The sequence below is a fragment of the Cellvibrio zantedeschiae genome, assembly GCF_014652535.1.
Taxonomy (GTDB): Bacteria; Pseudomonadota; Gammaproteobacteria; order Pseudomonadales; family Cellvibrionaceae; genus Cellvibrio; species Cellvibrio zantedeschiae.
The window spans coordinates 286,481-344,151 of sequence record NZ_BMYZ01000001.1; the positions used below are offsets into that span (position 1 = coordinate 286,481).

Here is a 57,671-nt window from a genome sequence, read left to right on the forward strand (position 1 = left end):
TCTTGTCTGTACCTAAGTTGGCAGGCAAATTAGTGCGCTTTCGTACGGGTCAAAAATTGGTTGCGCGGTTAATGGTAGATAACGGTATAGGTATATTTGCCAGCACCGTTGAAATCCAAACAGCAGATCCCTACCCTATACTGCATATTAGTTATCCCGACAACGTAAGTTTTAAAGGTATTCGCGGGGCAACGCGAGTGGCTATTGATGAGCCAGTACAAATTGTTAACTTATCGCTTATTAGCGATCAGCAAATTTCGGGTAATGTTGTTGATGTTAGTGTGACCGGCGCTCGTATAGAAGCTGCATCTGCCTTTGGGGAGATAGGGCATAAAATCCAGGTGACGATGAAAGTTGCGGTTGCAAATATAATTCGCGATTTAACCCTGGAAGGCATTATTCGCTCACGAGGAGAAGCAGATCCTCAAAATGTGAGTAACTCAATTGCTTATGGTGTGGAGTTCATTGAGCCAGAAGAAGACAAACGCTTACTTTTGTATGCCTATGTATATGCACAAATCGGTAGTGAAGAAATTATTGGTAGTTAATAGGCGATAATTGATTGGTAAGATGCATTGCCGCAGCTAATTATTGTGAGTGCAAATAAAAAAGGGTGCCCTGAGGCACCCTTTTTTATTTGAAGCACTGATCGCTCAATGCTTCGCGAGCATTAAGCAGCTGGAGTAGCTGCTACTGCTGCTTTTGGCTTACGACCGCGCTTTGCAGCACCGGCAGCAGCTTTCTTAGCAGCTGGAGCTTTTTTAGCTACTGCTTTTTTAGTGGCAGGAGCTTTCTTGGCAGCTGGAGCTTTCTTAGCTACTGCTTTTTTAGCAGCTGGAGCTTTTTTAGCTGCTGCTTTTTTAGCGGCAGGAGCTTTCTTGGCTGCTGGAGCTTTTTTAGCTACTGCTTTTTTAGCAGCTGGAGCTTTTTTAGCGGCAGCTTTCTTGGCAGCAGCAGCGGTTTTCTTAGCAGAAGCTTTGGCTTTTGCAGCAGCTTTCTTAGCAGCTACTTTAGCGCGTAAAGCAGCTTTTTTGTCAGCAGCTTTTTTCTTGGCAGCAGCTTTCTTAGCAGCAGCTTTAGCTTTCAATGATTGCTTCTTAGCAGCAGCTTTAGCTTTTACAGCAGCTTTCTTAGCGGCCAATTTAGCTTTTACAGCAGCTTTCTTAGCAGCAACTTTGTTTTTAGCAGCTACTTTCTTAGCAGCAGCTTTTGCACGCTTAGCTACAGCAGCTTCAGCTTTAGCAACAGCTTTCTCGTGAGCTGCAGCTACTTTGTTAGCAGCTTTAATAGCAGCTACTTCTTTCTTAGCGGTAGCAACCGCAGCTTTAGCAGCGTCTGCAGCTTTCTTGGCAGAAGCAACATCGCCTTTAGCAGCAGCAGTCAACTTAGCGTTTTTCTTTTTAGCAGTAGCAGCTAATTTGCTTTGTGCAGCTTTAAGAGCAGCACCAGCTTTAGTTGCTTCTTTTACAAGACCAGCAATAGCTTTTTGAGCATCAGCAGCTTGAGCAGCGCGAGCCTTTGCCAATTGAGTTTTGAGGGCAGCGAGTTGTTGTTCTAGACCCGCAACTGGATTAACGGCAGATTGTTTACGTGCAGCCATAGTGTGTGCTTCCTGTAAAAATTCGATTAGACGAAAAATGGATAAAAAGTTACAACATGTATAAATTAAAACTTTATTGAAAAAATTCAAGTTTTTTAATGCATTTTTTGCAAAAAAACGTGTTTTTTTTACAAAAAAGTCCAAATTAAAGCTCTTAAGAGTTTATAAACACGATTTTTTTTGCTTTTCGAACTTTCTAAATGATTGTTAATTTATTTTTTAATGTAAATTTTTAACCGCTAATTTCCCTCAAATGAGTCTTTTGAAAACTCAATAACACCTGTTTAAGGTTTTTAAAAACCTTAATGCGAACTCTTTTAAAGATCTGTTTCGGTCATTTAAATTTTTTGTAAAAGCACTTTGATGACTCTTTTAGATGGCCTTACATACCCTCTTCAGACTCTCGTTAACCTCATAATGAACCCGATTAATTTTTTGAGTTTAAAGTTTTATCGCGTTTGATTTTTTTATTTTGCAATCCAGGCAATAACTAATATTGATAGTTATTATGTATGCATATACAGTATTGATGTTGTTGTTTTTAGTTTTGGAAAATTTTTTGTGAAAAAAATCATTCATTGTGATGCAGATTGTTTTTATGCAGCAGTCGAAATGCGCGATGACCCTTCGTTGCGTTCGCGCCCTATTGCCGTAGGGGGGAGCTCTGAACAGCGCGGCGTAATTTCAACATGCAATTACGAAGCGCGTCATTTTGGTGTTCGTTCTGCTATGTCATCCATTGCAGCAAAAAAGCTATGTCCAGATTTAATAATCCTGCCGCATCGCATGGAGGCTTATAGGGAAGCTTCGGTAAGCATGCGACATATTTTTTATCAATACACTGATCTCGTAGAACCACTATCGCTTGATGAAGCTTATTTGGATGTTAGCGATAGTGAATATTGTGGCGGGAGTGCAACGCGTATAGCCGAGCAAATTCGCCAGCGTGTTTATGACGAATTAAAGCTGACTGTTTCAGCGGGTGTAGCGCCCAATAAATTTTTGGCTAAGGTGGCTAGCGATTGGAATAAGCCAAATGGCTTATTTGTAATTACGCCTAATGCGGTAGACAGTTTTGTTTTGCGTTTGCCTGTCAGTAAAATTTTTGGTGTTGGAAAAGCAACTAATACTCGGTTAGCAGAGATCAATATTAAGACCTGCGCCGATTTGCGCCGCTTTAGTATTTTCGAGTTAAAACAGCGTTTCGGGCAGCTTGGGGTACGTCTATATGAATTGTGCCGGGGGATAGATAACCGTGAGGTGAGTCCCTCGCGTCGGCGTAAATCATTAAGCGTTGAAAATACCTTTCCGCAAGACTTGCGCGATTTGGCCAGTTGTTTAAATCGCTTGCCTGAACTTTTGCAACAGCTGGCGAGTCGCTTAAGGCGAATAGATGATGATTACGTGGTGGTTAAGATATTCGTCAAAATAAAATTCGCTGACTTTACCCAAACCACTATCGAGCGCAGTGGGTCCACTTTAACGCCGTCGGAGTTTCAGAGTTTATGTTGTGATGCATACGCTCGCAAAGAATCGCCGGTCCGCTTATTGGGTGTTGGTGTTCGCTTTGTTGATTTGCGTGAGGATCAACCTTTCTATCAGTTGGATTTGTTTGAGTGACTGAAAGAGAGTGAGCATGGAGGAGTGGAGGTGTGACACATCCATGTGATGTGAGGATGTTAAAGCGAGTCGTAGGTGTTGCGAACGTGTAGGGGCGGTTGATAGTGACGGTTGCGGCTTGCGCTGAAATGATCATGTAAGGTGTTTTGCATAAGTTTGGTGAATTCTGGCTGCTTGATGCAAATTAAATGTCGATGATCGCCTGCTTCCATATAGATAATATCGTTTTCCATCAATTCATCATCCCAAATCACATCAATACCATAAGCTTTGCCAACTACCGGTATTGCACCTGCCTCGCAATCTTTAAAAAATTGCACAAGTTCGTCTTCTTCAACGAGATGCATGTGTCGGTCAAATATTTGGTTGAGGGTATGGCGCAGGATTTTATGGCTGGAGGGAAGTACGCAAAGCGTGTAATGAAAATCTTCATCGCGGAGTAAAACGCCTTTAGCAAGTGAGCGATTGTCTATCTTGGCAACTTGAGCAGTGTTAAATGAGCCCTCTGCATACGCATGCTCGAGTAATGAATATTGGATTTGATTGTTCGTTAAATATTTCTCTATGTTTCTAGCGACACCCATACGTCAACACTCCAAAAAGTGAATATATTTATTTAAGTGGCGTTGGTAAGGTCAAACAACCTTTGCTCTTAAAGTATAAGAACGGAAATGCAAATGCGTTGGAAAGTTTTCGAAGCAATTTCTTTAAAAATAGATGTTTTGGTTATCAGCAGCGAATAAATTGCGGTATGGGTGGGTGATTGGCAGAAATTACCGCCTGATAAAACAAAAGGCCTCGTGGCGTAAACCATGAGGCCTTTTATTTTGGATGAGTTGAAACTTATGCGAGAGCAGCGATTTCTTGTCTTACGGACGCCAGTTTCACGCAGGTGACGAACACTTTCATGGCTTCAACAACTTCCGGTACTGTGGGAACTGACGGCGCAATACGGATATTGCGATCTTCCGGATCTTTACCATAGGGGTAGGTTGCGCCCGCTGGAGTCAATTTGACGCCAGCTTCTGCTGCCAGGCGTACGGTCTCTTTTGCACAGCCTTTGCGGGTATCAAAGGATACGAAGTAACCGCCTACTGGTTTTTCCCATGCGCCTAAATCTGTACCTTCAAAGGCGCCTGCCAAGGCTTCCAACACAGCTTCAAAACGTGGGTTAAGCAATTCAGCATGTTTCTTCATGTGAGCCATAAGAGCGGAACGGTCAGGCAAGAAACGTGTGTGGCGAATTTGGTTAACTTTGTCTGGACCGATTGTTTGGGCGCCCAAGGCCTTTTTGAAACCAGCCAAATTGGCAGCGCTAGCGGCTACGAAGGCTACACCCGCACCAGCTTGGGTGATCTTGGAGGTAGAGGCGAACTGAAGCACTGAGTCTTCGGTGCCGTTGCGGCGAGTTGCTTCCAGAATGCTTGCCAGCTGGGGAGCATTATCAACCAAGTCGTGTACCGAGTAGGCGTTATCCCAAAATACGCGGAAGTTAGCACTGGCGATTTTGCCCAGTTTGGCAATGCGCTCAACAGTTTCATCGCTATAAACAACCCCTGTTGGGTTGGAGTATTTGGGTACGCACCACATACCTTTGATTGAGCTATCCGCTTTAATCGCAGCTTCAACAGCATCCATATCCGGGCCGGTTGAAGTCATAGGTACGGTTACCATTTTGATGCCGAGTTGTTCGCAAATGGTGAAGTGGCGGTCATAGCCAGGTACGGGGCATAAGAACTTTACTTCACCTTCGTTTTTCCAGGCGCTTGCCGCATCTTTCAGGCCAAACAAGTAAGCGGTGGATGCAACCTGGAACATGAGCGTCAAACTGCTGCTGCCGCCAACGAGTACATTAGCTGCATCTACGCCCATGATGTTTGCGCCCAATTGTTTGGCTTCGGGTAAACCGTCGAGGCCGCCATAGTTGCGGGTATCGGTGCCATCAGCCGCAATGTAGTTGCCTTTGAGAATGCCGTCGAGCGCGTCAGACAGATCCAATTGATCTGAAGATGGCTTGCCTCGGGTTAAATCGAGGTTCAATTTTTTGCTGAGAATAGTTTGGTATTCAGCGGCTAGTTGGCTTTCCAATTGACGCAATTGCGTTGCTTGATCCGGTTGCACAGTAAGTCACCTCAAAAGTGGTTGGCGATTTGCGGAGATAAGATGGATGGTTGTAGCAGTTTACAAAACGGCGCGCATTATAACCGCTAGACGCCGCCAAGTTATAGCTTTCAATAGTGTTGACGTAAAAAACTAATGGCTCGCAACAATGAGTGGTGGAACCGGGCAATCCAGCGCATCGGCAATGGCGCGAAATAATTCTGCCTCTACAACGGTGATCTCTTGATCTGCCAACACGCATTGGCTCATGGCTTTTAATAGTTTGGGTTTTTGCAGTGGTTTAACGCAATTCAAACGGTTAATCGCCAAATCCAAATCCATCATGTTGTAGTCGCTTTCATTCATGAGTTGCAGATCATCAAAACCTATTATGGATTTACTCTTGTTGAACGCTGCTTGGGCATTTGATGCGGAATTTGCTCCCGCATTGGCGATGACCGATAAAAGTGTGCAGGCTTCATTTTTCAGTTGCGTCAAATCCACCAAACGATGTGCTGATTTTTTAGGTTCCAAATTGTGCGTGATAATTTTGAAGAATGACCATTCGATTAAATCGATATGCTCATCCGCATGGATAACATGGCTCATAGCTGAGCGAAAGAGTTCATATTGTTGCGTTGAGAGATTTTTTAACGCAGGTAAGCTGAGTTCCAATAATGGCAATCTCAATCGCGGCTCTAATAAAGAAGCTTGAAGCGCAAGCGGTTTGATTGAATGAATTTGTGTTTGTGAAAATAGTTTGCCGAGCGCTTGCCATTGAATGCTTTGTTTGTCGGGATTTTTATCAATCAGTAAACCCAGCATCAATGCTTGCGCATCCCATGGATTGTGGGCAGCTTCGCGCAGTTGATCGTTAATTGCATTCAATGTTTGGTGTGCGTATGCAAGGTGCGACTCATTGGGTTGACCAATGGTTTGCAAAATTTGATCGACTGTAACCACAAACTCCATGGCATTTTTGGGCGAACTAAATTCCAGGGGCGAGTGATCTTCATTGGCCTCAGAAAGTCTTCCTTCTTCTATATAGCTATTTTCGTCCGGTTGATAAACATCAATGTGGGCGAATTCACCATTCCAGCGTGGATCAATTCTTTTAATGCGTTCGGGTAATGGTGGGTGCGTTGCCAAGGCAGAAAACAAACTATTTGCGCCCTCGCCAAAAAACATATGACTGAATTCAGCGGCATTAGCGACATCCATTTGCGAGCCGCCGACATAGCCACCCAACTTCTTTAATGCGCCACCAATACCATCGGGATTGCGCGTAAATTTTACGGCGGAAGCATCAGCTAAAAATTCGCGTTGGCGGCTAACGGCAGCTTTTATCAGTTTTCCGAAAAATGTTCCCGCGTAGCCAATAATCATCAAGCCCAAACCAATTCCCATCATAGCTGCGGCAGATTGATCTTTACGGGAGCGAAATGCTCTTCCGTGGCGTGAGCTACGCAACAGGAATTCGCCGATTAAACCTATTAGTAGAATACCGTTAAGTAAGGCAACCAGGCGCATGTTCAATTTCATATCACCGTGGAAGATATGGCTGAATTCATGTGCGATAACGCCCTGCAATTCATCGCGATTTAGTACTCGAATACAACCGCGCGTTACGCCAATAACAGCATCTTGTGGAGTATGGCCAGCAGCAAATGCGTTAATCGCTTCATCTTCAATAATATAAACCGGCGGCACAGGCGTGCCGGATGCGATGGACATTTCTTCCACCACATTCAAAATTTTCTTTTCATCTGCATTAGCATTATGAACAGTAAGGGGGCGCCCACCGAGTGATTCAGCCACTACTCGGCCTCCGCTGGAGAGTTGGAATAACTTATATAAGCTACCTAAAAAAATAACCGCGCAAACAGAAAAGCTTATGCCACCCAACATTTGCCAGCTCATAGCATGGGTAATGCCTTGCCATAAACCTGCATTCGCTAAATAGTTATGGGTGTTCTGCTCCATATAATAGAAGACTGCGGCGCAGAAGAAGGTGGTTACAGCAATTAATGACAATACCGCAAGGCACAATAAAACAATGAGCCGCTTGGTATTACGATAGGCGAGATCTTGTTGTTCAAAGAAATTCATAGGGGCTCTGTCAATTAAGAGGGGCTCTATTAGTTAAAAGAGGCTCTGTTGATAAGAATCAGGGAAATTGCTGTAGCTGAAATAAAAAAGGCCATCTAATGATAGCCTCTTTTTTGATTTTTATTAAAAGCTGACTTTGGGAGCCGCTTGAATTTCTTTGGAATCTTCGAAGACTAATAAAGAAGCGTCCTGGCTGTGGCCGAATGATGCGGCAAAAAATACCGGAGGAAAGCTTTGTTTATAAGTGTTGTAAGAGGTCACTGCATCGTTAAAAGCCTGGCGAGCAAATGACACTTTGTTTTCTGTGCTGGTAAGCTCTTCTGAAACCTGCATCATATTTTGTGATGCTTTTAAATCCGGGTAAGCCTCCATTACTACACTCAAGCGGCTCATCGCATTTGTCAGCAAACTTTCTGCGCCTGCTAAATCTTTCATCGCTGCTGCGTTGCTTGGATCAGCTGCTGCTGCTTTTAGTCCACCAACTGCCTGATTACGTGCGCTAATTACAGCTTCCAAGGTTTCGCGCTCGTGCGACAGATAACCTTTAGCGGTTTCCACCAGGTTGGGAATTAAGTCATAGCGGCGTTTTAACTGTACTTCGATTTGCGAAAATGCATTTTGGTAACGGTTTTTAAGCGATACCAGTTGGTTGTAAATGCCAATAACATAAAACACGATAACGGCAATAATGACCAGAAGAACAATAAATGCGACCATGATGGCTTCCTATATGCTTGTGTGTGTTTAGCGAACTTATTTTTCGGCGCTTTGAAACTTCATGTTTTAGTTAGTCAACATATTCAAAAACTTTAACAACTTTTTGTACATCTGCAGTATGGCTAACCATATTCACGATACGATCTGCCTCTGCATGAGTGACTATACCCATCAAAAATACCGCCTGGTTTTCGGTAACAAAATGTACGCGACGACTCTCAGTTTCGCTATCGGCCAGCAGTTGGGCTTTTATTTTTGTGCTAATCCAGGCGTCTTTACTGCGTGCGGTAAAGTTAGTGGGTTCGCTAACGATTAGCTCGTTATGGATTTCGCGAACCGGGTTTAATTTGTAAACCGTGTCAGCTACCAGGTTACGTAGCTCATCGCTGGGTACTTGACCGGTTAATAAAACGATACCGTTAAAGCTGTCGATGTTGACGTGGGCATGTTCCAGCTGGGGATCAGCCTTCTTTATATTAACCTTGGCTGCAGTTTCAATTTCGTTGTCGTTGAGTTTTGCGCCCATGGTGCGTTCATTGGCTTTCATCTCAATCGGTTTGCTGGTGGTGGCGTTAATCACTTCCGCGCAGCCGCTCATCAACAAGCTTGTGCAAAGGGCGAGGCTCAATAAACTAATACGAGTTGAGGTTTTCATAGTTAAAATCCACCAAACAGTTGTTGATCAATCAAATCACACACGCAGAAGAGCGTGAGCAAGTGTACTTCATGAATACGATGTTTGGCCGTAACTGGCACGCGAAGTTCAATATCCTGTGAATCTAACAAAGCTGCTACATCGCCACCGTCGCGACCGGTGAGTGCAATGACTTGCATATGCTTGTCGTGAGCGGCACTAATAGCTTGTAACAAATTGCTGGCGGTGCCTGTAGTGGTCACCAACAACAATACATCGCCTTGGTTGCCCAAGGTACGAATTTGTTTTGCATAGATGTCATTCGTATTCGAGTTGTCAGCATTGCTGATGATATCTGTACCCAAGCTGATTGCCGGTAAACTCGGGCGCTCTTGCTCCAGGCTGTTCATCAGGTTGGCGGTAAAAATATGTGCATGTGCAGCAGAAATACCGTTGCCGCAGGTTAATACTTTTTTCTCGTTCAGTAGCGCTTCAACAATACAATGACTTGCATGTGCAATGAGTGGTGCAAGCTGTTCGCCAGCTTGCATTTTGGCTTCAATACTTTCGTGAAAAAGCGTGATAACTCGTTGATCCATAATATTCGATTCAAAAATAGCAAAAATTGTTAGCTGGAGAAGGCGTCTTTAATCCACTCAGGTTCACCATTGTCGCTGAAGGCTATGACATCAAAGCGACAAATGGCAGATTCGGTGAGTTGGTGTTCTTGCAAATAATACAGCGCTGTTTTGATGATTTTTTGCTGTTTGCGAATAGTAACGCTTTCAGCTGCATTGGCAAATGCCTGGTGGGTGCGTAGGCGCACTTCAACGAATACCAAAGTATCTTTGTGCTGCATTATGAGGTCAATTTCGCCGAGTTTGCAGCGGTAATTTTGGGATATTTTTACCAACCCCTGTTGCTGCAAAAAGGCGAGCGCGCGGTCTTCAGCTTGAGCGCCGGAGTTTTTTTCAGTTGATGTTTTTCGGCTAAAAAACATCTTATTCGCTGGCTTCCTGATTACTGGTATCTACTACTGTTGCTAAGGGTTCGGCCAAACCTTCATTAAAGCGCGCCCACATTTGTTCGCGCTCTATGCGGCCATCAGGCAATAGTTGTAGTGAACCTGTGGCTCCATAAATTCGCATTTGTGGAGCTTGTTTCAGTTGCGCCAAGCGTGAGTAGAGATGAAATGCATCAGCACCTAATGCGTGTAAGCGGCCATAGACTGCAGCGACGCGAGTATTTTGTGCGATGGTTTGTTTGGTGGGATTGTTGCTATCAAAAACCCACGGCAGTGTATTAAAGATAACGCCGTTTAAATCTTCGTTTTTAATTGCATCAGCATCGCCAGAATAAATGCTGCTGGTCGCATACACGGGAATGCTGTTGGCATATTGAAACACTAATGTAGGTTTGATTTGTCGGCCTTGATCGGGTGTAACTGCCATAAAAATCATATTCACGTCGGCACGGCGACGAGGTTGGAATTCCAGTTTTGTACCTAATTGTTGTTGTAAAAGCGTAGCGCGCGCTTGGCTTTCGTCGAGCAACATCAGGTGGCGAAAACTTTCGGAAAATTTATCTTGCGATGCAAAATTACTTTTACCTACCAGTGTTCCGCCTAACTTTTGCCATTCGGCTGCGAATGCTTGCGCGCTACGTTCACTGATTTCCTGTGCTGTTGAAACTATAAGTGCGCGCTTGTAACCATCTTGAATTCCCTGACGCGCAACCTGACGCGCTTCATCTTCAACAGCTAAACCGAATTGATAAAAATTTGCCAAAGGCTGCGCTGGTTGTTGATCGGGATAATTCAGGCTCAAGAGCGGTACTTGCAGCGACGTTAAGCGGCTAATGGCATTGACGTTATCTTTATCAATTGGGCCAATAATAAAATCAGCACCGTCGTTAACAGCTTGCTGATAAGCTGCTATTGAATCTTTGCTGGAATCGTATTTGCGAACGCTGGGTAAATTAGTAGTACCTATATGTTGATAATAAGCCGCAAAAAAACCATCGCTAACCGTTTCACCTGCTTCGGTCAATCTGCCCTGCAAGGGTAGCAGGAGTGCAATTTTTTTTGGTTGCGAGGTGTTAATACCTTGCAGCGCGCGCAAGTCTTTGGGGAGATTGCTAGCCGCAGGATGTGTACGCCATTGCTTTTGCCACTGCGTGAGGCTTGCAAGTTGCGCGCTAATATCTTGCGTGTTGTTTTTGCTGAGTGCGGCCAAACTGTACCAACCTTGGGTAATACCACCGCTGCCTTTCATCGCGTTGGCTTGCAGTTCGTTGAGCGGAATATTCATAAGCGTTTGCCAAAGTACATCCTGATTGATATTGGCAGCTTGTTGATCCGTTAACAGGGCAGAGGCGTTAATGCGTTCCGCAATACTTTCATGCAACTGACCGTTGCGTTCAAACGCCTGGGCGCGCAACTCGCGTAATGCGGCTTCTTGTGCTGGTTCCAACGCTTTTAATTGTTGTTCCAGCCGGGTGTTGGTTAAAATGCGTCGCGCACGATCAGCATTACCATCTTTTAAGGCTAGATCTGCAGATAATTGGCTCGATTTTACAAATACTGAATCAGACGATTGGTTCGTGCCGAGTTCGCCAATTAAATTGCGAGCTTTATCCAATTTATTTTGCGCAAGATAAATCTCTGCTGCTTGCAGAATTAAGGTTTCGCGTTCCGGTGATTTTTTTTGCTGGGCAAGTGTAATAAGTGTTTGTGGATCTTGAGTGGCTGTAGATGTTTTTGTTGCTGCCGCTGCATCGCTTTTAACAGTGGAAGCAGGCTCGTTGGGTTTTACGCGGGCGTCACCACCACAGCTGCTAATTGCTAGAGCTAGCAGCGAAATGAATACACAATGTGTTGGTCGGTTTAACATGGGTTACAACTCCTGACGCACGACTAAAATCTGGCCATATGGCCTTTGGAACGAACTTTATGAGTACTTTGGCAGCTAATTCTGGCGGCACACTTTATGTAGTCGCCACGCCTATCGGTAATTTGGACGACATGGTACCGCGAGCCATACAGACACTACAAACTGTAGCAGTGATTGCTGCGGAAGATACGCGCCACAGCGCTCGTTTATTGGCTCATTTTGACATAAAAACACCTGCAGTCGCGTATCACGATCACAGTGATGAACATCGCACCGAACAATTGATTGCGCGATTATTAGCCGGTGAAGATGTCGCCTTGATTTCAGATGCTGGCACGCCTCTGGTTTCTGACCCGGGTTACCGCCTGGTGCGCAAAGCGCGCGAGCAAGGAATTCGTGTTGCACCTATTCCCGGTGCATGCGCCATGATTGCGGCTTTGAGCGCTGCGGGTTTGCCGTCTGATCGTTTTGCTTTTGAAGGTTTTTTGCCCGCAAAACAAGTAGCACGTACCACTCAGCTTGAATCTTTAGCGGGCGACACTCGTACGTTAATTTTCTACGAAGCGCCGCATCGCATTCTGGAAACCTTGCAAGATATGTTGAGTGTATTTGGTGCTGAGCGCGAAGTTGTTATTGCGCGCGAAGTCACCAAAACATTTGAAACGATTAAAGGCGATAGGTTGGATGTTATGGTGAATTGGGTTGCTGCAGACAGCAATCAACAGCGTGGAGAAATTGTGTTGTTAGTGCATGGGGCAACCAAGCCAGAGAGTGCAGAAATATCCGCCGAGCAAGAGCGCATTATGCGCGTTTTGTTAGAAGACTTACCGGTAAAACAAGCTGCTGCTATAGGTGCAAAAATTACAGGTTTGAAAAAGAATTTTTTGTACGATTGGGCGCTAAAAGAATAATACATTAATAATCACAACACCTATTGATCATTCCTTTGCGCCCCCCCTTTTTGAATGTCGCTATCGTCAGGTCGTTGGCGATACCGCTAAAAAATGCAGAAAACCCCTTATTTGCAGGCGATTTTTTACGTTAGGCACCGCACATTTTTTTGATAACAAGTGGAGTTAAGCTTAAGGCTCGGCGCTGAAAATCTAATGCGCGCAATTCAGGAGTTTACCTATGACCGCAATTCATGCACCTGCTGCAATGCACAAAGTACATGATGGATTAAGTTATACAATCCTTTTGAAGCCTGATGATACAACGGTATATTTGGATATTAATGAGTTAGGTTTGCATCATCATCAGGTGCGAACTGTCTGCGAAAAGAATGATTGGGATCATCTGGAAGAAGAGGGTGATCATGCCGCGTTCACTATCATTGACTTACACAATGCCGCTCCTAAAGTTTTTCTTTAGATACATTCGGCCCCAATTTTGTTAATTAAATAAGTGAAGAGGGTTGCATAGCAACCCTCATAAGCCGCTTTTAATGCGATTCTATTTTATAGAAGCCTGGATTTTAATACGCAAACTGCAATCTAAGTTGCACTGCATTTAAATCTTTATCGGCAAACGACCCACCTTCTATATCCAGCACATGTACGTAATTCATGCTTGCGCGGAAATATTGGTTTAAATAACTATTAAGTGCGAAGGTAAGGTTGCGCTCTTTGCCACCATTGATTTCCGGTAACATCACCTTATTGCGCAATACCAAATCACCGTCGGTTAAATCAATTTCGGATAAACGCACTGCTAATTCCCACGCGCCTATACCACCTTGGTCAATACCTTTTGAAGGCTTGATGCCATCAAATAAACCTTTATCGCCTTTATAGGTACGTTGTTCTCCCGTAATGCTCCAACTAGTTTGCGCAAACCAGCCACTGAAATGAACATCGTCCAAATTATTTTTGCGGTGTACGGTGGTATCAATATATTCCGCGTTAAAGCCCAAGGTTTTAAAGCTCCCCCCCAATTCTAACCCCCACAAATCAGTGCGTTCGGCGTTGGCAATATTGCCAGTGTCCACCAAGCGAGTTTCAATAATGTTGGATTCAGGTTTGCTGCGGAAGCGCACGCTATCGCTGTAAGTAATAGGTGTCGTTGTTGATGCCGTATTATTTTGACTCGGCGCGCGCGTTGCGAGAGATGCGCCTAAATGAAATGTGCCACCGGGACCAATTAAAGGTGCCCAGGAGGTACGGAAAGCTGCGCCGCCACCTTCATCACTTACTGCACTGGCAGCGGTAGAAATTTGTTCGCCGTACAGCATAAACGCGCTGCTCCAATTATCTTTGCCCGCAGAAATCATGGCACCAGGTGCGCGTGCATTTAAAAATGCATTGGGCAGTGAACGCTCCATAAAGGTTAAACCTTTATCGGCGGCTAAAGACTCCTGACTGAACGGAATTTTAAAGTGGCCGAAGGTTAATTGAATTGGCGTGGAGGTTTTAAAGCCGCGATAGGTGACAAAGCCATCAATTAATTGTGAACCATTGGCAAAATCAATTTCAGTTTTGTAATCCCAGCTGTTGTACAAAGTGCCGTTAATCGATAAGCGTACGCGGCGAAATTCAGAGCCAGCGTTAGCGAGGTCTCGCCCTGCAACATCTTTAATATCGCTGCTGTAATTGACTCCATCTAATTGCAACATGGTGCCGATTTGCGCACTGAAATTCTTATCGCCGCTCACAATTTTTAAGCCATCGCTCATATCAACTGTGGCTTGTGAGTTTTGTGCTTTTTTAATTTTTTCGTATTCTTCGGCAGTAATAACACCTTTTTGGGCGAGTAGTTCAGTGGTGGCGTCCACTGCGAATGCGGGGGCAGCGAGCGATGAATATACTAAAAACCAGGGTGAGAGTTTTGCTAATTGACGCATTGTTCAAGTCTCCGATTGTCATTTGAATGAAATATCGGGGGCGGATGTTGACATTGTTAATCGATATATACAACCATATACATCGATGATCTATTAGAAATGACGTTATTGATTAATTGATGTAAAAAATGAGGAATAAAATGATGCAAGCTTTGTTGGTGTTGCCCAAAAGCGGTGCCTTTTTGAAGGCAAAAATAAAATTATTGTGTGTAATTACTCTGGGTTTGTTGAGTAATTGGGCAGCGGCTGGAGAGGTAAATGTTTATGCCGCAGCGAGTTTGACGGATGCTGTAACTGAGTTAAGTTCGGCATATCAAAAGACCCACCCTGACGTTGCGATTAAAAAATCTTTTGCTGGCTCGTCCACGCTTGCCAAGCAAATTGAAAATGGCGCACCAGCAGATATTTTTATTTCGGCAGATAATGATTGGGCTGATTATTTAGGTAAACGTGGTCTGTTGGTGAGTGAATCGCGCAAGAAATTACTCAGCAATGATTTGGTATTGATTGCACCTTTGGCAAGCGATGTTAAGATCACTTTAGGCGCTGGCTTTAATTTTAATGCTGCTTTTACCGGACGTTTGTGTACAGGCGACACCGCATCTGTTCCCGTGGGTAAATATGCCAAGCAATCGCTTACGCACTACGGATGGTGGGATAAATCTTCAGCGCGCATTGTGGGGACTGAAGATGTTCGTACCGCATTGGCTTTTGTTGAGCGCGCAGAATGTAGCTTGGGGATCGTCTACAAAACTGATGCACAATTGAGCAAAAAAGTGAAAGTGGTGGCAACTTTTCCCGCTGCGAGCCATGCACCTATTGAATATCCCGGTGCTTTAACCAAAAATGCGGGTGCTGACTCAAAGGCTTTTTGGGAATTCTTGCAAAGCGATGACGCTAAAGCTGTATTCGCTCGTTACGGCTTTGTCATTTTTAATTAAGATTTAAATGAATGACATCATGTCCTGCTTTTCTCAAATACAGAGTAATCGAAAAGATATTTGAGTAAATACTCTTCGACAAGCTCTTGGTGAGCCGGTTGGGATATTAAGTAGGTATCGCTCATCCTGAGCTTGTCGAAGGATTTAGGGTGAGCTAGTTTTTATTCAGGATTGTGTTCTCTATGTTGACTGAACCCGAGTGGCAAGCGCTCGCACTCTCTGCACAGGTTGGCCTGTGGGCCACGCTCGTGTGTTTGCTGCCGGGAATTGCTTGTGGATGGTTACTTGCGCGTAAAAGTTTTTTTGCAAAACCTGCGTTTGAAGCTCTTTTATTTATGCCAATGGTATTGCCGCCAACTGTGCCGGGCTATTTATTATTAGTCACCTTTGGTTCGCAGGGTGTTGCTGGGCAATGGCTAAAAAATCATTTCAATATTGAGTTTGCGTTTAACTGGAAAGGTGCGGTTTTGGCTTCGGCAATTATTGCATTTCCCTTGATGGTACAAGCGGCAAAATTGTCTGTGCAAATGATTGATCGTCGCCTTGAGCAAGCTGCTAGTACCCTCGGTGCCAGCCCGTTAAAAGTATGGTTGACCGTAACCCTACCGCTTATGCTGCCCGGTATTTTAATTGGTTTGATTATGGTGTTTAGCCGCTCGCTTGGCGAATTCGGCGCGACTATTACCTTTGTAGGAAATATTGCCGGTGAAACAAGAACGTTGCCCTTGGCGATCTACTCGGCAACTCACCAAATTGATGGCGATGCAATTGCAATGCGGTTGATTTTTATCAGCTTGGCGTTTGCATTTTTTGCATTGTTATTGAGTAATGTGTTGTCACGTCGCACTGAAAAATGGCTGGGAGTTCATCGTGCTTGATGTAGATATTAATGTTAAGCGCGATGATTTTTGCTTGCAGGTTTGTACAAAACTAGAAGCTCCTATCACCGGGATTTTAGGTGCATCTGGCAGTGGAAAAAGCACATTTTTAGCGGTAATTGCAGGTTTGTTGAAGCCGCAGCAGGGGTATATCCAACTCAATGATCAGCGTCTTTTCGACGCAAAAACTAATCTCTGGAGTCCACCGCACAAACGCAGGATTGGTTTGGTTTTTCAGGATGGTCAACTGCTGCCGCATCTCTCGGTACACAATAATTTGCTTTACGGTTACCGAAATATTACTCAATCTGAACGACATTTTGAGTTAAATGAAGTTGCAAAATTATTGGAAATTGAACATTTGCTGGATCGCAAAGCAACTGCGCTTTCGGGTGGTGAAAAACAACGTGTAGCTCTAGGGCGAGCAATTTTATATTCGCCATCCGTGTTGCTGATGGATGAACCGCTATCTTCGTTGGATGAGCGTTTAAAAAATCAGATTTTGCCGTTTTTTTTACGAATTAAATCGGAATGTAAAATTCCTATGGTTTACGTTACACACTCACCGCGTGAGCTTGATTTCTTGACAGATACGCAGCTAGTGATGAGTGATGGTCAATTGTTGGCTAATGGAAATTAAGTAGCGGATTCAGAAGCTAATGGCATTTTGCGTAAACAAGACTGCATTTTTTCAAAATGTTTATTGGTTATGATGGCGACTTCTGCTTGCAGGGCTCGGTAATCTTCCAGTATTTGTGCGCCTAATTTTGTTAATTGTGTTCCTCCACCGTTTGTTCCACCTTTTGCAGTATCGACTAATGGCTGTTGAAAGCAGCGATTCATTGCATCGACCAATAACCACGCACGCCTGTAACTCATACCCATTTTTTTTCCTGCGGCAGATATAGAACCTGTATCGCGAATTGCCTCAAGTAAATCTGCTTTTCCCGGGCCAAACGCAATTTCATTACCCAACATCACGCGCAATTGGGCACGTAATAGAGCGGTAGATTGTTGAGTGTTCTTTGCTGGCATTGGCGGATGTCCCGAGTCGAAAGTTGAACGCTAACATCCTGAGATAAGATTTTCAAATAACCCGTTATACGCACGGTAAAATCCACGGTCAGTGTTATCCGGCTATAGAAATATGATTATGTTGTCATTTGACAATAATAAAAAAGCCGCATCTAAAAACTTAAGATGCGGCTTTTAAAAACTTAATTTCTATGTCTTAAAATTTAATTGTTCCTTGAATCGCAACGCTTCTAGCGGGTTCATAGAACGCATAAAAGCCTGAGCCAGCACCTTTGGTTAACACGCTTGCAACGGGCAAGCCGTTGGCATAAGTGATAACAGATTCATCGGTGAGGTTTTTGCCAACCAATGCGACTTCCCATTTTTCATCCGCACCACTTAATGCAATGCGCGCATTAATTTTGGTGTATGACGATTGCTCAAAACGACTATCCAATGATGGTGTAGTTAAATACCCGGAATTGAAAACAACATCCAGGGTATTCGCAAGTTTCCAGCCATTGGGTAAATCGATATCGTAATCCCAACCTACATTGCCTTGGTATTTGGGTACGAACTCTCGACGCATGCCCGTTTGATCGCAAGCTGTTGGCCCGCTATTAGCGGCTTGGCCAAATGCGCATTGCCCGTTGGGGAAGTCGAGGTATTCAAAGTCCAAATAGCTTGCACCGCCGCGCATTAATAAGTTGCTGGTAATTGCCCAGCGTCCGTCCACTTCCAAACCTTGCACGCGCGCTTCACCGGCGTTGGTAACATTGAAGCTTAGGCTGCCGTCGAATTGGCTGGTTTGCATGTTGGTGAAGTCTGAGCGGAACAATGCAATGTTAAGTTCAGCTGAGCCGCTCGCAAGTAAAAACTTGCCACCTAACTCATAGTTTTTCACATCTTCTTTTTCAAACTCCCAGCTACCGTTAGTGTCATTGCCCGGGTAGAGGCCGCCTAAAGCAGTAGGCGCGGAGTTGGCGCGAACATCGTAACCGCCAGATTTAAAGCCTGTGGTGTAACTGGCGTACAGGCGATCAGTTTTATTGATGTCTTGTTGGAAAATAATTTGCGGATCAAAACCTGATTCGCTGCGATCGCCCTTAACATTATGTGGATCAACTTTAAAACCAACCCAAAGTTTATTGTATGGATCATTGACGGTCCCTAGTGGCAACAAATCACCAGTCGGTGACACATGATATTGCGCGCGATCTGCATCTTTGGTTTCTGATGAATAACGTCCACCGAGAATTAAACGGTTGGTATCCGTAATGTTCCAGGTAACTTGACCAAACACAGCATACAAACTGGTGTCCTGATTAAAGTCACGTTGCGTTGAGGCACCGCGCAACAACGGTGAAACGGCAGTGGCAATTACGCTGTTGGTAGGTACAAAAACTTTATCGTGGAATTTGATATTGCTGCCTTGATAAAATAAACCGCCAATCCAGGTAATCTTTTGATCTGCTGCCGACGTTAAGCGCAACTCCTGGCTCACCTGGCGATACTTTTCATCAGAATAAATATTGAAGCCAGACGCGCCGGTAAAATCACAATCGCACAATTCAGAATAGGTGTAGCCGTTATAACCGGTCACAGATGTCAGTGTCATACCGCCAATATCGTGCTCAGCAGTCAGTGTGATGTTGTTTGTGTCGTTGTAACTATAGTCACCGTTAGATTGACGTTTGCCGTCTTCAGTCGTGTCTAATTGGAAGGCGCCAGCAGTTAAATAGGAAAGTATAGTTTTGTAAGGATTTGGATCTTTTGTCGTATTGAGCGCGCTGTTAGTGACAGGTTTAATCACTTCAATATTGCGACCATTGCTATCAAATGAACCGTCTTCCAATTTCAGGGTGATATCCCAAGTATCAGTTGGTTTCCACTCCAAAGTTGCACGTATGACTTGGTCTTTATCAGCAGATTCGTTTCGATCCAGTGTAGTGTTTTCAATGAAGCCGTCAGTCTTGCGGCTCAAAATTGCCATGCGTCCGCCGACGGTATCGCTGATGGGGCCAGAGAGCACGAGGCGAGCTTCTTTTTCTTCAAACTCGGGTTCATAGCTCAAGTTTAAGCTGCCTTCAAATTCTTTTCCGGGCTTGGCGTTGATAATGCTAATTGCGCCCGCAGTACTGTTTTTGCCAAACAGAATACTTTGCGGGCCGCGCAAAATTTCAATTCGCTCGATATCGAGGAAAGGTGCACGCGCTAACTGCGCGCGGCCATAGTGAATACCATCCACAAACATCGCCGCTGACTGCTCAAAGCCCTGGTTTACGCCTGAGCTGATGCCGCGAATCGCTATGTTTGTACCAATACCCGTTTGGGTCATGTTGAAGCTGGGGGTGTAATCGGCAATTCCCGCAATGCTGGTGATGCCGGTTTCTTCCAGTTTCGCGCCGTTAAGGGCGGTAAGGGAAATGGGTACGTCTTCCATTTTTTGTACGCGTTTTTGCGCGGTAACCACAACCTCATCCAGAGTGGGGGTTTCATCTGCTATGGCCGGAAAACTGATGTAACTGGCAATAACAACAGACAGTAAGCTGAGTTTTGGCAATTTCACGAGGTGAGCTCCTCAATGCTTATTTTATTAAATGGATCAGAGAGTTAATGGGTGAAGCCTATGATTAGTAATAGCCCAAAATCCATAAAATACCAGCCGTCTAATGATTTTGGCATGAGGATGCGCATTAACTTAATCACGCTTTGTGATCCAGTAGTCAGTCGCTACAAACACGGAATTTACTTGTGCTTTTGAAACCTTGGGGGTAGTGTGCGCGCCGGAGTTGGCTAGACAGTCGCTCTGGCGTTAACTGCCTGACTCGCTTGCGTGTTAGCTGGTGCGCTGGGGAGGAAAGTCCGGGCTCCATAGGGCAGAGCGCCAGGTAACGCCTGGGAGGTGTGAGCCTACGGAAAGTGCAACAGAAAGCAAACCGCCTAAGTTCAAGGTGCTACTTGTAGCAAACCAGAACCGGTAAGGGTGAAAGGGTGCGGTAAGAGCGCACCGCGCGGCTGGTAACAGTCCGTGGCACGGTAAACCCCGCTCGGAGCAAGACCAAATAGGAATCCTTCAGGTGCGGCCCGCACTGGATTCGGGTAGGTTGCTTGAGGCTTGTGGCGACACAAGTCCCAGATGAATGACTGTCCACGACAGAACCCGGCTTATCGGCTAGCTCCACCAATTGTTACCCCAGATAAATTCTGGAAATGAATCCCGAAACTGGCGACGGTTTCGGGATTTTTATTGTTGATAAAAATAATCGGGGCGATTAAAAATTTAATATTGCGGGAGTTAAGCCTGTAAAGCCAATTAACAATACAGCTGGATCTGGTTTTGTCGAGAGCTAGCAAGTCGCAACCAACTTTAATCCGGTTAGCTAATCTAGTGAATCATGTTATTCACCGCTAGGTGTATTCGTCTTGTGTTTCAACATTTAAAAATTAATCAGCTTGCCTGATTAGCGAACCACTTTTTACCTCTCTTGCCATTTTCAAAACACAATGTTTGATGCATTGTCTAGGTTGGTTTTTAATTAAAATATTTAGAGTTTTAAAAATTGTCAGGAATATTTGAGATGTTTAGCAAATTCACCGATTGTATTTAACCTCGTGTTATTGAGATATTAAGTGCCAAGTCTAGTTGAACTAGTTTTTGAATTGTCGTTTAAATATTTATTTAAAAATAAATATTCATAGTTAGTGAGACCTTTTGTCTGTACAAAAACTTATTTTATTTATATTTGGTTTATAAAAAGCCGATTTCGTAACACATTGATTCTTTTTATCTCGGTAAACTGTGATCTTATAAACGGCGACCATTGAAGAATTTGGATTAAGGATAGAGATATGAAAAAACTATTGTTCCTGATACTACTGCTTTCGTCTCAAGTGTTGTATGCAACACCTATTACGTTAGCGTTCGAATTTCTAGAGAGTTCAACGCCGGAGCGTCAAGGTCGCCTTGTTCTAACGGGAGATATGAGTTTCAGTGGAACACATCCAGTTTTTAGTAATGTTTTACAGGGCTATATTCATTCCTCGGGTATGACATATATGTTTGGCGCCACTCATTTTCGTTACGATTCGCTAGTAGGAAATGAATGGGGTAAAGGGTACGGTATAATGCACGTAAACGGAAAATATGTAGATGCTAAGGGTTTCGAGCAATCTGTATTAGCCTATTGTGAAGGGTTTGAAGACCGTTTTGCGAAAACAGGGTTGTTGGATGGTGAGGGTTATTTTCAGCTTGGCCACGCATCCAATTATCTTCCTGCACGTTTAAAATTATTAGTTGGTGAGCCGGCCTCTTGGTTGCTTTGTTTGGTGGGTGTTATTTTTTCCCTTCTCAGGTCGCGGGTTGACTCAGTCGCATCTAGGAGAGAATCCGAATGAGTGTTTGATGATGCTTCTCTTCAATATAATTCGAGGTCATCATAAAAAACTAGTCAAAAACAGATGGGTGTGTAATATTTGCCCTCTCAAAAATATCCCCCGTTAGTTGGTTATAGACCGCTTCCTTCTAAAAAATCACTTCTTTTAACCCAAAATAATTTCAAAGTTAAAGTGTTACTTTAACTTCGCGCGCCATTCTTTTGATTTTGCTGGATATATCGCTTTTCATCTTTTCCTGATCCCTACTAATTCCCTGCTGTTGTCTTCCAAATCCTGTTTTTTAGCGTGATTTTCCCCGCTTTTTACCGATTGCTTGCTTGACTTTGAGTCTTCCCGATTTATAGTGTGCGTTGTGGAAAAAAGTGGGTTTTAGTGGTGTTTTGTGGAAAATTCCAACTAATAACGACAGCAAAAACAAAAAGTGGTGAAACGTGTTCACAGGTAGTAACTCCATCAGCATGGACCCCAAGGGTCGCATGGCGATACCGACTCGCGTACGCGAAGAGTTGGTGGCGTCTTGTGGCGGGCGCCTAGTGGTAACTGCGCATACGCAAGATCGCTGCTTATTGGTGTATCCCGAGCCTGAATGGTTGGAGCTATTGCCGCAAATCGAAGCACTTCCCAGCTTTAACAAAGTTTCCCAGCGCACCAAGCGCATCCTGATTGGTTATGCCACTGCATTGGAGATCGATGCCAGTGGTCGTGTGCTCGTCCCGCCAACCCTGCGTGAATACGCGAATCTTGATAAAAAAATGATGTTGGTTGGTCAGGGCAAAAAGCTGGAGTTGTGGAGTGAAGGAAGTTGGCTGGCGCTGTTGGATGAGCCTGCTGACGACGAAATTCCCAGCGAAATGCTCTCGCTTTCGCTTTAGGAGCAATTCGTGACTCAACTCCAACATGTCACCGTACTTTTGCAGGAAGCGGTTGACGCGCTAGTTACTAATCCCGCTGGTTTTTATGTCGACGGTACTTTTGGTCGTGGTGGCCATAGTGCGTTGGTGCTGGAGCGCTTATCGGCTGATGGCCGTTTGCTTGGTATTGATAAAGACCTTGCGGCAATTGCGGTGGCAAACGAGCGCTTTGCGCAGGATTCCCGTTTCGAGATTGCGCACGGTTCGTTTGCGGAACTTGGCGATTTGATTGAAGCGCGCACCATGACCGGCAAGGTCGATGGTGTGTTGTTGGATTTGGGCGTGTCATCGCCCCAGTTGGATGAGGCGGAGAGAGGCTTCAGTTTCCAAAACGATGGCCCGCTGGATATGCGTATGGATCAAACCCGTGGTCAGAGCGCAGCTGAATGGGTGAATACAGCGGCCGAAGAAGATATCGCTTATGTGTTGAAAGAGTTTGGTGAGGAGCGATTTGCCAAGCGCATGGCGCGCGCGATTGTTGTCGAGCGTCAAACCAAACCATTTTCTCGCACCAGGCATTTGGCGGAAGTGATTAAGGAAGCTAATCCAGCGTGGGAAAAAGGCAAGCATCCGGCAACGCGCGCTTTCCAGGCAATTCGCATTCATGTGAATAACGAATTGACGGATTTGGATGCAGTCTTAGAGCAGGCGTTGGAAGTTTTAGCTGTTGGTGGCCGCCTGGTTGTGATCAGTTTTCACTCTTTGGAAGATCGAGTAGTGAAACGTTTTATTCGTCGCCAGGAGTTGGGTGACCCTGTTCCGCGCGGCTTGCCTATTCGCGATGAACAATTAAATAAACGTATGCGCTCTTGCGGAAAAGCAATTAAAGCTAGCGATAGCGAAGTGGATATAAATGTGCGATCGCGCAGCGCGATCATGAGAGTCGCGGAGAAAATTTCTTAATAATTAATTAAAAACGATCACACAAATTAATAGGAACATCATGAGTCAATACCAATCAAGAACACCAAAACGCATAGCGCCTTGGGCGTTATTGTTGGTGGCTTGTCTCTGGATTTCGGTGATTGTTTCTGCGCTTGCAGTTGTGTCATCTACACAGCAAGTTCGTCGTGACGTAAATCAATTGGAAACCCTGCGCCGTGAAGCCTCTCATTTGCAGGTTGAGTGGGGGCAATATTTACTCGAAGAAAGTACTTGGGCTGCGTACAGTCGAATCGAAGGCATAGCAAATAAAGAATTAAACATGATTGCACCAACAACTGAGCATGTGGTGATGGTGCCTGCTGATGATTAGAACCTCCTATGCCAAAACTCTTGAGAGTAATCCGCAAATACCAAAACCGCGCAGCCCATTAAAGGTTGCGCGTTGGCGTTTTTATTGTGTCGTAGGTGTGATGGGCGTTTTAGTATTTGTGCTAATTGGGCACGTCGCCAGTTTGCAGGTTTTACCAAACGCCGATAAGGGTTTTGAATTTTTACAGGTGCAAGGCGAAGCGCGCACTTTACGGAATGAATTAATCCCGGCTTATCGCGGTGTAATTACTGATCGCAATGGTGCTCCGCTCGCGGTGAGCACGCCGGTTGCAACTCTTTGGGCGAATCCAAAAGTGTTGCTGCAATCGCCACAACGTTTTGCAGAATTGGCAAAAGCTCTAGGTATCAATAAAGCGGATATGGAATCTCGCCTAACACGTTATGCCAGTAAAGAGTTTATGTATTTGCAGCGCCAAATGGCCCCTGATGCCGCACAAAAAATTATGGATTTGGATATTCCAGGCGTAAACGTACAAACGGAATACCATCGTTATTATCCTGCGGGTGAAGTGGTTTCGCATTTGGTTGGTATGACAGATGTTGATGATCGCGGTCAAGAAGGCATGGAAATGGCTTATGACGTTTGGCTGAGCGGTGAAAATGGTTCCAAGCAAGTCCTTAAGGATTTAAAAGGCCGTACCGTTAAAGAGTTGCAATTAATTAAAGCGGCGCGTGCCGGACAAAATCTCACCTTGAGCATCGATTTACGTTTGCAATATCTCGCTTATCGCGAATTAAAAAAAGCGGTGGAAGATAGCAGTGGAATTGCGGGTTCACTGGTGATTTTAGATGTAGAAAGTGGTGAGGTTTTGGCGATCACTAACTATCCATCATACAACCCAAATGATCGTGGTCAGGCAAAAGGCCAAGCTTTACGCAATCGCGCAATCACCGATATTTATGAGCCGGGTTCAACCATGAAACCGCTGGCAATTTTGGCCGCATTGGAATCCGGAAAATTTAAATCTACTGATGTTATTGATACAAATCCAGGTCGGTTTTTAGTAGGCACAAAAACAATTACCGATGACGGTTTTAACTATGGTGTGCTGGATTTGCCCATGGCAATTGCAAAATCCAGCAACATCGCCATGTCAAAAATTGCATTGCAGTTAGATGCAAATGCTTTAACAAATATGTATAGCCGTTTGGGGATTGGTCACCCAACAGGAACTTATTTTCCTGGCGAATCATCTGGTCGTGTTCCAGCACTTAAAGTTGGTCAGCTTATTGAGCGTTGCAACGTAGCTTTCGGATATGCAATGAATTTGACTGTGCTGCAAGTAGTGCAAGCTTATTCGGTGATTGCTAACGGAGGAGTGAAGCGCCCCATCTCTTTAACAAAAATAGACGTAGCTCCCAAAGGCGAAGTCGTTGTCGATAAAAAATATACCGATGAAGTAAAAAATATGTTGTTACGTGTTGTGGGTACTGAGGGTACCGGTAAACGCGCGCGTACAATTTCATACACAGTTGCTGGAAAAACAGGAACTGCTTTCAAGTCTATTGCCGGTCATTACACACACAAGCAAATTTCTTCATTCGTAGGTATGGCACCTGTAGAAAATCCGCGCATTGTTGCCATGGTTGTTATTGATGAGCCACAAGGTGCGGGTACAACGGCAAATGGCGGCATGGTTGCGGCGCCCGCATTTTCTAAAGTGGCTGAAGATGCATTACGTATGTTGCAAGTTCCACCGGATGCAACCATTGAGCAGGTTGAGGAAGTAAAAGCATTTGCCGCTCGAACAGCTAAGCAAGCTGCGGACAAAGCAGCGAAATTAAAAGCCCAGCAAGAAGCAGAGCAGTTGCCCGTGGTTCAATCACAGGAGGCGCTGCCAATTCAATGATGCCGCTCTCACAAAGAATCACCTTACAGAATTTATTGCCCGGCATAAATTTGGGTAGCGCAGCACCAATAAATATTAGCGGTGTGAAATTAGATTCACGTGCAATTGAGCCTGGCGACGTTTTTATTGCGTTAGTTGGTGCAAAAATTGATGGGCGTCAATTTATTGCTAAAGCAATTGAACAAGGCGCTGTGGGAATTTTGGTTGAAGCTGATAAGCAATGGCAGGGCACCAATTGGATTGGCAAAGTACCGGTTATTGCAATTGATGGTTTGGCAAATCAGGTAAGCCAAATTGCCGGAAATTTCTATGCGCATCCAAGTCTGCGTTGTCGTTTGATTGGTGTGACCGGCACCAATGGAAAAACAACGTGCGCACTCCTGATTGCGCAGCTCGCGGCTTTACTCGCCACACATAAAGCGGAGACTGCGGGAGTCGTGGGGACTTTGGGTTTTGGTGTCCTGGATGCTAATTCCCTGGCACCTCTGGACCAACAAATTAGTGCAATACAGTCAACGGGTTTAACGACCCCTGACCCGGTCACACTTCAAAAAATTCTAGCCGACTTAGTCGAACAAAAAGCAAAGACTATCGCAATAGAGGTTTCATCGCACAGTTTGGTTTTAGGTCGAGTTGCTGCGTTGCAATTTGATACGGCTATTTTTACCAACCTCACCCAGGATCATCTGGATTTTCATGGTGACTTAGCAAGCTATGGCAAAGCCAAAGCGCAATTATTAAAGCACGCCAATTTGAAATACGCGATTGTAAATGCGGATGATGCATGGGCAAAAAATCTGCTAGAGCAAATGCCAGAAAATGTATCAGCCGTTAGTTTTTCTATAAACAATAATGATGCAGATGTGTATTTATCAAATCTTACATTAACTGCAAGCGGAGCTAGTGCCCAGCTTCACTCTCCTTGGGGCGTAGCAGAACTAATCGCACCTTTTATCGGCAAATTTAATTTGAGTAATTTGTTGGCGGTTATTGCTGCTATGTGTGTAGGTGATGCAGATCTTAAATCGGTAATGAATTTAATTCCTCAGTTGCAAGCTGCTCCTGGTCGCATGCAATCGGTTGTTTTGGATGATAGCCAACAAGACATCCAAGTGATTGTTGATTATGCACATACACCGGATGCACTTGAAAATACACTTCAGGCGATTCGTGAGCATACACAATCAAGAGTTTGGTCAGTATTTGGATGTGGTGGTGATCGCGATAAAACCAAGCGCCCTTTAATGGGCCGAGTTGCTGAAATGCACAGCGATTACGTCATCATCACTAATGATAATCCCCGCAACGAAGAACCCTCTGCTATAGCAGCAGACATTATCCGCGGGTTACATAATCCGAATGGTTGTTTAGTTATTGCAGATCGTGCTCAGGCAATCGACTTTGCGATTCAACAAGCAAAGTCAGGTGATTTAATTTTAATTGCAGGTAAAGGTCATGAGGATTATCAGATTTTTGCCGAACAAACGATTGCGTTTAGTGACACCAAGCAAGCGCGTTTGGCGTTGCAGCGTCGTATTGCAAAACGTGATTTAGAAAATTTCAATGAACAAGATCAACAGGGGAGCTTGTGATGATTGCGCCTCTGACATTAACTCAGGTTGCAGAATACTGCCGAAACTCGCTCAACGCTGAAGTGCATAATGGTGATGTGGCATTTACGAATGTTAATACCGATACCCGTACATTAGTGGCAGGTGATTTGTTTGTAGCTTTACGTGGTGAAAATTTTGATGCGCATAATTTTTTGCAGCAAGCTGCTGCAAAAAATGTCTGTGGATTAGTTGTTGAAAAATTTGATCCGAGTGTCAATTTGCCGCAATTGATTGTAAAAGATACCTTGTTGGCATTGGGTCAAATTGCGGCTATGAACCGTAATGCATTTAATAAGCCGGTGTTAGCTATTACTGGCAGCAGCGGAAAAACCACTGTCAAAACCATGCTTGCAGATATTTTGCGTGAGTGTGGAGATGTTCATGCCACTAAAGGTAATCTCAATAATCATATTGGCGTACCGCTTACGTTATTACAGTTAAATGCAAATCATGATTTTGCTGTAATAGAAATGGGTGCAAGTGCGATTGGTGAAATAGAATATTTGTGCTCCCTTGCACGTCCACAAGTCACCATGATTAACAATGTCATGCCTGCACATATCGCAGGTTTTGGTTCTATCGAGGGCGTTGCTAAAGCGAAGGGTGAAATTTACCAAGGCTTAACGTCTGCTGATATTGCTGTTGTTAATATAGATGACAAATTTTCCGCACAATGGCTGGTAAATCTTAATGCTCCAGCTACTCGAGTATCGCTTCACAACACTCAAGCCGATTGCTATTCAGAAAAAATTACTTTCTCTGCAGATTCGGTTGCATTCGATTTAGTAATTCACGATAAAAAAATTCCAGTCTCTATAAATGCTTTAGGTGAGCACAGTGTGCGCAACGCGTTAATGGCTGCTGCTATGGCTCATGCGGTTGGCGCGAGCTTGGAGAGTATCAAGCAAGGCTTGGGTAATTTTTCTGCCGTTGGTGGTCGTATGAGTCGACACATTGGCACCAATCAATCGTTAATTATTGATGATAGCTATAACGCTAACCCTGGTTCGGTACGCGTTGCAATTGATGTGTTGGCTGCGCGCAATGGAAAGCGAATTTTAGTTTTGGGTGATTTGGCAGAGCTCGGCGCAAACGCCGAAAGTCTTCATGCCCAATTGGGCGCTTATGCCAAGCAACAAAACATTGATCATTTTTATACCTTGGGTGTGTTAACAAAACATGCTAGCGAAAGCTTTGGTTCACAAGTTGACCAGCATCATTTTGTCGAGCGCGACTTATTGATCGCAGCGTTAAAAAAACAAGCAACACCTGACACAACAATTTTAATCAAAGGTTCTCGCAGCGCCAAAATGGATTTGGTGGTGAGTGCACTTTGCTCCAGCGGAGAAAACCACTAATGCTATTTTGGCTTGCAGAACAATTAAAAGAACACGTTCATGGGTTTGCTGTATTTCAGTACCTGACCTTGCGTGCCATCCTTGGTGTGCTTACGGCTTTGGGAATTTCCTTGCTGCTAGGTCCCTGGTTTATTCGCCGCTTGAGTGAATTAAAAATTGGTCAATCAGTTCGCAATGATGGTCCGCAAACACATTTGTCCAAATCGGGTACGCCAACTATGGGTGGCGCACTCATTTTGGTTGCAATATTTGCGAGTACATTACTGTGGTCTGATTTAAGTAATCGTTATGTTTGGGTGGTTATGATTGTCACCGCAATCTTTGGTGCAGTAGGTTGGGTGGATGACTATCGTAAAGTTGCGAAAAAAGATTCACGCGGCTTGCCTGCACGCTGGAAATATTTTTGGCAATCCATTGCAGGTTTTGGTGCAGCAATATTTTTGTATTACGCAGCAGCTACTCCTGCGGAGACACAACTCTTTATTCCCTTCTTTAAAAATGTTGCGCTTGATTTAGGTCTTTTTTATATCGTTTTTTCTTATTTCGTCATTGTCGGAACAAGTAATGCGGTAAATCTAACGGACGGCTTGGATGGCTTGGCAATTATGCCGTGTGTAATGGTTGCGGGTGCTTTGGCGTTAATTGCGTATTTGGCCGGTAACTTAAAGTTTTCTGATTATCTTCATATTGCATACATTCCTGGCGCTGGCGAATTGGTTGTTTTTTGCTGCGCAATGGTAGGTGCTGGTTTGGGCTTTTTATGGTTCAACACCTATCCGGCAACGGTATTTATGGGCGACGTAGGTGCGCTTGCATTAGGCGCGGCGCTGGGTGTAATCGCCGTTATTGTCCGTCACGAAATTGTACTGTTCATTATGGGCGGCATTTTCGTACTGGAAACCGTTTCCGTAATTTTGCAGGTTGCCTCATTTAAATTAACTGGAAAACGCATTTTCCGTATGGCGCCTATACATCACCATTTTGAATTAAAAGGTTGGCCGGAGCCGCGCGTGATTGTGCGTTTCTGGATTATTACCTTGATGTTGGTATTAATCGGTTTAGCAACACTGAAGATTCGTTAATCCATTCTCGCGTAGCGAGATGCCTTTAAAAAGGTTGAGAAAAAGCTGTGACACAAATGATCGCCACAAATCGCATTAAAGCTGTTATCGGTACCGGGATTACTGGTTTATCGGTAGCGCGTTTTCTTGCGCAACAACAAAAGGCATTTGTGTTGCTGGATACTCGTACTTGTCCACCCAATATCGAAAAAATTAAAGCTGAGTTTCCTGAAATACAGTTAGAGCTTGGTGAATTAAATGTAGATACTTTGCTCAGCTGCGAAGAAATTATTGTTAGCCCGGGTATATCAGTCGAAACACCTGCTATAGCTGCGGCTAAGGCTGCGAACATTCCTGTGGTTGGCGATATTGAATTATTTGTGCGTTATGCGAAAGCACCAATTGTTGCTATCACCGGCTCCAATGCGAAAAGTACGGTGACAACTTTAGTCGGCGAGATGGCAAGCAAAGCGGGAATTAAAGTTGCTGTCGGTGGAAATTTGGGAACCCCCGCGCTGGAGCTTCTGGCGGATGATATTGAGCTGTATGTGATGGAACTGTCCAGCTTTCAGCTAGAAACGGTGACCAAACTCAATGCCAAAGTTGCGACTATTTTAAATATCAGTGCTGACCATCTCGATCGTTACCCTGATATGCGCGCTTATATTCTCGCCAAATTACGTGTTTATTTTGGTGCGGAAAATATTGTTGTTAACCGTAATGATGTGCTTACGCACCCGCCGTTAGCGGCGAATGTTAAACCTATCTATTTTGGTGGTAAGGCAGATTTTGGTAGCTTTGGTCTTATTGAAGAAGATGGTGAAACTTTTCTGGCAAAAAATTTAAAGCCATTGCTGTCTTCGCGAGAATTAAAAATTAGCGGTAAACATAACCTTGATAACGCCTTGGCTGCTTTAGCTTTGGGTGATGCGGCGGGTATTCCAATAACGGCGATGGTTGAAACGCTTAAAGAGTTTCGCGGCTTACATCATCGCTGCGAATACGTGGCTACCAAAAATGGTGTAGATTTTTATAACGATTCCAAGGGCACGAATATTGGTGCAACAGTTGCGGCGATTAATGGATTAGCTCGTTCACCGGCGCAATTAATTGTTATTGCCGGTGGTGAAGGCAAGGGGCAAGACTTTTCTGAATTAAAACCTGCGCTGGCCAAAAATACCTGTCGTTTGGTTTTAATTGGTCGTGACGCGCCAGTCATTGCTGATGCTATAAAAGATGTTGCTCAATATGAATTCGCTGATTCTATGCAGGATGCCATTCATAAATCATTTGCGCGCGCTAATTCGGGTGATGCGGTGTTGTTATCACCCGCATGTGCAAGCTTCGATATGTTCAAAAACTATGAAGATCGTGGCGAACAATTTTGTGTCGGCGTATTGGCCCTTCAGGAAAAGGAGCCAGTTAAGTCATGACATCAGCCAATGCCATGTCATCTTACCAAGGTTCGAGTTTAACCTTGGGGCAGCGCGTAGATTGGCCGCTACTGTGTTTGTGGTTTGTGTTGCTATCCGTAGGATTAGTAATGGTGTCATCCGCATCCATTTCTTTTTCGGGAGCCTCGAAGTTCACGCATTACGACGCTTGGTATTTTGCGAAACGCCACTCGATATATTTGGTGATGGGTTTAATGTTGGCGATCTTCGTTGTCGCTATCCCAATTAGCATATGGGAAAAATACGCCGCACATTTTTTAATTTTTACCTTATTCCTTCTGCTCATTGTATTAATTCCTGGAATAGGCCATCGCGTTAATGGCAGCCGGCGCTGGTTGAATCTCGGCTTCATCATGGTTCAGGCTTCCGAGATTGCAAAAGTTTGCGCGATTATATTTTTTGCCAGTTTTTTCTCGCGTCGCTATCACGAGTTACATTTTGGTTGGCAGGGGTTTTTAAAGCCGTTGCTGTTGTTGGGCGTGTTTGTATTTCTGCTTTTGCTTGAGCCGGATTTTGGTAGCTCGGTGGTATTAACGGTGACAGTTATATCCATGATGTTCATCGCCGGCGTTCGTATTTGGCACTTCATGTTGCTCATTATTATTGCCGTAACCGGCATGGCATCCGTAGCTATCTTCTCACCCTACCGTATGCAACGTTTGGTTACTTATTTGGATCCTTGGGCCGATCCTTTAAATGGCGGCTATCAATTAACCCAGTCACTAATTGGTTTTGGTCGCGGTGAGTGGACTGGTTTAGGTTTAGGAAACAGTTTGCAAAAATTATTCTTTTTGCCGGAAGCACACACGGATTTTATTTTCGCGATTATCGCTGAGGAGTTCGGATTACTGGGCGCTGTTGTGATGGTGGGTTTATTCGCTGCCTTGGTAGTTCGCATTATTATGGTTGCCAAAAATAATTTGGCGCGCGGAAAAGTCTTTGCTGCGTTGGCTACCTTTGGTGTGGCGATCCTATTTAGCTTTCAGGTATTTGTAAATATTGGCGTGTCTTCCGGTTTGCTACCTACAAAAGGGCTGACTTTACCATTCATAAGTTACGGTGGAAGTAGCCTATTAATATGCTGCGCATTAATGGCATTTGTTTTGCGGGCACAGTGGGAAGTTGCTGGGTTAAATGGTGCAGAAGCTGTTGCATCACCTAAAGCTGAAAGCTCAAAACGTAAGGCTGTGATGTTATGACGTCAAACCTGTTTCAGCTAAACGCTAAGAATTTAACTGTCATGATCATGGCAGGCGGCACTGGTGGGCATGTGTTTCCTGCATTAGCCGTTGCCGATGTGCTTCGCAAAAGTGGCGCTCATGTGGAATGGTTAGGCACGCCTCGTGGAATTGAAAACTCTCTCATACCCGCTGCAAATATTGAGTTGCATCATATTCGCGTGGAAGGGGTGAGAGGACGTGGTTTTATCGGTCTGGTTAAAGCACCTTTCTTAATTGCGATGGCAATTTTGCAAGCTGTGTCGGTATTTAGAAAAGTAAAACCCAATGTAGTTATCGGCTTTGGCGGGTTTGCTTCTGGGCCTGGTGGAGTTGCAGCAAAAATGTTGGGTATACCATTAATTATTCATGAGCAAAATGCTGTAGCCGGAACAACAAATCGATTGTTATCAAAAATAGCAACACGAGTGCTAGCAGCTTTTTCAGGTGCGTTTTCTTCCGAAAAAATTGAATCGCAAATTGTTGGCAACCCTGTACGTGAAGATATTGCGAATTTGCCCGCTCCAACTAATCGTTACGATGAGCGTGCAATAAAAGAAGAGACGCTTCATTTATTAGTTTTGGGCGGTAGCTTGGGTGCAAAGGCCATTAACGAACTTGTGCCTCAATCTTTGGGAAAAATATTGCCACAGGAAAGACCGTTTGTGCGTCATCAATCAGGAAAGAATCATCTTGAATCGACTATTGCAAGCTATATGCAATATCAAGTTAATGCAAAAGTAGATGCATTTGTTGATGACATGGCAGCCGCATATGCATGGGCCGATATTGTTATTTGCAGAGCTGGAGCTTTAACCGTAAGTGAATTAGCAGCTGCTGGTGTTGCGTCAGTATTGATTCCGCTCCCAACAGCAATTGACGATCACCAAACACGTAATGCCGATATTTTGGTAAAGGCGGACGCAGGTATTGTGCTTGCACAAAAAGAATTAACAGCTGAAAAACTAACCGCTTTATTGACTGATCAATTGCATGAACGCGCCAATTTAAAACGCATGGCAACTAATGCGCGTTCGCTTGCGCTACCGCAAGCAGCAGAAACCGTTGCTACTATTTGTGTGGAGGTGGCCCGTGGATAAGGCCGCAAAAAATATTAAAGATTATTACGAAGTTCCTGAAATGCGCCGCATTCGTCGCATTCATTTTATTGGTATTGGCGGCGCAGGCATGAGCGGCATCGCAGAAGTATTGTTGAATCAAGGCTATGAAATATCTGGTTCGGATATTAAAGCATCAAGCGTTACTGAGTCGTTGGTTAAAAAAGGTGCCACTGTATTTGTTGGGCATGCATCTGAAAATGTTGTGGGTGCTGATGTAGTCGTAAATTCCAGTGCTGTGAATAATACAAATCCGGAAATTATTCACGCACGTAAACTGCGTATTCCTATTGTTCGCCGTGCAGAAATGCTGGGTGAGCTTATGCGCTATCGCCATGGCATTGCAGTTGCCGGAACCCATGGTAAAACAACTACCACCAGTTTACTGGCATCAATCCTGGCAGCTGCGAAACAAGATCCCACTTTTATTATTGGTGGTTTGGTTAATAGCACCGGAACCAATGCGCAATTAGGTGCAAGTCGCTATTTGGTTGCAGAAGCCGATGAAAGCGATGCATCTTTCTTACATCTTCAACCCATGGTTGCAATCGTAACCAATATAGATGCTGACCATATGGAGACTTATGGCGGCGATTTTTCAAAACTGAAAAAAACCTTTATCGATTTTTTACACAATTTACCTTTTTATGGTTTAGCTGTTTTGTGTGGTGAAGATCCTGTTGTACGCGACATTATTCCTGAAGTTGCCCGGCCAATTTTGACTTATGGATTTAGCGAGAAATGTGATTTTCACGCAATCAATATCAAGCAATCAAAAATGCAATCTGAATTCGATGTGGTCCGCCCGGGTCATGATAAGCCTTTGCATATTCTGTTAAATGCGGTGGGTATTCATAACGTACTGAACGCTACAGCTGTTATTGCCGTTGCAACAGATGAAGGCATAAGTGACGAAGCCATTCAGCAGGGATTGGCAAACTTCCAGGGTGTTGGTCGCCGTTTTCAAGTTTACGGAAATTTTCCTATCGGTAGCGGTGAAGCAATGCTGGTCGACGATTACGGTCATCATCCTCGCGAAGTTGCCGCCGTCATCAAAGCGGTGCGTGATGGTTGGCCTGAACGACGTTTAGTTATGGTTTACCAGCCTCATCGCTACACTCGTACTCGCGATTTATACGAAGATTTTGTCGAAGTTTTATCTACAGTCGATTCATTAATCATGCTTGAAGTTTATAGCGCAGGCGAAGATGCCATTCCAGGAGCGGACAGTCGCCACTTGTGCCGAAGCATTCGTGCACGCGGCGTTATCGAACCCATTTTTGTAGAAACGGTAGATGGTGTTCCAGACATTATTAAAGATTTGGTTCGCGCAGGTGACATTGTGATCACTCAAGGTGCGGGCAATGTGGGTGTGTTATCGCCCGAATTGGCAAAACGAAATTTGCAGTGAGGTTTTGACGTAAATGCAACCAGTAAAATTACCAATAAGCGATGAATTTAAAAAGCAACTTGGCCGTGTCGGTGTTTTGCTGGGCGGAACTTCATCGGAACGAGAAATTTCTTTGCAAAGCGGAGCAGCCGTTGTTGCTGCTCTCGCTGAAGCGGGCATTGAACATGTGGCTATTGATGTGGGTGATAACGCGATTGCTGATATTCAAGCTGCAAATATTGATCGTGCTTTTTTAGCTTTACATGGCGCCGGCGGTGAGGATGGTCGCATTCAGGCCGTATTAGAGTATTTAAAAATTCCATTTACGGGTAGTGGCGTACAGTCTTCGGCCCTGGCAATGGATAAATTGCGCACCAAACAATTATGGCGTGGTGTGAACTTATCGACTCCAGAATTTGCGGTGTTAACGGCAAATAGTGATTGGGCAAAAATACTTGCAGATTTAGGTGAGGCAATGGTTAAGCCCGCCCACGAAGGTTCGAGCATCGGCATGGATCGAGTAAAAACTGCGCAAGAGTTAGCCGAAGCTTTTGCGAACGCTGCAAAATATGATGGCAGCGTAATTGCGGAGCGTTTAATTGTCGGTAGCGAATTTACGGTGGCAATACTTGATGGTGAAGCTTTACCGCCAATCAAATTAGAAACTGATCATACGTTTTACGATTTCAACGCAAAATATATTGCCAACGATACTCGTTATATTTGTCCGTGCGGTCTAAGCCCGGAAAAAGAAGCTGAATTAAAAACGCTCGCGTTGGCTGCTTTTGACGCTGTAGGTTGTCAAGGATGGGGGCGTGTAGATGTGATGGCAGACAAATCGTTGAACTTTTATTTATTGGAAGTTAACACCGCGCCTGGAATGACAAGTCACAGCTTGGTTCCTATGGCTGCCAAAGTTCGCGGTTTGAGTTTCAGTGAATTGGTGTTAACTATTTTGCGTTGCAGTTTGTGAAGGTTGTGAACAGTCACGCATGAAAAACAAGCCACCACAAACGGATCGCCCGATAGTTTCTGACAGATTAGTCGGTGCTAATCGTCTATTTGAGCGAGATGTGCTTTTGCAGGAGAGTCCGCGTCGTGAGTCTCGCGCTAAAGCATCAATTATTGGCGATAAAAAGCTAACTGCTCGCGATGCTGTATCCACAAAAAAAATGGATAGCAAATCGGAAGCACCAAAGCAAAGTCGTCTTTTGGGGCGAGGGGCAACACCAAAAGAGAAAGCGGCACCGCTGGAGCGTAGCCGTGTAGTGTTTGATGATCCGATTATGGCGCGCAGTGAAACAAATCTGCGTCGAGAAAAAGGTTATAGCAAAGTTTCGCCCCAAGGCGGTAAAACTGCGTCTCCCTCGTCTGCGAAAATGACGGCGGTCGAGGAGGTCCGGGCGAAAGTATCGCGCAAAATTATTTATCGCGGTCTGGGCTTGGGGTTGTTGTTAACAACATTTGCAGGATTAGCTTATTTTGTTGCAGATCCTTTGGCGCATTTATTGGATCGACCGCTAAAAAGTGTTGCAGTGGAGGGGCAGTTTCAGTATTTGCCAAAAGATCGCGCGATGGAACTGATAGAAAAGGAAATCGACGGCGATTTCTTGCAATTAAATCTGGCCCGTTTAAAAAGTGAACTTCAAGAAGACCCGTGGGTCGACCATGTTTATCTGAGTCGTCGTTGGCCAGATACTTTGGTGGTGAAAATTGCGGAGCAAACTCCGATTGCGCGTTGGGACGCAAATGGTTTCTTAAATCAGCGCGGTGAAATCATTCGTGTTAAAGAAACCGACAAGCTTTCTGGCTTGCCTTGGTTGCAAGGAAATGAAATTAATGCGCGTGAAATTATGCAGCAATATCAGGATTTATCGACGCTGTTGCGCTCGCGCGGACTCGAAATTGTGGCGTTAAAGTGCGATAACAAAAAATCTTGGCGATTAACGCTAAAAAATGAGAAAGAAATTGCGATTGGACGTGAAGAAGTGATGGAAAAATTGCGTAGATTTGTTACTGTATACGATAAATTTTTAAGCAGTGTTTGGAGTGATGTTAAAGCGATTGATGTAAGGTATTCCAACGGTGTTTCGGTGCAATGGATTCCAGATTCCGAGACAGCAAAAAAGTACCTTAAAGCTGAAATCACCGCATCACAAAAGTAATTGAGTTAAACGACTGCAGTATAAAAATAATTAGCGATCTTCCCTAATGAAGATCGGACGAATGAGGTTCACCTGATGGCAAGTGTTAGTGACAACAAAATGATCGTAGGCCTGGATATTGGAACATCCAAGGTCGTCGCCATCGTTGGTGCTATTACTCCAGAAGGCATTCTTGAAATTGCAGGTATTGGTTCCCACCGTTCAACCGGTTTGAAAAAAGGTGTTGTAGTTAATATCGAGTCTACTGTGTTATCGATTCAACGCGCGATTGAAGAAGCTGAGCTGATGGCGGGTTGCCAAATTCATTCAGTGTATGCCGGGATTGCCGGTAGCCATATTCGCAGTTTGAATTCACACGGTATTGTTGCGATTCGTGATCGCGAGGTTTTCCCACAGGATTTGGAGCGCGTAATTGATGCCGCCCAAGCTGTAGCAATTCCAGCAGACCAAAAAATACTCCATATTTTGCCGCAAGAATTTTTAATTGATGACCAGGATGGCGTGAAAGAACCCCTGGGTATGTCCGGTGTGCGCTTGGAAGCCAAAGTTCATTTAGTAACTTGTGCAGTAAATGCCGCACAAAACATCGAAAAATGTATCCGTCGCTGTGGTTTGGAAGTTGAAGACATTATTTTGGAGCAATTGGCTTCCAGCTATGCAGTTCTAACAGACGATGAAAAAGAGTTAGGTGTTTGTGTTGTTGATATTGGGGGCGGTACCACTGACATCGCAATTTTTAAAGATGGAGCGATTCGCCACACTGGTGTTATCCCGATTGCGGGTGATCAAGTGACTAACGATATCGCCATGGCTTTACGTACTCCAACCCCCAATGCGGAAGATATAAAAATTAAATATGCCTGTGCGCTGGCTAAATTAACCAGCCCGGATGAAACCATCAAAGTGCCAAGTGTTGGTGATCGCCAACCGCGTGATTTATCTCGTCAGGCATTGGCCGAAGTTGTTGAACCACGTTATGACGAGCTATTTACTCTGGTGCAATCCGAGTTACGTCGCAGTGGTTACGAGGATTTAATTGCTGCCGGTATTGTTTTGACGGGTGGCACTTCAAAGATGGAAGGTGTTGTGGAGTTGGCTGAGGAAATTTTCCATATGCCTGTGCGTTTAGGTGCTCCACAAAATGTTCGTGGCTTGTCGGATATTGTGAATAATCCAATTTATTCGACAGCGGTTGGTTTGTTGATTTACGCAATGAAGCAGCAACATCAAGATAGTGGGCGCTCGGCGCATCACACAAAAGATGTACAAGGTTCAATTTTCGGAAAGTTGAAAAGACTCTTTCAAAGTAATTTTTAACTTTTTATTTAAATTTCGTTTTAAATTTTCAATTTTGCAGACTTGTTAAGGGAAAGGGGAGTGGCCATGTTTGAATTAGTAGATAGCATTCATCAAAGCGCTGTAATCAAAGTTATCGGTGTGGGCGGTGGCGGCGGCAACGCAGTCAAGCACATGATTGCGAATAAAGTGGAGGGCGTAGAATTTATTTGCGCTAACACTGACGCGCAAGCACTCAAAGACATTGATGCGCGCACTGTTTTACAACTCGGTAATACCATGACCAAAGGTCTTGGTGCCGGCGCGAATCCAGAGGTTGGCCGTCAGGCCGCAATGGAAGATCGCGAACGCATTGCTGAAGTTTTACGCGGTGCCGATATGGTATTCATCGCTGCTGGTATGGGCGGTGGTACTGGTACTGGTGGTGCGCCAGTTGTTGCAGAAGTTGCACGCGAGTTGGGAATTTTAACGGTTGCTGTGGTAACCAAGCCTTTCCCATTCGAAGGTCGCAAGCGTATGGCAATTGCTGATGCAGGTATTAAAGAATTGGGCGAGCGCGTTGATTCATTGATCACCATTCCAAATGAAAAATTGTTGTCTGTATTGGGCAAACAAACTTCTTTGCTGGATGCATTCAAAGCGGCAAACAATGTATTGCTCGGTGCAGTTCAAGGTATCGCTGACTTGATCATTCGCCCAGGTATGGTGAACGTAGACTTCGCAGACGTTCGTACTGTTATGTCTGAAATGGGCTTGGCAATGATGGGTACTGGTCGTGCAAGCGGTGAAAACCGTGCGCGCGAAGCGGCTGAAGCTGCTATTCGCAGCCCATTGTTGGAAGACGTAAATCTTCAAGGTGCTCGCGGTATTCTGGTGAACATCACTGCCGGTATCGATTTGTCTTTGGGTGAATACTCAGAAGTGGGTAGTATCATCGAAGAGTTCGCATCAGGTGATGCGACTGTTGTGGTGGGTACTGTAATTGATCCGGAAATGACTAACGAGTTGCGTGTAACTGTAGTTGCAACCGGTTTGGGCGTAGTTGGTCATGTTGCGGCACCAGCACCGAAAGAAGTGGTTAAGCCTGCGCCGACCAAAGTTGTTATCGACAATACTCGTCGCAGCTCTGGCCAAATTGATTACAGTGCGTTGGATCGCCCAGCACATTTGCGCGCGAATGCTTCTTCGCACGCAGTTGCTGCTGCGCCTTTGGCTGACAAAGATCTGGAATATCTGGATATTCCAGCGTTTTTGCGCCGCCAAGCTGACTAATTAAGTCTTGGCTATAAGGGCAATTGGCGTACCTAATTGGTCTCTTGCCCTTGATATTGATAGTATGGCCCCATTAAAGATATAGACGGTCAGGCTAGATTGTCTCTATCTGTTCAAAATACTCAACAGCATCCCTAACAAGTCGCTCCCGCTGTTGAGTATTTGGACCTTCTCAATGATTAAGGGCTGCTTTCATGATTAAACAAAGAACACTCAAAAATGCCATTCGTGCAACGGGTGTTGGTCTGCATACTGGCCAGAAAATTTATTTAACCCTTCTTCCTGGTGAGATCGATTCGGGGATTATTTTTCGCCGCGTTGACCTCAACCCCCCGGTTGAAATTAAAGCTACCGCTCACAATGTTGGCGAGACTACTTTATCTACCTGTTTGATCAGTGGTGACGTGCGGGTATCTACCGTTGAGCATATTTTGTCCGCTATGGCAGGGTTGGGTATCGATAACGCGGTTGTTGAGCTGGATGCGCCCGAAGTACCTATTATGGACGGTAGCGCCGGACCATTTATCTTCTTGCTTCAATCGGCCGGTGTACAAGAGCAGGATGCACCCAAAAAATTTGTGCGTGTTTTGAAAGAAGTTACCCTTAAAGATGGCGATAAGGTCGCCACTTTCCTGCCATTTGATGGTTTCAAGGTCAATTTTTCGATCGCTTTTGATCTTCCTGTGTTCCAAGGGCGCAATCTTGAGACTACCGTAGATTTCTCCAGTAAATCATTCGTGCAGGAAATCAGCCGTGCCCGTACCTTCGGTTTTATGCACGAAATTGAATACTTGCGCTCCAAAGGCTTGGCTCAGGGCGGCAGCATGGATAACGCCATCGTTGTCGATGAGTACCGCATCCTTAACGAAGATGGTTTGCGTTACGAAGATGAGTTTGTGAAGCATAAAGTGCTTGATGCCATAGGTGATTTGTACCTTTTAGGTAACAGTTTGCTGTGCGAGTACCGCGCCCATAAATCAGGCCACTCGTTGAACAACAGAGCTTTACGTCTGTTGATGGAACAAAAGGACGCATGGGAATACGTGACGTTTGAGGATGAGCAGAGCGCGCCGATTACCTTCTCCAGAGCTGCGTCAGCGGCTTAAACCTGTAAATTGAGTTGTTCTACATGTGAAAGACAACTCAATTTTTGTTGGAAATTCCAGCCTCACTGTGAGATATTTCGCCCCCCGCAGCCAATAATTAGTTCGCAGGCTGCAAATTGCTAACCTTGAAAAACGTAACAGCAAATATAACTAGCTGATTTTTAAGGACAATTTAATTTCGCTTCCCTTGGTTTTTTAACCTTAATGCGAGCAAGCGAGTTTAATGTTGATGGCAAAAATACAGAGTCTCAGTCTCTAAGAATTTACGCTTAATGAAAATTATTATCGTCAACTCAGATCACGGACAAACCCGTAGTTTGACCCTTGGAGGTTGGACCCGTGCGTTTTTGTCTGTTTGTCTGTTGGGTATTCCGACGGTAATAGGTGCTTGGGGATACAGTTGGCTCGTTAACTTCGACAAAAAAGACGCGTTTAATGCCGAAGCACCTGGTTGGGGTTTAAGCCTTAGCGAGCAAAAAGAAAAACTTGAAAAATCCCGTAAACAAAGTGAAGGGCAGGTGGCAGCCCTAACAGCCAAAGTCGCTGAGCTGCAGGCTCGTTTGGTTCGTTTGGATGCTGTGGGTGAGCGACTGACTAAGGTCGCCAAGCTTGATAAAGGCGAATTCGATTTTCGCCAGTTGCCGGGTGTTGGCGGGCCTCTAAATAATGAGATAAGAGCTAATCCTTCACCAACCGATTTCCTTCTCACGATGGATCAGCTTACGCAGCATGTTCAAAATCGTGAGCAGCAATTTAAAGCACTAGATTCTATTCTTATTTCCCGCAGTTTTGACATGGAATCGCTATTCGACCGCTTGCCGGTAGAGAATGGCTACATGTCATCCACTTTCGGGTACCGCACAGATCCTTTTAACGGCAAACAGGAATTCCATTCAGGTATAGATTTTACTGCTCCCACGGGCACCGCAGTTACAGCGGTAGCGCCCGGTGTTGTTACCTCATCAATGCTCACAAGCGATTACGGAAACTTGCTTGAGATTAATCACGGTGGCAGTTTTGAAACGCGCTATGCACACAACAAAATCAATTTGGTAAAAGCGGGCGATGTAGTTAAAAAAGGCCAAGTCATCGCACTCGTTGGTTCAACAGGCCGCTCTACCGCTCCTCATGTTCACTTTGAAGTTTATAAAAATGGTCGCGTGGTAGATCCCGCAACCTATCTTCATACTGCAAGTCGTTAATTCTTTTCTCTTCGGCTAAGGCCGCTTCGTTTTCAATCTGGTATGCATCAGCAAATACCAGATTTATCCTTTTCGTTTTGTTATTGATGGTAAAAGAAATGTTAAACAAGTTGTTGAAATCTATATTCGGTTCAAAAAATGATCGCGAACTCAAGCGCATGGGCAAAAATGTTGTTCGCATCAACGCCTTGGAACCGGCAATGCAGGCGCTTACCGATGAGCAATTAAAAGCCAAGACCCAGGAATTTCGTGACCGTTTCCAAAAAGGCGAAACTCTCGACGATTTGTTACCAGAAGCATTTGCGGTTGTGCGCGAGGCGAGCCGCCGCGTTATGAACATGCGTCACTTCGATGTGCAATTAATTGGCGGTATGACCTTGCATGAAGGCCGTATTGCAGAGATGCGTACAGGTGAAGGTAAAACCTTGGTTTCAACTTTACCAAGTTATTTACATGCGCTCGCGGGTAAAGGCGTGCATGTTGTTACGGTGAATGATTACCTTGCCAATCGTGATGCTAATTGGATGCGTCCTGTGTATGAATTTTTAGGGATGAGTGTGGGTGTAATCTTGTCGATGCAACCATCCGAAGTTAAACGCGAAGCTTACGGCGCGGACATTACTTACGGTACTAACAACGAATATGGTTTTGATTATCTGCGCGATAACATGGCGTTAAACAAAGCCGATAAAGTTCAGCGTCCATTGAATTTCGCTGTAGTAGATGAAGTTGACTCCATCCTTATTGATGAGGCACGTACGCCTTTAATTATTTCAGGCCATGCTGAAAATAGCTCTGAAATGTACAAGCGCATGCATGTTTTAGTTAGCAAATTAAAACAGCAAATCGATAATGGTGAAGATGGTGATCGTAAAGTCATTACCGAGCCGGGCGATTTTTCTGTCGATGAAAAAAGCCGTCAGGTTGAATTAACCGAGCAAGGTCATCAGCACGTTGAAGATTTGTTAGTTAAAGCCGGTTTATTAAAAGAAGATGAAAACCTGTACGCCGCAAATAATTTAACTTTGCTACATCACGTAGGTTCTGCGTTAAAAGCACGTGCACTTTTCCATCGCGACGTTGAATACATCGTGCAAGAAAATCAGGTTGTCCTTATCGACGAACATACTGGCCGCACTATGCAAGGTCGTCGTTTGAGTGAAGGCCTTCACCAGGCAATCGAAGCGAAAGAAGGCGTTGCAATTCAAAGCGAGAGCCAAACACTGGCGTCTACTACCTTCCAAAATTATTTCCGTTTATATCCGGTGCTCTCTGGGATGACCGGTACGGCAGATACGGAAGCTTATGAATTTCGGGAAATTTACGGTTTGGATGTGGTTGTTATTCCAACCAACAAACCTAAACAACGTATCGATTTAAACGATTTGGTGTTTTTAACCGTTGAGGAAAAATATCAATCTATTGTTAAAGATATTAAAGCTTACCAGGAAAAAAATGCGCCGATTTTAGTCGGTACCGCCTCCATTGAAACATCTGAAGAAATGTCGCGTCGGTTAAATGCTGCAGGCATTACGCATCGCGTACTCAACGCAAAATTCCACGCGCAGGAAGCTGAAATTATTGCGCAAGCGGGCCGCCCGGCAACTGTAACTATCGCTACCAATATGGCTGGTCGTGGTACTGATATTGTGTTGGGTGGTCGTTGGGAATCTGAAGTTGATGCGCTCGCCTCTTCAAATAATGGACAAGGGCCTTCCCCCGAACAAATTGAAGCGATTAAAGCCGAGTGGAAAAAGCGTCATGAAATTGTGATCAACGCGGGCGGTTTGCACATTATTGGTACTGAGCGCCATGAATCGCGCCGTATTGATAACCAATTGCGCGGTCGTGCCGGTCGTCAGGGTGACCCGGGTTTAACGCGTTTTTATTTATCACTTGAAGATAACCTGATGCGTATTTTCGCATCGGAGCGTGTGCGTGGTTTCATGCAAGCCTTAGGTATGGAGAAAGGCGAAGCTATTGAACATCGCATGGTTAACAATGCCATTGAAAAAGCCCAGCGTAAAGTTGAAGGCCGCAACTTTGATATTCGTAAGCAGCTGCTTGAGTTCGATGATGTTGCTAACGATCAACGTCAAATTATTTATCAGCAACGTAATGAGTTATTAGAGGCTGATAACATTCGCGACACTATCACTGCGATTCGTGCAGATGTAGTAAATGAATTGTTGCTCAATCATATCCCACCGCAATCTATCGAAGACCAATGGGATATTCCCGGTCTGGAAAAGCAAATCGAAATGGATTTTGGTTTGCAGCTTCCTATTGCGAAATGGTTGGAAGAAGATACTCATTTGCACGAAGAGAGTTTGCGTCAAAAAATTATTGATGAAATCCAAGCTGCTTATGATGCGAAATGTGAGCGTGTTGGTGACATTCTGTTGGAAATTGAAAAGCAAGTAATGCTTCAGGTTCTGGATAACTGCTGGAAAGAGCAATTGGCAAGTATGGATCATTTACGCCAAGGCATTAATTTACGTTCATATGCGCAGCGTAATCCAAAGCAGGAATACAAGCGCGAATCATTTGAATTGTTCCAAAGCATGCTGAATAACGTGAAACGCGAAACTGTACATTTGATGGCGCGTGTTGAACCCATCACACGTGAGCAAATGGAGGCTATGGAACAGCAGCGTCGCGAAGAATTGGCGCGTCAAAAAATGCAGTTGCAACATGAGCAAGCTGCATCCTTGACAGAAGCCATGCCGCAGCCAAAGTTAACTCAGGCTCCAATAATTCGCGAGGGCCGAAAAGTTGGCCGTAACGATCCCTGCCCATGCGGCTCGGGTAAGAAATTTAAAAGTTGTCACGGTGCTTTAGAATAATTTTCAAAGCATTACTGAAGAAATTGAAAAAGAGATGTTTGGCATCTCTTTTTTATGAGAGTTGGTTTTGAATACTCTTAATCATTTAACTTGTGAGAAAAATTATGGCCGTAGGTGAATACCCATTTCCCGTTATGCATCCTGTCAAAGGTGTAAAGTTAACTGCTGTTTGTGCTGGAATTAAAAAAGTTAATCGCCGTGACGTGGTTTTGTTCGAGTTAGCGGAAGGCAGCAACGTAGCCGGTGTATTTACAAAAAATGCATTTTGTGCGGCACCAGTTACGGTTTGTCGTGAGCATTTAAGTAAAGCACCTATTCGCTTTTTAGTTATAAATTCGGGTAATGCTAATGCTTGTACCGGCGAGCAAGGGTTACTTGATGCAAAAGCAACTTGCGCTGTTATTGCACAAGCAAAAGGTGTAAAAACAGAGCAGGTTTTACCTTTCTCGACGGGAGTAATTGGCGAACCTTTACCTGTGGCGAAAATAATTGCAGCAGTTCCAGAAGCTTTGGCTAAAGCTAATGAAAATGGATGGGATGACGCTGGCGCAGGTATTATGACAACCGACACGCGACCAAAAGGTTTTAGTGAACAGTTTGAATTTGAAGGCAAAACCATTACGGTGAATGGTATTGCAAAAGGCGCAGGTATGATTAAGCCTAACATGGCAACTATGTTAGGTTACATCGCAACCGATGCAAAAATTTCCCAAGTGTTATTGCAACAACTCGCGCGTGAAGCTGCGGATAAATCTTTCAACCGCATTACGATTGATGGCGATACCTCTACTAATGATTCGTGTATTTTAATCGCCTCAGGACAAGTAGATTTGCCAGAAATTACTGAAGCTAGTGGTGCACTTTACGAAAAACTCCGCGCTACTATTTTGGCCGCGCACGTTCATCTTGCAAAAAGTATTGTGAGCGACGGCGAAGGTGCGACTAAATTTGTGACAGTCGCGGTAAGTGGAGGAGCCACTCGCGATGAGTGTTTGGATGTGGGTTATGCAGTTGCACATTCACCGTTAATTAAAACGGCACTTTTTGCATCAGATCCAAACTGGGGGCGTATTGTTGCTGCAATTGGATATGCAGGTTTGAATAACCTTGACGCTACCAAAGTTGTTGTACATTTGAATGATGTGCTTATTGTTCAGAATGGCGGTCGTGCAGCTAGCTACACCGAAGAGCAAGGCCAAAAGGTCATGAGCGGTTCGGATATTTCAATCAATATTAATTTGAACCGAGGAAGCTTTGCAGAAACTATCTGGACAACAGATCTTTCGTATGAATATGTTCGCATCAATGCAGACTACAGGTCATAGGTTTTAATTTGTCTCGCATAGTTCATGTTGCTGTTGGTGTGATTGTTGGAGCAGACGGCACAATTCTTATCGCCAAGCGCCCTGATAAAGTTCATCAGGGCGGCTTGTGGGAGTTTCCCGGTGGAAAAGTAGAGCAGGGTGAAACCTTGTTTGATGCTTTAAAGCGAGAGCTATATGAAGAGCTTGCGATTGAAATATTATCTACTGAACCTTTGATAAAAATTCACCACGATTATGGCGATAAAGTTGTTTTGTTAGATGTTCATAAGATCACCGCGTTTACCGGCGAAGCCAAAGGCAACGAGGGGCAACCTATAGCTTGGGTTGCACCTCAGAGCTTATATCAATATGAATTTCCCGCTGCTAATCGACCTATCGTCAACGCAATTAATTTACCTACTCGATTGCTGATTACGGGTGAATTCGAAGGTTTGGATGATTTTTCTGTACGTATTGAAGGTGCACTTCAGCGCGGCATAAATTTAATTCAATTGAGAGTTAAAGAATCTGAATTGAGTTCTTCTTTAATTAATTGTGCATTTGAGCTTTGTGAGCGCTATTCTGCGACTTTATTAATTAATACTAATCCCGCTGAATATAAAAATATCGCATCGGCAAAAAACAAGTTGGGGTTGCATTTGAATTCAGAAAATCTTTTGAGTTGCAGCAGTCGCCCTGTTGCTGAGCATATTTGGTTAAGCGCTTCTTGCCACAATCAAACGGAAATTGATCATGCGCAAAAAATTGGCGTGGACTTTATTTGTTTATCACCTGTGTTAGCGACTCAATCGCATCCTGAAAAATCGGGGGTGGGATGGTTAAAGTTTGAAGCGCTCGCGGAAGGGGCAGCCGTTCCCATATTCGCACTAGGTGGGATGAAAGAATCGGACTTAGCAATTGCTCTTCAAAAAGGTGCTCAAGGAATAGCTGCAATTACTGAATGGTGGTAGTTCAGTTGTAAATTTAATAGTCGTCGTTTTTTTCTTCAGAATTTATATCCAAAGAATCTCCCGCAATTTTATGATTTTCACTTGCCCATTCGCCAAGATCAATTAAGCGGCAACGGTCGCAGCAGAATGGCCTGTAGGGAAAATCGTCATTCCATAACACAAGTTTCTTGCACGTAGGGCAATTAAGTTTAATTGGCTCGGAATCAGAAATTGTATGCATCTTAGTTTTTCATGTGTTGCGCTAATTCAAGGTAGCGAGCGTGCAGTAGTTGCACTTGCTGTTCCAGTTCTTCCAGGTCGCCATGGTTATGAATAATGTCATCTGCTTTGGCTATGCGAGTTGAACGATTCATTTGGGTACCCATAATTTTCTTTATTTGTTCGGTGTTGCTTTCGTCACGCAAGGTTGCACGGGCGAGTTGTAAGTTTTCCTCTGCATCAACCACCAAAACTCGATCAACTAGTTCATGCTGAGTAGTTTCGAGCAACAGTGGAGAGGAAAGGATTGTGTAGGGGCTTTCGCTGTGAGTCAGTTGTGCAATAATCTCTTTGCGAATGATGGGGTGAAGTAAGTTTTCCAACCAGGCTTTTTCAGAAGGATTTTCAAAAATTAATGAACGAAGCTTTTTTCGATCCAAGCTTCCATCTTGCGAGAGAATATCTAACCCAAAACGTTCAGCTATTGCTTGAAGTGAAAAACTGCCCGGCATGACTACTTCCCGCGCAACAATATCAGCATCAACAACCCTAATCCCCAATCTCTCAAATCGTGAAGATACTTCGGATTTGCCGCTACCTATGCCTCCGGTTAGTCCAACAATCATTTTTCTGGATTCACACTTATCGATGGCCAAAGGCGTAGCTCAAATAGAGCTGATTAATATCTTGTCCCCACATAAGCGCAATCCAACCAGCAATGGCCAAATAGGGTCCGAAAGGAATAGGAATATTTTTATCTCGCCCGCGGATAATAATCATACTAACGCCAATGACTGCGCCGGCCAAAGCGCTCAACATAATAATTTGCAATAGCATTTGCCAACCGAGCCAAGCACCTAACGCGCCAAGTAATTTGAAGTCGCCAAAACCCATGCCCTCTTTACCCGTTAATAATTTAAATAACCAGTAAACAGAAAACAACGAGAGATAACCGCCAATTGCGCCCCATAGAGCGCTATCGAGCGAGGTAAATAAACCAAAATAGTTTGCAATCAAGCCCAACCACAAAAGAGGTAAGGTGATACTGTCGGGCAAGAGCTGCGTATCAAAATCGATCATGGTAAGTGCGATAAGGCACCAGGTAAAAAAGAGGCAAGCTAATCCCGCCCAAGTTGGGCCGAAAGTGTATATAGCTACTGCAGAAAAAATTCCGGTAACAGATTCTATGATGGGATATCGTGAAGAAATAGATGTTTTACAGGCTGAACATTTGCCGCGCAAAAATAAATAACTGATAACAGGAATATTTTCCCACGGTTTAATTCGGTGTCCGCATGATGGGCAAGTAGAACTGGGCGTTATTAAATTAAATTTTTCAGGTGTACTTTCTTTTTTTGCATCCTCTTTAATGTTTTCGGCACCTAAAAATTCAATACATTGCGCACGCCACTCTCGTTCCATCATTTTTGGTACACGGTATATCACGACGTTTAAAAAACTACCTACTAATAGACCTAAAATGCCTGCGCTGATTATGCCTAGTAGTGGATATAACTCTAAAGCTTTTACAATATCCGACACTTTTATACCACTTGGCCGAGTTGGAAAATTGGTAGATACATAGCGATCATCAAACCGCCTACAAGAACCCCGAGAACAGACATAATCAGCGGCTCTAACAGCGACGTTAGGCTATCAACCGTATTATCGACGGCTTCTTCGTAATAGGTGGCAACCTTATCTAGCATTGCGTCCAAAGCACCGGACTCTTCGCCGATCGAGGCCATCTGGATTAAAAGGGTAGGAAAAATACCACGGCTCTTGATTGCCACATTTAATTGAATACCGGTAGAAACATCTTCACGAATTTTTATAATGGCATCTGCGTAAATCTTATTGCCAGCTGCGCCAGCAACAGATGTGAGTGCTTCAATTAGGGGAACACCTGCTGCGAAAGTGGTAGATAGTGTTCTCGCAAAACGGGCCATTACAGAAAGGTAAATAATTTGGCCAATAACAGGTATCTTTAAAATATAACGATCCACGGCATAAGCAAAAGCTTTGGAGCGACGTACGGCTTGTTTGAGCGCAATTAGGCCAGCAATAATGCTGAACAATATTATCAACCAATAGGCTTGCACAGTTTCTGATAAACCAAGAACAAATAAGGTAAATGCAGGTAGCTTGGCACCGAAGCTGCTGAATGTTTCTGCGAATTGAGGCACTACTTTTATTAATAAGATGGCTGTTACGATTAAAGCTACAACCACAACCGCTATAGGGTAACTGAGTGCCTTTTTAATTTTTGATTTTAATTTTTCAGTCTTTTCTTTGTAGGTTGCAATTCTGTCTAACATGGTTTCCAATGCACCGGCCTGTTCACCAGCATCTACCAGATTACAAAAAAGCTCATCAAAATATTTGGGATGCTCGCGCAATGATGCAGCGAAGCCACCACCTGCGGCCACGCTGTCACGAATTGTTAATACTAATTTTTTAAGGCCGGCTTTCTCTAATCCATCTGCAACAATATCGAAAGCTTGTACTAATGGGACACCAGCCTTCATCATAGTTGCCATTTGGCGAGCAAAAACAGCTATGTCCATTGGTGAAATGGAGCCGCCGCCTTCACCAAATAAAGGTTTAGATTTTCGAGAGACGGATTTAGCAGAAATTCCTTGCTTCAATAGCTGGGCTTTAGCGAGAGCAGGGCTTGTGCTATTAATTTCCCCTTGTACTTGGGTTCCCTTTTTATCTACACCTTTATATACATAAGTGCTAGATACTGTTGCTGCCGATTTGACAGGTGCCTTTGTTTTTTGGGTGGTTGCACTGGTAGCCATAGGTTAATCCTTGGTGACTCGGTTAGCCTCTTCAAGGCTGGTTAACCCCATTGCTACTTTGCGCAATGCGGATACACGTAGATTATTAAAGCCTGCTTCTTTAGCAACTCTTGCAATTTGCAATGAGTTACCCCCCTCCATTATAAGGTTGGCTATTGCGGGGGTGATGCGAACTACTTCATAAACACCTAGCCGCCCCTTGTATCCGCCGTTGCAGTTTTGACAACCTACGGGATGGAATAACTGGAACTCAGCTCGGGGAATTCCTATATCGTCGAAACCCTCTTCAGTAAGGATTGCAGGAGGAATATCTGTGGCTGGCTTTTTACAGACGGTACATAAACGACGTGCAAGGCGCTGAGCAATAATCAAGCTAACACTGGTTGCAATATTAAAGGCTGGAACCCCCATGTTCATTAAGCGGGTTAAGGTTTCAGGGGCGCTATTGGTATGGAGTGTTGATAAGACTAAGTGACCTGTTTGGGCTGCTTTAATTGCGATTTCTGCTGTTTCAAGGTCACGAATCTCACCCACCATTACAATATCCGGATCTTGGCGGAGGAAAGAGCGCAGGGCTTCTGCAAATGTAAGACCTACTTTCTGGTTCATCTGAACCTGGTTGATACCCTCGAGGTTAATTTCAACTGGATCTTCTGCTGTCGAAATATTCAATTCGGGGGTATTGAGGATATTGAGGCCTGTATATAGGGATACTGTCTTACCGCTACCTGTTGGTCCGGTTACCAGAATCATGCCTTGTGATTGAGCCAATGCATCCAGGTACAATTTCTTTTGGAAGTCTTCGTAACCCAATGCATCAATACCTAGCTTGGCTGAACTAGGATCGAGAATACGCAATACAATTTTTTCGCCAAAAAGAGTGGGTAGGGTGTTTACACGGAAATCGATAGCACGCGTTTTAGATACTTTTAATTTGATACGCCCGTCTTGCGGTATGCGGCGCTCTGAGATGTCCATTTGCGACATGACTTTTAAACGAGCCGCCATTCTTCCGGCTAGGTTCACAGGAGGCTTTGTCACCTCATGCAGAACACCATCGGTTCGAAAACGGACACGGTAAGATTTTTCGTAGGGCTCAAAATGTATATCCGAAGCGCCGCCTTTAATGGCATCTAATAATACCTTGTTAATATATTTTACAATGGGAGCTTCATCGGCGTCCGAGTTCCCATCGTCCTTATCTGTATTTGTATCAGTGGTTTGTATATCGAGATTATCTAGGTCGGCATCATCCAATCCGCCTAGGGCATCATTAAGGTTTTCTTGAGCTGTAAGAAATTTCTCAATAGTAGCCGCTAGCTTATCTGCTTCTACTAAAACCGCATCTGTATTTAGGCCTGTATTGAACTTGATTTCATCAAGGGCGTGTAAGTCTGTGGGATCAGCTACAGCTAAAAATAATCGTGTGCCCCGTTTAATAATGGGAAGTGCGTGATGCTTACGAATAAGTTTTTCATCTACCAGCTTTTCAGGAATCGCATCCCTACTAAGTGCATCTAAATCAAATAATGGAGCGCCGAACTCTTCTGATGCCGCTCTGGCAATGGTACGGGCGTCCAATAGGCCATTAACTACAAGATGCTGTACAAAAGGTGTCTTTTCTTTGGCAGATTGAGCCAAGGCTTTTCGGGCTACTTCCGAGTCAAGCAAATTATCCGCAACCAAACGACGCGCAAGGCCATTTAAATGGGTGGGGGTATTCATGCGTGGCCGCTCCTGCCGATCATTCGGCGTTATCAATTTTTAGATTTATAGAGAGTGCAACTTAATTAAGCAATAAACTTAACTGTAAACGATAACTCACTGTAATTTCTACAATTCTGACCAAAAATGTAGTATAGGCCAGATTTGTCGGCTGCTGATTAAAAGTTAAATTTAAATGTTGTGTTGATATGCTTATGACAAAAAATGTCACTTTGTTCGGTTGGTTGTCAGTTGCTTATCTTGTTGAGTGATTATCAAGAGCCAATTTTCATCTCATGGTTGAGATATACGTTGCGTCTATTCCATAGGTGTTACCGTTGGCAACCTATCCCAGGTGTTAAAGTGTGATCTGGCGCGCCATTTCGGTTTGTTGTGTGTGTGGCGCACAAATTGGATAATAGCTGGTACGTCAATTGCTTTAGACTAATAGAGTTGAGAGTTTGGCAACCTAACATAACTTAAATCCTTGGAGATTCATTATGAAAGCAATGCAAAAAGGTTTTACCCTTATTGAATTGATGATCGTGGTAGCGATCGTTGGTATTTTGGCTGCAGTAGCATTACCTGCTTACCAAGATTATATTTCTCGTTCGAAAATCACCGAGCCAGTGAGCCTGCTTGATGGCCTTAGAACAGATATTAATGGTTTCTATACCGATAAAAATAGACTCCCCACTTTGGCCGAGCTGACTAACTATGCCGGCGCCAAGGCTATTGATGGCAAATTTACCTCTACAATTGCGGGTTCTACTGGGGGTATTTTCATTGCAACGGTTAAAAACTCTGCTGGTTCTAATATTGGAAGCAAAACAATTAAAATGAGCTTTTTCACCGTTGGTGGTGTGATTAAGCACACATGTGGTAAAAATGCCACTGACCCAGTTCCTCAGAAGTATATGCCATCAGAATGTCGCGATGGGTACTAATAGTACATCTAGCGCATGATTCTGTGAGGCCCAGCAAGCTATTTGCTGGGCTTTTTTTTGTTTGTTATAAAGGTGGGGCAGTTGCAAAATATCAATATATCCACAAGGTTGATGTTGTTCATATGTATTTTGTTGTTAAGTCTGGGTGCAATTTTTTCTCTTTATGCTCCTGGGCTAACAGGTAAATTTGTATTAGATGATTACGGCAACTTACCCCCGCTTTTTGACTCCCTGAAATCGAGTGGCTTTTGGTACGGTGTTGTCGGTGGCAACTCTGGACCATTGGGTAGGCCTCTCTCGCTTCTAACCTTCGCTTTGCAGGTTGATTCTTGGCCTAATCCTTATTACTTCAAGCTTGCCAATATTGCTATTCACCTCGCTAATTTTATTCTTATCTTTTTTTTAATCCGCTTGCTGGCTCCTTATTTTTCAACGAGGTTGAAATCGAATAGTTACAACCTATTTGCTATTGCTATTGCCTTAGTTTGGGCGATTTTACCCATACATGTTTCTACAGTTTTATACGTCGTTCAGAGGATGGTTCTGCTCAGCACATTTTTTATGCTGTTAGGACTTGTTGTATATGTTATTGCAAGAGATTGTTGGATCCACGGGCAATATGGGCGAGCGCTACTTGGGTTCTGTTTTACGCTGCTAATGGCGGCCTTAGCTATTCTTAGTAAGGAGAGTGGCTTGTTGATTTTTGCCTTCTTGATATGCATTGAACAATTGTTAAGCTCAAAAAAGCCAATTTCGAATCCTTACCTGAAGAGAGGCATTTACATTATCCTCTGTGTTCCCTTGGTGCTTTTCTGTTTTTATTTGATTCATATTAAATTCGTCGAAGGTTACAACGTCCGGCCATTCACGTTAAGTGAACGCGTGTTGACGGAAGCAAGGGTTCTTTGGATATATATTCAGCAAATTATGCTCCCCAAACCCGCTGATCTTGGTCTCTACCATGATGCATTTGAAGTTTCACGTAGTCTATTAGAGCCTTTAAGCACACTATTTTCATGTTTGGCTTGGCTAATTGTCTTCGTTACTTTGGTGTGGGCTGCGGTGAAAAAAAAGGTGCAAATATTCTTCCCGATGCTGTGGTTTTTTTCGGGGCACCTAATGGAGAGTACCGTAATAGCCCTGGAGATATATTTTGAGCATCGTAACTATTTGGCTTCGCTCGGCATTGTTCTGCTGATTTGCTTTATTGTTTTTAATCTGTTTGAAAAGGTGCACAGCGCAGTTTTAAAATATATATTTGTTGGCGTAATGTTGATATATGTTGGAATTATTACGATTGTTTTGCAAATGCAAACAAGGCTATGGGGCAACCCAGCGTTATTTAATTATGTGCATGCCACGGAGAGGCCAAGCTCTATAAGAGCCAGGGCATTACTTGTTGATTTTTACCAAGAGCAAGGAAAACCTAAAGAGGCCTACAAAGCGCTTGAGGATATTGAACGGGATTTTCCTGATGAGCCAGCGTTGTACTTTTTAAAATTGCAGTTTCTTTGTGTATACCCCAGCTGGGTTAAAAGCCCAAGTGTAGATAGTTATGCAACTTTATTGCAGTATGGAGCTTTCTCGAATGGAGCATTTAAATCTATAGAGGATTTGGTGGACTTCAAAAGCAATAAACAGTGTGAGTCAGTAAGTTACGAACTCTTGTTGAAATCCGTAAGAATTTTAAAACTAAATAAACAGTATGCACATAAATACTATTTCTTAGCGCGATTTGAATCCTTATTATATCTACAGATGAGGGATTTGAATGGCGCTATTCGCGCATTAGAATCAATTCCCAACCGGGGATATGATGACGCTGCTAGTTATGCTCGTTTGCTGGCTTCTGCGGGAAGCTTTGATGCAGCTCTGAGAGCAGTTGATGCTGCGCGCAAGGTAATAGGTAATGGAATTGCTATGCAGAAGCGCAGAGATGAGCTTAATGAACTTGAATCGGTTATTCAAGATGACATAAAGGCGTCTAAATAAATCCACGTACTTACAATAAATGTGTAGGCCATCACATATGCAGCTCCTTAGTATTGTTATACCAACCAAAAATGAAGCTAAAGGATTAAAAATAATTTTACCTGAACTAAGAGGTTTATATCCTTCCTCTGAAATAATAGTGGTTAATGATGGATCTACTGATGAAACTAATAAGGTTGCAGAGCTATTTGACGTGAATATTATTAATCATCCATACAGCAAAGGTAATGGTGCAGCAATAAAAAGTGGGTTGAGGGTTGCAAAGGGCGATGTTATTGTCTGCATGGATGCAGATGGACAACATTTGCCACGAGACATAGAAAAATTACTTAAAAAAATCGATCAAGGTTTTGATATGGTAGTGGGCGCCCGAAATAAAAAAGGACAAGCAAATATTGGGCGAGGGTTTGCTAATAAACTTTATAATTATTTTGCAAGTTGGATGGTGGGGCATAAGGTTGAAGATTTGACATCTGGCTTCCGTGCAGTTAAATCTAATAAATTTCGCGAGTTTTTAACTCTATTACCCAATAAATTTTCATACCCAACAACTATAACGATGAGTTTTTTTCGTGCAGGTTATTCAGTTGGTTATGTCTCCGTCGATGTTCAGTCTCGGTTGGCTGGAACACAAAGCCATATTCGTTTGTGGCAGGACGGTATAAGGTTTTTGCTCATTATATTTAAGATAGGTACTCTTTTCTCTCCCCTTAAACTCTTTTTTCCCATTAGCTTAAGCTTTTTTATAACGGCAGTTTTTTATTATGCGTACACCTTTATAGAAACTGGCCGCTTTACAAATATGTCTGCACTTCTATTTACAACATCGGTAATTGTGTTTTTGATGGGACTTATTTCCGAACAGATAACATCGCTTATCTATAAGGAAACGAATAGTTCCAGCGATAAGCGCTAACCTTCCAAATGAAACCCAAAAAAATACTGCATGTAACTAGAAACTTTCCACCCTTGATTGGCGGTATGGAAAAGCTAAACTTTAATATATTTCATGCATTAAATTCACATTTCGAAGTTTCCGTCTCTGGTCCTACGGGAAGCTCCAGCTTTCATAAAGTATCAAGCTTTGTTGAGTTTCCTTCTGCACCTTTATGGTTTTATTTAATTTCAAGCTTGCTTAAAACATTACGGTTAGCTAGAAGTGAGCGCCCTAATATTGTTTTCTGTGGTAGTGGCGCAGCTATATTGGCGGGATATTTTTCTGCCAAACTTACAGGTGCGAAATTAGTTTGCTATCTACATGGGCTTGATATAGTTGCTAAAAGTATTGTTTATCAATTGATTTTTATACCGCTTATAAAAAAATCCGATTTACTACTTGTGAATAGTCGACACACATGTAATTTAGCTTTGAGGGCAGGTTTTGATTCTGGGAGAATAAAAATCCTTTCTCCTGGAACATTTATACCTGAACATACGGATAGTCTTCATTTAAAGCGAAGCTTTTGTAAGAAATATAAACTTCAGGATGTTCCATTTTTATTAATTGCGGGAAGAATAACAAAACGTAAAGGTATTGAAGAGTTTATTGTTCATGTAATGCAAAAATTGGTATCACAACATCCAGAATTAACGTTAGTCGTTATTGGTGATGAAGCATTACAGGCAATAAAACAGCACGATGGAGTAAAAGAAAAAATCGTCCAGCGAGTCTATGCGTTGGGGCTGCAGGATAATGTCAGGTTTCTAGGTGGTGTTGATGATCAAACATTATCAGCAGCATTTTTTAGTGCAAAAATGTTAGTTTTTCCTGTGCTTGATTTAGCTAATGATGTTGAGGGGTTTGGTATGGTAGCGATAGAAGCAGCTGCCCATGGCCTATGCTCTGTAGGCTTTAGTGTTGGTGGCGTGCCTGACGCTATATCAACCGAGAAATCTGGCTGGCTAGTGGAGCCGGGACATTATGATGAAATGAGGGACGTTATTTTAGATAAGCTTAAAGTAAATTCATTAGATAAAATAACCAGTGAAACATGCATAGATTTTGCTCGTGAATTTGAGTGGAAGAAATTTAACGAGAAATTGTATGCTGTTTTAAACGAGGAGACTGTATGACTCTAGAGATGAAAGAGCGACGCCCTCATGCGGTATTAAATCTTGAGACGCGTTATTTAAAAGCAAAAAAGATAGAGTTGTTGATATCGTCTAATAGATTGAAAGAGCCTATAAGACTGTTGGAAGTTGGAACCGGATCAGGAGGCATAGCTTATTATTTTTCCAGCTTGTCAGATATAGAATATGAAGTAACAGCTGTAGATGTCAAAGACAATCGTTTAACGGAAGAGGGATTTGAATTTCAATTGGTTGAAGGAGTTGAGCTTCCTTATGATAATGAGTCATTTGATGTTGTAATATCTAATCACGTTATTGAACACGTTGGCGATTTAACCTCTCAGCTTGAACATTTGAGTGAGTTGAATCGAGTCCTCACAAAAAGCGGCATTGGTTATTTGGCTGTACCTAATCGATGGATGTTGGTTGAGCCGCACTATAAATTAATTTTCCTAAGCTGGTTGCCAAAATTTTTGAGATCGCCTTACCTAAGGCTTTTTGGAAAAGGCCATTATTACGATTGCGAACCGCTTCAAAAACATGAAATTGAATCTATGTTTAAGAAAACAAATTTTGAGTTTAAAAATGTATGTGTGAGGGCTTTGAAATTAACTTTTGATATTGAAATGCCTAATTCATTACCTGCTCGGGTTATAAAATATATACCGACTTTTATGATCGAGCTATTTACCCCTCTTATTCCTACTCTTATTTACACGATTCGAAAATCAGAAGAAAAAAAAAGGCTTAATTAGCTTGCTGGATTACGATTCTATAAGTTGTTTCTAATTTTTTGCTCTGAGTCG

The 57,671-nt window shown here is 43.8% G+C and carries 51 protein-coding genes, 1 other RNA gene and 1 pseudogene (2 of these 53 running past the window's edge); 35 read left to right on the forward strand and 18 right to left on the reverse strand.

Features of this window, described 5'->3' with window-relative positions; translation table 11 throughout:
• Positions 1–548 carry the 3' portion of a flagellar brake protein gene (locus tag IE104_RS01315; protein ID WP_189415339.1) on the forward strand. The gene continues 124 nt to the left of window position 1, outside the view, so 548 of the gene's 672 nt are visible here — the last part of the coding sequence; the start codon falls outside the window, past its left edge; it ends in the stop codon at positions 546–548.
• Positions 549–670: 122 nt separating this feature from the next.
• Here IE104_RS01315 and IE104_RS01320 read toward each other — a convergent pair whose 3' ends face one another.
• On the reverse strand, positions 671–1,600 hold the full coding sequence (locus IE104_RS01320) for a hypothetical protein (RefSeq protein ID WP_189415341.1): 930 nt from the start codon (positions 1,598–1,600) through the stop codon (positions 671–673).
• Between the two features lie 561 nt (positions 1,601–2,161).
• On the opposite strand from IE104_RS01320, the gene dinB reads away from it, so the two are divergent.
• Positions 2,162–3,220, forward strand: coding sequence for a DNA polymerase IV (gene dinB / locus IE104_RS01325; RefSeq protein WP_189415343.1), 1,059 nt, complete (start codon positions 2,162–2,164; stop codon positions 3,218–3,220).
• A 59-nt stretch (positions 3,221–3,279) separates the two neighbouring features.
• Here dinB and IE104_RS01330 read toward each other — a convergent pair whose 3' ends face one another.
• The 8 genes from IE104_RS01330 to IE104_RS01365 form a co-directional block, all read right to left on the reverse strand.
• On the reverse strand, positions 3,280–3,804 hold the full coding sequence (locus tag IE104_RS01330) for an aminoacyl-tRNA deacylase (RefSeq protein ID WP_189415345.1): 525 nt from the start codon (positions 3,802–3,804) through the stop codon (positions 3,280–3,282).
• 259 nt (positions 3,805–4,063) lie between these two features.
• A complete protein-coding gene (locus IE104_RS01335) occupies positions 4,064–5,341 on the reverse strand; it encodes an aspartate aminotransferase type Ic (RefSeq protein WP_189415347.1) in 1,278 nt (425 codons plus the stop codon).
• A gap of 132 nt (positions 5,342–5,473) precedes the next feature.
• Positions 5,474–7,429, reverse strand: a complete 1,956-nt coding sequence (locus IE104_RS01340; protein ID WP_189415349.1) for a M48 family metallopeptidase — start codon at positions 7,427–7,429, stop codon at positions 5,474–5,476.
• 123 nt (positions 7,430–7,552) lie between these two features.
• Positions 7,553–8,146 carry a LemA family protein gene (locus IE104_RS01345; RefSeq protein ID WP_189415351.1) on the reverse strand — a complete coding sequence of 198 codons (594 nt, stop codon included), beginning with the start codon at positions 8,144–8,146 and terminating at the stop codon, positions 7,553–7,555.
• A 70-nt stretch (positions 8,147–8,216) separates the two neighbouring features.
• On the reverse strand, positions 8,217–8,801 hold the full coding sequence (locus tag IE104_RS01350; RefSeq protein ID WP_189415353.1) for a BON domain-containing protein: 585 nt from the start codon (positions 8,799–8,801) through the stop codon (positions 8,217–8,219).
• A 2-nt stretch (positions 8,802–8,803) separates the two neighbouring features.
• Positions 8,804–9,379, reverse strand: a complete 576-nt coding sequence (locus tag IE104_RS01355) for an SIS domain-containing protein (RefSeq protein WP_189415355.1) — start codon at positions 9,377–9,379, stop codon at positions 8,804–8,806.
• Positions 9,380–9,408: 29 nt separating this feature from the next.
• Positions 9,409–9,780, reverse strand: a complete 372-nt coding sequence (locus tag IE104_RS01360) for a YraN family protein (RefSeq protein ID WP_189415357.1) — start codon at positions 9,778–9,780, stop codon at positions 9,409–9,411.
• Between the two features lies 1 nt (position 9,781).
• A complete protein-coding gene (locus IE104_RS01365) occupies positions 9,782–11,671 on the reverse strand; it encodes a penicillin-binding protein activator (protein WP_189415359.1) in 1,890 nt (629 codons plus the stop codon).
• Between the two features lie 59 nt (positions 11,672–11,730).
• Here IE104_RS01365 and rsmI point away from each other — a divergent pair, with 59 nt between their 5' ends.
• Both rsmI and IE104_RS01375 read left to right on the forward strand, forming a co-directional pair.
• Entirely contained in the window at positions 11,731–12,582 is an 852-nt protein-coding gene (gene rsmI, locus IE104_RS01370) for a 16S rRNA (cytidine(1402)-2'-O)-methyltransferase (RefSeq protein ID WP_189415361.1), read from the forward strand.
• Between the two features lie 220 nt (positions 12,583–12,802).
• Complete coding sequence (locus IE104_RS01375) at positions 12,803–13,042, forward strand: hypothetical protein (protein ID WP_189415363.1); 240 nt, start codon at positions 12,803–12,805, stop codon at positions 13,040–13,042.
• 103 nt (positions 13,043–13,145) lie between these two features.
• Here IE104_RS01375 and IE104_RS01380 read toward each other — a convergent pair whose 3' ends face one another.
• Entirely contained in the window at positions 13,146–14,510 is a 1,365-nt protein-coding gene (locus IE104_RS01380; protein WP_189415365.1) for an OprO/OprP family phosphate-selective porin, read from the reverse strand.
• A gap of 140 nt (positions 14,511–14,650) precedes the next feature.
• On the opposite strand from IE104_RS01380, the gene modA reads away from it, so the two are divergent.
• The 3 genes from modA to IE104_RS01395 all read left to right on the forward strand — a co-directional run bounded on the left by modA (position 14,651) and on the right by IE104_RS01395 (position 16,969).
• Positions 14,651–15,451: a molybdate ABC transporter substrate-binding protein gene (gene modA / locus IE104_RS01385; RefSeq protein WP_229837562.1), complete on the forward strand. Its 801-nt coding sequence runs from the start codon at positions 14,651–14,653 to the stop codon at positions 15,449–15,451.
• Positions 15,452–15,633: 182 nt separating this feature from the next.
• The gene (gene modB, locus IE104_RS01390) at positions 15,634–16,329 is read left to right on the forward strand and encodes a molybdate ABC transporter permease subunit (RefSeq protein WP_189415367.1); all 696 of its coding nucleotides are present in this window, start codon (positions 15,634–15,636) and stop codon (positions 16,327–16,329) included.
• Positions 16,322–16,969 (forward strand): molybdenum ABC transporter ATP-binding protein, encoded by a 648-nt coding sequence (locus IE104_RS01395; RefSeq protein WP_189415369.1) that lies wholly within the window; start codon positions 16,322–16,324, stop codon positions 16,967–16,969. Before modB ends, IE104_RS01395 begins: the two co-directional genes overlap by 8 nt.
• On the opposite strand, the gene IE104_RS01400 is transcribed toward IE104_RS01395, so the two are convergent.
• Both IE104_RS01400 and IE104_RS01405 read right to left on the reverse strand, forming a co-directional pair.
• Positions 16,966–17,364, reverse strand: a complete 399-nt coding sequence (locus IE104_RS01400; RefSeq protein WP_189415371.1) for a winged helix-turn-helix domain-containing protein — start codon at positions 17,362–17,364, stop codon at positions 16,966–16,968. The genes IE104_RS01395 and IE104_RS01400 overlap by 4 nt on opposite strands.
• A 196-nt stretch (positions 17,365–17,560) precedes the next feature.
• A complete protein-coding gene (locus IE104_RS01405; RefSeq protein WP_189415373.1) occupies positions 17,561–19,912 on the reverse strand; it encodes a TonB-dependent receptor in 2,352 nt (783 codons plus the stop codon).
• 219 nt (positions 19,913–20,131) lie between these two features.
• On the opposite strand from IE104_RS01405, the gene rnpB reads away from it, so the two are divergent.
• The 22 genes from rnpB to IE104_RS01515 all read left to right on the forward strand — a co-directional run bounded on the left by rnpB (position 20,132) and on the right by IE104_RS01515 (position 47,150).
• An RNA gene (rnpB, locus tag IE104_RS01410) (RNase P RNA component class A) lies at positions 20,132–20,530 on the forward strand.
• A gap of 665 nt (positions 20,531–21,195) precedes the next feature.
• The gene (locus IE104_RS01415) at positions 21,196–21,741 is read left to right on the forward strand and encodes a hypothetical protein (protein WP_189415375.1); all 546 of its coding nucleotides are present in this window, start codon (positions 21,196–21,198) and stop codon (positions 21,739–21,741) included.
• 431 nt (positions 21,742–22,172) lie between these two features.
• Positions 22,173–22,613: a division/cell wall cluster transcriptional repressor MraZ gene (gene mraZ / locus IE104_RS01420; RefSeq protein ID WP_189415377.1), complete on the forward strand. Its 441-nt coding sequence runs from the start codon at positions 22,173–22,175 to the stop codon at positions 22,611–22,613.
• 9 nt (positions 22,614–22,622) lie between these two features.
• Positions 22,623–23,555, forward strand: a complete 933-nt coding sequence (rsmH, locus tag IE104_RS01425) for a 16S rRNA (cytosine(1402)-N(4))-methyltransferase RsmH (protein ID WP_189415379.1) — start codon at positions 22,623–22,625, stop codon at positions 23,553–23,555.
• A gap of 40 nt (positions 23,556–23,595) precedes the next feature.
• On the forward strand, positions 23,596–23,907 hold the full coding sequence (gene ftsL / locus IE104_RS01430; RefSeq protein ID WP_189415381.1) for a cell division protein FtsL: 312 nt from the start codon (positions 23,596–23,598) through the stop codon (positions 23,905–23,907).
• A complete protein-coding gene (locus IE104_RS01435; protein ID WP_189415383.1) occupies positions 23,900–25,777 on the forward strand; it encodes a peptidoglycan D,D-transpeptidase FtsI family protein in 1,878 nt (625 codons plus the stop codon). The genes ftsL and IE104_RS01435 overlap by 8 nt, the downstream gene beginning before the upstream one ends.
• Complete coding sequence (locus IE104_RS01440; protein ID WP_189415385.1) at positions 25,774–27,369, forward strand: UDP-N-acetylmuramoyl-L-alanyl-D-glutamate--2,6-diaminopimelate ligase; 1,596 nt, start codon at positions 25,774–25,776, stop codon at positions 27,367–27,369. The genes IE104_RS01435 and IE104_RS01440 overlap by 4 nt, the downstream gene beginning before the upstream one ends.
• Entirely contained in the window at positions 27,369–28,748 is a 1,380-nt protein-coding gene (locus IE104_RS01445; protein WP_189415387.1) for a UDP-N-acetylmuramoyl-tripeptide--D-alanyl-D-alanine ligase, read from the forward strand. The genes IE104_RS01440 and IE104_RS01445 overlap by 1 nt, the downstream gene beginning before the upstream one ends.
• Positions 28,748–29,830: a phospho-N-acetylmuramoyl-pentapeptide-transferase gene (mraY, locus tag IE104_RS01450; RefSeq protein ID WP_189415389.1), complete on the forward strand. Its 1,083-nt coding sequence runs from the start codon at positions 28,748–28,750 to the stop codon at positions 29,828–29,830. Before IE104_RS01445 ends, mraY begins: the two co-directional genes overlap by 1 nt.
• A 56-nt stretch (positions 29,831–29,886) precedes the next feature.
• Positions 29,887–31,242, forward strand: a complete 1,356-nt coding sequence (gene murD / locus IE104_RS01455; RefSeq protein WP_189418198.1) for a UDP-N-acetylmuramoyl-L-alanine--D-glutamate ligase — start codon at positions 29,887–29,889, stop codon at positions 31,240–31,242.
• Positions 31,239–32,462, forward strand: coding sequence for a putative lipid II flippase FtsW (gene ftsW, locus IE104_RS01460; protein ID WP_229837563.1), 1,224 nt, complete (start codon positions 31,239–31,241; stop codon positions 32,460–32,462). The genes murD and ftsW overlap by 4 nt, the downstream gene beginning before the upstream one ends.
• Complete coding sequence (gene murG, locus IE104_RS01465; protein WP_189415391.1) at positions 32,459–33,580, forward strand: undecaprenyldiphospho-muramoylpentapeptide beta-N-acetylglucosaminyltransferase; 1,122 nt, start codon at positions 32,459–32,461, stop codon at positions 33,578–33,580. Before ftsW ends, murG begins: the two co-directional genes overlap by 4 nt.
• A 40-nt stretch (positions 33,581–33,620) precedes the next feature.
• Positions 33,621–35,009 (forward strand): UDP-N-acetylmuramate--L-alanine ligase, encoded by a 1,389-nt coding sequence (gene murC / locus IE104_RS01470; RefSeq protein WP_229837789.1) that lies wholly within the window; start codon positions 33,621–33,623, stop codon positions 35,007–35,009.
• A gap of 13 nt (positions 35,010–35,022) precedes the next feature.
• The gene (locus IE104_RS01475; protein WP_189415394.1) at positions 35,023–35,961 is read left to right on the forward strand and encodes a D-alanine--D-alanine ligase; all 939 of its coding nucleotides are present in this window, start codon (positions 35,023–35,025) and stop codon (positions 35,959–35,961) included.
• A gap of 19 nt (positions 35,962–35,980) precedes the next feature.
• Entirely contained in the window at positions 35,981–37,153 is a 1,173-nt protein-coding gene (locus IE104_RS01480; protein WP_229837564.1) for a cell division protein FtsQ/DivIB, read from the forward strand.
• Positions 37,154–37,228: 75 nt separating this feature from the next.
• Complete coding sequence (ftsA, locus tag IE104_RS01485; protein WP_189415396.1) at positions 37,229–38,470, forward strand: cell division protein FtsA; 1,242 nt, start codon at positions 37,229–37,231, stop codon at positions 38,468–38,470.
• Between the two features lie 66 nt (positions 38,471–38,536).
• Positions 38,537–39,721 carry a cell division protein FtsZ gene (ftsZ, locus tag IE104_RS01490; protein WP_189415398.1) on the forward strand — a complete coding sequence of 395 codons (1,185 nt, stop codon included), beginning with the start codon at positions 38,537–38,539 and terminating at the stop codon, positions 39,719–39,721.
• A 194-nt stretch (positions 39,722–39,915) separates the two neighbouring features.
• Positions 39,916–40,827, forward strand: coding sequence for a UDP-3-O-acyl-N-acetylglucosamine deacetylase (gene lpxC / locus IE104_RS01495; RefSeq protein ID WP_189415400.1), 912 nt, complete (start codon positions 39,916–39,918; stop codon positions 40,825–40,827).
• Positions 40,828–41,099: 272 nt separating this feature from the next.
• The gene (locus IE104_RS01500; RefSeq protein ID WP_189415402.1) at positions 41,100–42,029 is read left to right on the forward strand and encodes a M23 family metallopeptidase; all 930 of its coding nucleotides are present in this window, start codon (positions 41,100–41,102) and stop codon (positions 42,027–42,029) included.
• 98 nt (positions 42,030–42,127) lie between these two features.
• Positions 42,128–44,875 (forward strand): preprotein translocase subunit SecA, encoded by a 2,748-nt coding sequence (secA, locus tag IE104_RS01505; protein ID WP_189415404.1) that lies wholly within the window; start codon positions 42,128–42,130, stop codon positions 44,873–44,875.
• Positions 44,876–44,979: 104 nt separating this feature from the next.
• Positions 44,980–46,200 (forward strand): bifunctional glutamate N-acetyltransferase/amino-acid acetyltransferase ArgJ, encoded by a 1,221-nt coding sequence (argJ, locus tag IE104_RS01510; RefSeq protein ID WP_189415406.1) that lies wholly within the window; start codon positions 44,980–44,982, stop codon positions 46,198–46,200.
• Positions 46,201–46,208: 8 nt separating this feature from the next.
• Positions 46,209–47,150 carry a Nudix family hydrolase gene (locus IE104_RS01515; protein ID WP_189415408.1) on the forward strand — a complete coding sequence of 314 codons (942 nt, stop codon included), beginning with the start codon at positions 46,209–46,211 and terminating at the stop codon, positions 47,148–47,150.
• Between the two features lie 13 nt (positions 47,151–47,163).
• Here the strand turns inward: IE104_RS01515 and yacG are convergent, their stop codons facing one another.
• From yacG to pilB, 5 genes are read right to left on the reverse strand one after another with little or no spacing between them, the layout of a single operon-like run.
• Complete coding sequence (yacG, locus tag IE104_RS01520) at positions 47,164–47,370, reverse strand: DNA gyrase inhibitor YacG (RefSeq protein ID WP_189415410.1); 207 nt, start codon at positions 47,368–47,370, stop codon at positions 47,164–47,166.
• 1 nt (position 47,371) lies between these two features.
• Complete coding sequence (gene coaE, locus IE104_RS01525; RefSeq protein WP_189415412.1) at positions 47,372–47,974, reverse strand: dephospho-CoA kinase; 603 nt, start codon at positions 47,972–47,974, stop codon at positions 47,372–47,374.
• A 16-nt stretch (positions 47,975–47,990) separates the two neighbouring features.
• Positions 47,991–48,896: a prepilin peptidase gene (locus IE104_RS01530; protein WP_373298479.1), complete on the reverse strand. Its 906-nt coding sequence runs from the start codon at positions 48,894–48,896 to the stop codon at positions 47,991–47,993.
• Complete coding sequence (locus IE104_RS01535) at positions 48,893–50,152, reverse strand: type II secretion system F family protein (RefSeq protein WP_189415416.1); 1,260 nt, start codon at positions 50,150–50,152, stop codon at positions 48,893–48,895. The genes IE104_RS01530 and IE104_RS01535 overlap by 4 nt, the downstream gene beginning before the upstream one ends.
• 3 nt (positions 50,153–50,155) lie before the next feature.
• A complete protein-coding gene (gene pilB / locus IE104_RS01540) occupies positions 50,156–51,877 on the reverse strand; it encodes a type IV-A pilus assembly ATPase PilB (RefSeq protein ID WP_189415418.1) in 1,722 nt (573 codons plus the stop codon).
• Positions 51,878–52,365: 488 nt separating this feature from the next.
• Between pilB and IE104_RS19170 the strand changes: the two are divergent.
• The 6 genes and pseudogenes from IE104_RS19170 to IE104_RS01565 form a co-directional block, all read left to right on the forward strand.
• A pseudogene (locus tag IE104_RS19170) lies at positions 52,366–52,459 on the forward strand (pilin); the annotation flags it as partial.
• Between the two features lie 26 nt (positions 52,460–52,485).
• Complete coding sequence (locus IE104_RS01545) at positions 52,486–52,803, forward strand: pilin (RefSeq protein WP_229837791.1); 318 nt, start codon at positions 52,486–52,488, stop codon at positions 52,801–52,803.
• An 81-nt stretch (positions 52,804–52,884) separates the two neighbouring features.
• Positions 52,885–54,795 (forward strand): tetratricopeptide repeat protein, encoded by a 1,911-nt coding sequence (locus IE104_RS01550; RefSeq protein ID WP_189415422.1) that lies wholly within the window; start codon positions 52,885–52,887, stop codon positions 54,793–54,795.
• 37 nt (positions 54,796–54,832) lie between these two features.
• The gene (locus IE104_RS01555; RefSeq protein ID WP_189415424.1) at positions 54,833–55,711 is read left to right on the forward strand and encodes a glycosyltransferase family 2 protein; all 879 of its coding nucleotides are present in this window, start codon (positions 54,833–54,835) and stop codon (positions 55,709–55,711) included.
• An 8-nt stretch (positions 55,712–55,719) separates the two neighbouring features.
• Positions 55,720–56,868, forward strand: coding sequence for a glycosyltransferase family 4 protein (locus IE104_RS01560; protein WP_189415426.1), 1,149 nt, complete (start codon positions 55,720–55,722; stop codon positions 56,866–56,868).
• Positions 56,865–57,620, forward strand: coding sequence for a class I SAM-dependent methyltransferase (locus IE104_RS01565; RefSeq protein WP_229837565.1), 756 nt, complete (start codon positions 56,865–56,867; stop codon positions 57,618–57,620). Before IE104_RS01560 ends, IE104_RS01565 begins: the two co-directional genes overlap by 4 nt.
• Here the strand turns inward: IE104_RS01565 and IE104_RS01570 are convergent.
• Positions 57,613–57,671, reverse strand: the end of a protein-coding gene (locus tag IE104_RS01570; RefSeq protein WP_189415428.1) for a glycosyltransferase. Its footprint extends 1,078 nt past the window's final position; only the last 59 of its 1,137 coding nucleotides appear in the window; the start codon falls outside the window, past its right edge; it ends in the stop codon at positions 57,613–57,615. The two genes, IE104_RS01565 and IE104_RS01570, sit on opposite strands and share 8 nt — an antisense overlap.

What these genes read in the sequence shown, in the direction of transcription:
- ftsZ (WP_189415398.1), top strand. Translation starts at nt 38,537, where the DNA reads ATGTTTGAATTAGTAGATAGCATTCATCAAAGCGCTGTAATCAAAGTT.
- IE104_RS01360 (WP_189415357.1), bottom strand. Translation starts at nt 9,780, where the DNA reads ATGTTTTTTAGCCGAAAAACATCAACTGAAAAAAACTCCGGCGCTCAA.
- yacG (WP_189415410.1), bottom strand. Translation starts at nt 47,370, where the DNA reads ATGCATACAATTTCTGATTCCGAGCCAATTAAACTTAATTGCCCTACG.
- IE104_RS01330 (WP_189415345.1), bottom strand. Translation starts at nt 3,804, where the DNA reads ATGGGTGTCGCTAGAAACATAGAGAAATATTTAACGAACAATCAAATC.
- IE104_RS01365 (WP_189415359.1), bottom strand. Translation starts at nt 11,671, where the DNA reads ATGTTAAACCGACCAACACATTGTGTATTCATTTCGCTGCTAGCTCTA.
- IE104_RS01480 (WP_229837564.1), top strand. Translation starts at nt 35,981, where the DNA reads ATGAAAAACAAGCCACCACAAACGGATCGCCCGATAGTTTCTGACAGA.
- pilB (WP_189415418.1), bottom strand. Translation starts at nt 51,877, where the DNA reads ATGAATACCCCCACCCATTTAAATGGCCTTGCGCGTCGTTTGGTTGCG.
- IE104_RS01380 (WP_189415365.1), bottom strand. Translation starts at nt 14,510, where the DNA reads ATGCGTCAATTAGCAAAACTCTCACCCTGGTTTTTAGTATATTCATCG.
- IE104_RS01535 (WP_189415416.1), bottom strand. Translation starts at nt 50,152, where the DNA reads ATGGCTACCAGTGCAACCACCCAAAAAACAAAGGCACCTGTCAAATCG.
- IE104_RS01500 (WP_189415402.1), top strand. Translation starts at nt 41,100, where the DNA reads ATGAAAATTATTATCGTCAACTCAGATCACGGACAAACCCGTAGTTTG.
- IE104_RS01445 (WP_189415387.1), top strand. Translation starts at nt 27,369, where the DNA reads ATGATTGCGCCTCTGACATTAACTCAGGTTGCAGAATACTGCCGAAAC.
- secA (WP_189415404.1), top strand. Translation starts at nt 42,128, where the DNA reads ATGTTAAACAAGTTGTTGAAATCTATATTCGGTTCAAAAAATGATCGC.
- IE104_RS01340 (WP_189415349.1), bottom strand. Translation starts at nt 7,429, where the DNA reads ATGAATTTCTTTGAACAACAAGATCTCGCCTATCGTAATACCAAGCGG.
- IE104_RS01560 (WP_189415426.1), top strand. Translation starts at nt 55,720, where the DNA reads ATGAAACCCAAAAAAATACTGCATGTAACTAGAAACTTTCCACCCTTG.
- IE104_RS01555 (WP_189415424.1), top strand. Translation starts at nt 54,833, where the DNA reads ATGCAGCTCCTTAGTATTGTTATACCAACCAAAAATGAAGCTAAAGGA.
- IE104_RS01400 (WP_189415371.1), bottom strand. Translation starts at nt 17,364, where the DNA reads ATGCCAGCAAAGAACACTCAACAATCTACCGCTCTATTACGTGCCCAA.
- IE104_RS01440 (WP_189415385.1), top strand. Translation starts at nt 25,774, where the DNA reads ATGATGCCGCTCTCACAAAGAATCACCTTACAGAATTTATTGCCCGGC.
- modA (WP_229837562.1), top strand. Translation starts at nt 14,651, where the DNA reads ATGATGCAAGCTTTGTTGGTGTTGCCCAAAAGCGGTGCCTTTTTGAAG.
- murD (WP_189418198.1), top strand. Translation starts at nt 29,887, where the DNA reads ATGATCGCCACAAATCGCATTAAAGCTGTTATCGGTACCGGGATTACT.
- coaE (WP_189415412.1), bottom strand. Translation starts at nt 47,974, where the DNA reads ATGATTGTTGGACTAACCGGAGGCATAGGTAGCGGCAAATCCGAAGTA.
- IE104_RS01350 (WP_189415353.1), bottom strand. Translation starts at nt 8,801, where the DNA reads ATGAAAACCTCAACTCGTATTAGTTTATTGAGCCTCGCCCTTTGCACA.
- ftsW (WP_229837563.1), top strand. Translation starts at nt 31,239, where the DNA reads ATGACATCAGCCAATGCCATGTCATCTTACCAAGGTTCGAGTTTAACC.
- IE104_RS01475 (WP_189415394.1), top strand. Translation starts at nt 35,023, where the DNA reads ATGCAACCAGTAAAATTACCAATAAGCGATGAATTTAAAAAGCAACTT.
- murC (WP_229837789.1), top strand. Translation starts at nt 33,621, where the DNA reads ATGCGCCGCATTCGTCGCATTCATTTTATTGGTATTGGCGGCGCAGGC.
- IE104_RS01565 (WP_229837565.1), top strand. Translation starts at nt 56,865, where the DNA reads ATGACTCTAGAGATGAAAGAGCGACGCCCTCATGCGGTATTAAATCTT.
- argJ (WP_189415406.1), top strand. Translation starts at nt 44,980, where the DNA reads ATGGCCGTAGGTGAATACCCATTTCCCGTTATGCATCCTGTCAAAGGT.
- IE104_RS01320 (WP_189415341.1), bottom strand. Translation starts at nt 1,600, where the DNA reads ATGGCTGCACGTAAACAATCTGCCGTTAATCCAGTTGCGGGTCTAGAA.
- murG (WP_189415391.1), top strand. Translation starts at nt 32,459, where the DNA reads ATGACGTCAAACCTGTTTCAGCTAAACGCTAAGAATTTAACTGTCATG.
- IE104_RS01435 (WP_189415383.1), top strand. Translation starts at nt 23,900, where the DNA reads ATGATTAGAACCTCCTATGCCAAAACTCTTGAGAGTAATCCGCAAATA.
- IE104_RS01345 (WP_189415351.1), bottom strand. Translation starts at nt 8,146, where the DNA reads ATGGTCGCATTTATTGTTCTTCTGGTCATTATTGCCGTTATCGTGTTT.
- IE104_RS01375 (WP_189415363.1), top strand. Translation starts at nt 12,803, where the DNA reads ATGACCGCAATTCATGCACCTGCTGCAATGCACAAAGTACATGATGGA.
- IE104_RS01415 (WP_189415375.1), top strand. Translation starts at nt 21,196, where the DNA reads ATGAAAAAACTATTGTTCCTGATACTACTGCTTTCGTCTCAAGTGTTG.
- lpxC (WP_189415400.1), top strand. Translation starts at nt 39,916, where the DNA reads ATGATTAAACAAAGAACACTCAAAAATGCCATTCGTGCAACGGGTGTT.
- ftsL (WP_189415381.1), top strand. Translation starts at nt 23,596, where the DNA reads ATGAGTCAATACCAATCAAGAACACCAAAACGCATAGCGCCTTGGGCG.
- modB (WP_189415367.1), top strand. Translation starts at nt 15,634, where the DNA reads ATGTTGACTGAACCCGAGTGGCAAGCGCTCGCACTCTCTGCACAGGTT.
- mraY (WP_189415389.1), top strand. Translation starts at nt 28,748, where the DNA reads ATGCTATTTTGGCTTGCAGAACAATTAAAAGAACACGTTCATGGGTTT.
- rsmI (WP_189415361.1), top strand. Translation starts at nt 11,731, where the DNA reads ATGAGTACTTTGGCAGCTAATTCTGGCGGCACACTTTATGTAGTCGCC.
- IE104_RS01355 (WP_189415355.1), bottom strand. Translation starts at nt 9,379, where the DNA reads ATGGATCAACGAGTTATCACGCTTTTTCACGAAAGTATTGAAGCCAAA.
- ftsA (WP_189415396.1), top strand. Translation starts at nt 37,229, where the DNA reads ATGGCAAGTGTTAGTGACAACAAAATGATCGTAGGCCTGGATATTGGA.